52 protein-coding genes and 1 pseudogene are annotated in these 57,671 nt (G+C 40.8%); 31 read left to right on the top strand and 22 right to left on the bottom strand.

What is annotated here, in order from left to right; translation table 11 throughout:
• Positions 1–49 precede the first annotated feature (49 nt).
• A complete protein-coding gene (locus tag LC608_RS07990; RefSeq protein ID WP_229553028.1) occupies positions 50–280 on the top strand; it encodes a hypothetical protein in 231 nt (76 codons plus the stop codon).
• Between the two features lie 230 nt (positions 281–510).
• Here the strand turns inward: LC608_RS07990 and LC608_RS07985 are convergent.
• A pseudogene (locus LC608_RS07985) lies at positions 511–903 on the bottom strand (Uma2 family endonuclease); the annotation flags it as partial.
• A 153-nt stretch (positions 904–1,056) separates the two neighbouring features.
• On the opposite strand from LC608_RS07985, the gene fni reads away from it, so the two are divergent.
• Together fni and sppA are read left to right on the top strand one after the other, a co-directional pair.
• Positions 1,057–2,106 (top strand): type 2 isopentenyl-diphosphate Delta-isomerase, encoded by a 1,050-nt coding sequence (gene fni / locus LC608_RS07980; protein WP_229553027.1) that lies wholly within the window; start codon positions 1,057–1,059, stop codon positions 2,104–2,106.
• A gap of 89 nt (positions 2,107–2,195) precedes the next feature.
• Positions 2,196–4,031 carry a signal peptide peptidase SppA gene (gene sppA / locus LC608_RS07975; RefSeq protein ID WP_229553026.1) on the top strand — a complete coding sequence of 612 codons (1,836 nt, stop codon included), beginning with the start codon at positions 2,196–2,198 and terminating at the stop codon, positions 4,029–4,031.
• A gap of 195 nt (positions 4,032–4,226) precedes the next feature.
• Here sppA and LC608_RS07970 read toward each other — a convergent pair whose 3' ends face one another.
• Positions 4,227–4,784 carry an HPP family protein gene (locus tag LC608_RS07970; protein WP_229553025.1) on the bottom strand — a complete coding sequence of 186 codons (558 nt, stop codon included), beginning with the start codon at positions 4,782–4,784 and terminating at the stop codon, positions 4,227–4,229.
• Positions 4,785–5,302: 518 nt separating this feature from the next.
• Between LC608_RS07970 and LC608_RS07965 the strand changes: the two genes are divergently transcribed.
• The 3 genes from LC608_RS07965 (at position 5,303) to LC608_RS07955 (ending at position 9,532) form a co-directional block, all read left to right on the top strand.
• On the top strand, positions 5,303–7,744 hold the full coding sequence (locus tag LC608_RS07965; RefSeq protein ID WP_229553024.1) for a dynamin-like GTPase family protein: 2,442 nt from the start codon (positions 5,303–5,305) through the stop codon (positions 7,742–7,744).
• Between the two features lie 99 nt (positions 7,745–7,843).
• The gene (locus LC608_RS07960) at positions 7,844–8,224 is read left to right on the top strand and encodes a KGK domain-containing protein (protein WP_229553023.1); all 381 of its coding nucleotides are present in this window, start codon (positions 7,844–7,846) and stop codon (positions 8,222–8,224) included.
• A gap of 282 nt (positions 8,225–8,506) precedes the next feature.
• Complete coding sequence (locus LC608_RS07955) at positions 8,507–9,532, top strand: LD-carboxypeptidase (protein ID WP_229553022.1); 1,026 nt, start codon at positions 8,507–8,509, stop codon at positions 9,530–9,532.
• Between the two features lie 181 nt (positions 9,533–9,713).
• Here the strand turns inward: LC608_RS07955 and LC608_RS07950 are convergent, their stop codons facing one another.
• The 3 genes from LC608_RS07950 to LC608_RS07940 all read right to left on the bottom strand — a co-directional run bounded on the left by LC608_RS07950 (position 9,714) and on the right by LC608_RS07940 (position 11,861).
• Complete coding sequence (locus LC608_RS07950; RefSeq protein WP_229553021.1) at positions 9,714–10,235, bottom strand: hypothetical protein; 522 nt, start codon at positions 10,233–10,235, stop codon at positions 9,714–9,716.
• Positions 10,236–10,303: 68 nt separating this feature from the next.
• Positions 10,304–10,741, bottom strand: a complete 438-nt coding sequence (locus tag LC608_RS07945; protein WP_190941697.1) for a hypothetical protein — start codon at positions 10,739–10,741, stop codon at positions 10,304–10,306.
• Between the two features lie 250 nt (positions 10,742–10,991).
• Positions 10,992–11,861 carry a DUF2382 domain-containing protein gene (locus LC608_RS07940; protein ID WP_229553020.1) on the bottom strand — a complete coding sequence of 290 codons (870 nt, stop codon included), beginning with the start codon at positions 11,859–11,861 and terminating at the stop codon, positions 10,992–10,994.
• A gap of 618 nt (positions 11,862–12,479) precedes the next feature.
• On the opposite strand from LC608_RS07940, the gene LC608_RS07935 reads away from it, so the two are divergent.
• The 6 genes from LC608_RS07935 to LC608_RS07910 all read left to right on the top strand — a co-directional run bounded on the left by LC608_RS07935 (position 12,480) and on the right by LC608_RS07910 (position 19,173).
• Entirely contained in the window at positions 12,480–12,935 is a 456-nt protein-coding gene (locus LC608_RS07935) for a CAAD domain-containing protein (RefSeq protein ID WP_229553019.1), read from the top strand.
• A gap of 218 nt (positions 12,936–13,153) precedes the next feature.
• Entirely contained in the window at positions 13,154–13,636 is a 483-nt protein-coding gene (locus tag LC608_RS07930; RefSeq protein ID WP_229553018.1) for a hypothetical protein, read from the top strand.
• A gap of 396 nt (positions 13,637–14,032) precedes the next feature.
• A complete protein-coding gene (locus tag LC608_RS07925; protein WP_229553017.1) occupies positions 14,033–14,677 on the top strand; it encodes a hypothetical protein in 645 nt (214 codons plus the stop codon).
• A gap of 276 nt (positions 14,678–14,953) precedes the next feature.
• Entirely contained in the window at positions 14,954–16,444 is a 1,491-nt protein-coding gene (locus LC608_RS07920; protein WP_229553016.1) for a helix-turn-helix transcriptional regulator, read from the top strand.
• A gap of 202 nt (positions 16,445–16,646) precedes the next feature.
• Positions 16,647–18,251 (top strand): NAD(P)/FAD-dependent oxidoreductase, encoded by a 1,605-nt coding sequence (locus LC608_RS07915; RefSeq protein WP_229553015.1) that lies wholly within the window; start codon positions 16,647–16,649, stop codon positions 18,249–18,251.
• Between the two features lie 289 nt (positions 18,252–18,540).
• Complete coding sequence (locus LC608_RS07910; protein ID WP_229553014.1) at positions 18,541–19,173, top strand: PEP-CTERM sorting domain-containing protein; 633 nt, start codon at positions 18,541–18,543, stop codon at positions 19,171–19,173.
• A gap of 171 nt (positions 19,174–19,344) precedes the next feature.
• On the opposite strand, the gene LC608_RS07905 is transcribed toward LC608_RS07910, so the two are convergent.
• Positions 19,345–20,469: a class I SAM-dependent RNA methyltransferase gene (locus tag LC608_RS07905; RefSeq protein ID WP_229553013.1), complete on the bottom strand. Its 1,125-nt coding sequence runs from the start codon at positions 20,467–20,469 to the stop codon at positions 19,345–19,347.
• 413 nt (positions 20,470–20,882) lie between these two features.
• Between LC608_RS07905 and LC608_RS07900 the strand changes: the two genes are divergently transcribed.
• Entirely contained in the window at positions 20,883–22,280 is a 1,398-nt protein-coding gene (locus LC608_RS07900) for a hypothetical protein (protein WP_229553012.1), read from the top strand.
• A 94-nt stretch (positions 22,281–22,374) separates the two neighbouring features.
• On the opposite strand, the gene LC608_RS07895 is transcribed toward LC608_RS07900, so the two are convergent.
• The gene (locus tag LC608_RS07895) at positions 22,375–23,262 is read right to left on the bottom strand and encodes a UTP--glucose-1-phosphate uridylyltransferase (RefSeq protein ID WP_229553011.1); all 888 of its coding nucleotides are present in this window, start codon (positions 23,260–23,262) and stop codon (positions 22,375–22,377) included.
• Positions 23,263–23,356: 94 nt separating this feature from the next.
• Entirely contained in the window at positions 23,357–24,538 is a 1,182-nt protein-coding gene (gene hemW, locus LC608_RS07890) for a radical SAM family heme chaperone HemW (RefSeq protein ID WP_229553010.1), read from the bottom strand.
• 418 nt (positions 24,539–24,956) lie between these two features.
• Between hemW and LC608_RS07885 the strand changes: the two genes are divergently transcribed.
• A complete protein-coding gene (locus LC608_RS07885) occupies positions 24,957–26,033 on the top strand; it encodes a PIN/TRAM domain-containing protein (RefSeq protein ID WP_229553009.1) in 1,077 nt (358 codons plus the stop codon).
• A gap of 63 nt (positions 26,034–26,096) precedes the next feature.
• Here LC608_RS07885 and LC608_RS07880 read toward each other — a convergent pair whose 3' ends face one another.
• The 6 genes from LC608_RS07880 to LC608_RS07855 all read right to left on the bottom strand — a co-directional run bounded on the left by LC608_RS07880 (position 26,097) and on the right by LC608_RS07855 (position 30,712).
• Positions 26,097–26,303 carry a hypothetical protein gene (locus LC608_RS07880; protein ID WP_308189841.1) on the bottom strand — a complete coding sequence of 69 codons (207 nt, stop codon included), beginning with the start codon at positions 26,301–26,303 and terminating at the stop codon, positions 26,097–26,099.
• A gap of 316 nt (positions 26,304–26,619) precedes the next feature.
• Positions 26,620–26,892 carry a hypothetical protein gene (locus tag LC608_RS07875; protein ID WP_229553008.1) on the bottom strand — a complete coding sequence of 91 codons (273 nt, stop codon included), beginning with the start codon at positions 26,890–26,892 and terminating at the stop codon, positions 26,620–26,622.
• Between the two features lie 337 nt (positions 26,893–27,229).
• Positions 27,230–27,616, bottom strand: a complete 387-nt coding sequence (locus LC608_RS07870; RefSeq protein WP_229553007.1) for a VOC family protein — start codon at positions 27,614–27,616, stop codon at positions 27,230–27,232.
• Between the two features lie 378 nt (positions 27,617–27,994).
• On the bottom strand, positions 27,995–28,153 hold the full coding sequence (locus LC608_RS07865; RefSeq protein ID WP_374108386.1) for a VOC family protein: 159 nt from the start codon (positions 28,151–28,153) through the stop codon (positions 27,995–27,997).
• Between the two features lie 25 nt (positions 28,154–28,178).
• Positions 28,179–29,459 carry a VWA domain-containing protein gene (locus LC608_RS07860; protein ID WP_229553006.1) on the bottom strand — a complete coding sequence of 427 codons (1,281 nt, stop codon included), beginning with the start codon at positions 29,457–29,459 and terminating at the stop codon, positions 28,179–28,181.
• Positions 29,456–30,712: a VWA domain-containing protein gene (locus tag LC608_RS07855; protein ID WP_229553005.1), complete on the bottom strand. Its 1,257-nt coding sequence runs from the start codon at positions 30,710–30,712 to the stop codon at positions 29,456–29,458. The genes LC608_RS07860 and LC608_RS07855 overlap by 4 nt, the downstream gene beginning before the upstream one ends.
• Positions 30,713–30,950: 238 nt before the next feature.
• On the opposite strand from LC608_RS07855, the gene LC608_RS07850 reads away from it, so the two are divergent.
• The 3 genes from LC608_RS07850 to LC608_RS07840 all read left to right on the top strand — a co-directional run bounded on the left by LC608_RS07850 (position 30,951) and on the right by LC608_RS07840 (position 33,243).
• Positions 30,951–31,613, top strand: a complete 663-nt coding sequence (locus LC608_RS07850; RefSeq protein WP_069072491.1) for an ATP-dependent Clp protease proteolytic subunit — start codon at positions 30,951–30,953, stop codon at positions 31,611–31,613.
• A 147-nt stretch (positions 31,614–31,760) separates the two neighbouring features.
• Positions 31,761–32,372: an ATP-dependent Clp protease proteolytic subunit gene (locus LC608_RS07845; protein WP_229469091.1), complete on the top strand. Its 612-nt coding sequence runs from the start codon at positions 31,761–31,763 to the stop codon at positions 32,370–32,372.
• 244 nt (positions 32,373–32,616) lie between these two features.
• Positions 32,617–33,243 (top strand): J domain-containing protein, encoded by a 627-nt coding sequence (locus LC608_RS07840; RefSeq protein ID WP_229553004.1) that lies wholly within the window; start codon positions 32,617–32,619, stop codon positions 33,241–33,243.
• Positions 33,244–33,566: 323 nt separating this feature from the next.
• Here the strand turns inward: LC608_RS07840 and LC608_RS07835 are convergent, their stop codons facing one another.
• Positions 33,567–34,766: a PLP-dependent aminotransferase family protein gene (locus tag LC608_RS07835; RefSeq protein WP_229553003.1), complete on the bottom strand. Its 1,200-nt coding sequence runs from the start codon at positions 34,764–34,766 to the stop codon at positions 33,567–33,569.
• A 252-nt stretch (positions 34,767–35,018) separates the two neighbouring features.
• Between LC608_RS07835 and LC608_RS07830 the strand changes: the two genes are divergently transcribed.
• The 4 genes from LC608_RS07830 (at position 35,019) to LC608_RS07815 (ending at position 39,666) form a co-directional block, all read left to right on the top strand.
• The gene (locus LC608_RS07830) at positions 35,019–35,873 is read left to right on the top strand and encodes a basic amino acid ABC transporter substrate-binding protein (protein WP_229553002.1); all 855 of its coding nucleotides are present in this window, start codon (positions 35,019–35,021) and stop codon (positions 35,871–35,873) included.
• Positions 35,874–36,118: 245 nt separating this feature from the next.
• The gene (locus LC608_RS07825) at positions 36,119–38,122 is read left to right on the top strand and encodes a serine/threonine phosphatase (RefSeq protein WP_229553001.1); all 2,004 of its coding nucleotides are present in this window, start codon (positions 36,119–36,121) and stop codon (positions 38,120–38,122) included.
• A complete protein-coding gene (locus LC608_RS07820) occupies positions 38,119–38,298 on the top strand; it encodes a hypothetical protein (protein WP_229553000.1) in 180 nt (59 codons plus the stop codon). Before LC608_RS07825 ends, LC608_RS07820 begins: the two co-directional genes overlap by 4 nt.
• 102 nt (positions 38,299–38,400) lie before the next feature.
• Positions 38,401–39,666, top strand: coding sequence for a protein kinase (locus tag LC608_RS07815; protein WP_229552999.1), 1,266 nt, complete (start codon positions 38,401–38,403; stop codon positions 39,664–39,666).
• Between the two features lie 142 nt (positions 39,667–39,808).
• Here the strand turns inward: LC608_RS07815 and LC608_RS07810 are convergent, their stop codons facing one another.
• Positions 39,809–40,027 (bottom strand): DUF4327 family protein, encoded by a 219-nt coding sequence (locus LC608_RS07810; RefSeq protein WP_012407469.1) that lies wholly within the window; start codon positions 40,025–40,027, stop codon positions 39,809–39,811.
• Between the two features lie 1,019 nt (positions 40,028–41,046).
• Between LC608_RS07810 and LC608_RS07805 the strand changes: the two genes are divergently transcribed.
• From LC608_RS07805 to LC608_RS07785, 5 genes are all read left to right on the top strand, one after another.
• A complete protein-coding gene (locus LC608_RS07805; RefSeq protein ID WP_229552998.1) occupies positions 41,047–41,448 on the top strand; it encodes a tetratricopeptide repeat protein in 402 nt (133 codons plus the stop codon).
• 102 nt (positions 41,449–41,550) lie between these two features.
• Complete coding sequence (locus tag LC608_RS07800) at positions 41,551–42,084, top strand: DapH/DapD/GlmU-related protein (protein ID WP_229552997.1); 534 nt, start codon at positions 41,551–41,553, stop codon at positions 42,082–42,084.
• A 109-nt stretch (positions 42,085–42,193) separates the two neighbouring features.
• Positions 42,194–43,249, top strand: coding sequence for an FkbM family methyltransferase (locus LC608_RS07795; protein WP_229552996.1), 1,056 nt, complete (start codon positions 42,194–42,196; stop codon positions 43,247–43,249).
• Positions 43,250–43,365: 116 nt separating this feature from the next.
• Entirely contained in the window at positions 43,366–44,568 is a 1,203-nt protein-coding gene (locus LC608_RS07790; RefSeq protein WP_229552995.1) for an aminotransferase class I/II-fold pyridoxal phosphate-dependent enzyme, read from the top strand.
• Positions 44,569–44,586: 18 nt separating this feature from the next.
• A complete protein-coding gene (locus tag LC608_RS07785) occupies positions 44,587–47,514 on the top strand; it encodes a hypothetical protein (protein WP_229552994.1) in 2,928 nt (975 codons plus the stop codon).
• Between the two features lie 31 nt (positions 47,515–47,545).
• Here LC608_RS07785 and LC608_RS07780 read toward each other — a convergent pair whose 3' ends face one another.
• The 3 genes from LC608_RS07780 to LC608_RS07770 form a co-directional block, all read right to left on the bottom strand.
• Positions 47,546–49,768, bottom strand: a complete 2,223-nt coding sequence (locus tag LC608_RS07780) for an O-linked N-acetylglucosamine transferase, SPINDLY family protein (protein WP_229552993.1) — start codon at positions 49,766–49,768, stop codon at positions 47,546–47,548.
• A gap of 192 nt (positions 49,769–49,960) precedes the next feature.
• Entirely contained in the window at positions 49,961–50,524 is a 564-nt protein-coding gene (locus LC608_RS07775) for a type IV pilin-like G/H family protein (RefSeq protein ID WP_229552992.1), read from the bottom strand.
• A gap of 186 nt (positions 50,525–50,710) precedes the next feature.
• Positions 50,711–51,277: a Uma2 family endonuclease gene (locus LC608_RS07770; protein ID WP_229552991.1), complete on the bottom strand. Its 567-nt coding sequence runs from the start codon at positions 51,275–51,277 to the stop codon at positions 50,711–50,713.
• A gap of 110 nt (positions 51,278–51,387) precedes the next feature.
• Between LC608_RS07770 and LC608_RS07765 the strand changes: the two genes are divergently transcribed.
• The gene (locus tag LC608_RS07765; RefSeq protein ID WP_229552990.1) at positions 51,388–52,173 is read left to right on the top strand and encodes an Rpn family recombination-promoting nuclease/putative transposase; all 786 of its coding nucleotides are present in this window, start codon (positions 51,388–51,390) and stop codon (positions 52,171–52,173) included.
• 389 nt (positions 52,174–52,562) lie between these two features.
• Positions 52,563–53,933, top strand: coding sequence for a thioredoxin-disulfide reductase (gene trxB / locus LC608_RS07760; protein ID WP_229552989.1), 1,371 nt, complete (start codon positions 52,563–52,565; stop codon positions 53,931–53,933).
• 109 nt (positions 53,934–54,042) lie between these two features.
• Here the strand turns inward: trxB and LC608_RS07755 are convergent, their stop codons facing one another.
• Entirely contained in the window at positions 54,043–54,378 is a 336-nt protein-coding gene (locus LC608_RS07755; protein WP_229552988.1) for a XisI protein, read from the bottom strand.
• A complete protein-coding gene (locus LC608_RS07750; RefSeq protein WP_229552987.1) occupies positions 54,366–54,782 on the bottom strand; it encodes a XisH family protein in 417 nt (138 codons plus the stop codon). The genes LC608_RS07755 and LC608_RS07750 overlap by 13 nt, the downstream gene beginning before the upstream one ends.
• 338 nt (positions 54,783–55,120) lie before the next feature.
• Between LC608_RS07750 and LC608_RS07745 the strand changes: the two genes are divergently transcribed.
• From LC608_RS07745 to LC608_RS07735, 3 genes are all read left to right on the top strand, one after another.
• Positions 55,121–56,017: an ABC transporter permease gene (locus tag LC608_RS07745; protein ID WP_194043829.1), complete on the top strand. Its 897-nt coding sequence runs from the start codon at positions 55,121–55,123 to the stop codon at positions 56,015–56,017.
• 59 nt (positions 56,018–56,076) lie between these two features.
• Entirely contained in the window at positions 56,077–56,271 is a 195-nt protein-coding gene (locus tag LC608_RS07740) for a hypothetical protein (protein ID WP_229552986.1), read from the top strand.
• A gap of 134 nt (positions 56,272–56,405) precedes the next feature.
• Positions 56,406–57,308 carry an ROK family protein gene (locus LC608_RS07735; protein WP_229552985.1) on the top strand — a complete coding sequence of 301 codons (903 nt, stop codon included), beginning with the start codon at positions 56,406–56,408 and terminating at the stop codon, positions 57,306–57,308.
• Between the two features lie 81 nt (positions 57,309–57,389).
• Here the strand turns inward: LC608_RS07735 and LC608_RS07730 are convergent.
• Positions 57,390–57,671, bottom strand: a 282-nt coding sequence (locus LC608_RS07730) for a hypothetical protein (protein ID WP_229552984.1), incomplete at its 5' end; no start/stop codon positions are given.

Raw genomic sequence — 57,671 nt, 5'->3', positions numbered from 1 at the left:
GGGGAGGGTTAGGGTGGGGTAAAACCTTGGTTAATCAGCTATTTCAGACTTGTATGTACACCGTAGCCTTATTCTTGGGTGGGCTTCTTCAGGTTTAATAAGTAATCAAGCGCACAAGTCCATTCGTCCAGAACACAAGTTCATTCGTTCAGAACACAAGTTCATTCGTCCAGAACACAAGTTCATTCGTCCAGAACACAAGTTCATTCGTTCAGAACACAAGTTCATTCGTTCAGAACACAACTTTATTCGTTCAGAACACAACTTTATTGTCGTGTAATTATTGAGCTAGTATTTCAATCTTGTTACAAAAAATACCTTATTTTGCAAGTTTTACTGAACCACTATACTGTTCCATTGAGACACTCTAGAAAGATAAAGTTTAGTAAAAAGTATGCATTAATGCCACGCAAAAAAAGAAGCTCTCCCGTGCTAGAAAAAACTGAACAGAGAGTAATCGGATTTAAATCGATTAATTCCACCCTTGACTTTGGTGATTCGATCAGCTTAAACAATTTGATAATATTTAAACTTATCTGTTTTGTCATAATTTTTAGTTGAATTTGATAAGACTTCAACAATTAATAAAGGATTAGTGATAATTGTTTTACCTGTTCCCTCGTAAATAGGCTTATCTTTGATGACCATAACATCAGGATAAGTATTAATGCGATAACGAGGTATTGATAATTTCACATCCCCTATGTAAATCTCATAATCTTGCCCTTGCACTGTCAAGGGAAATTTGCGACAAAAATTAAGTGCAATTTTGTTGTGGTTAGTTGTTCCCCCTGTGATGGGTATAATTTCTCCGTCTCTGTATTCATTTTTATATTCAGCCTTCTCTTCTAATTCCAAATATTCTTCTGGGGTGTAGTAGCGCTTTTCTGTTTGTAAAACCATATTAATTAACTCATAAAATGAGGGAATGGGTATGTTATCAATAGCGTAACGTACCCTAAAGATAGCCAAAATAAATAATTTTGTTATAAAAATCTGATTGCAGACAATGTAACAATAGCGATCGCAAGCCAATACTTTTAGCCATACCCACCAGTGAACGCCCCTACCAACATCTCTGCACAAACTCAGAATCGCAAAGCCGATCACATTCGGATTTGCTTAGAAGAAGATGTTCAGTCTCATCAAATCACCAATGGACTGGAACGTTATCGCTTTACCCATTCTTGCTTACCCGAACTCAACCACAACGATATTGATATCAGTACAACTTTCCTAGGGAAACACCTTGGCGCACCCTTGTTAATTTCTTCCATGACTGGCGGAACAGAACAAGCCGCAATGATTAACCAACGTTTGGCGCAAGTCGCGCAACACTACAAAATTGCAATGGGTGTCGGTTCCCAGCGCGTAGCAGTAGAAAAACCCCAAGTGGCTGATACTTTTGCTGTCCGCAAGTATGCCCCCGATGTTCTGCTATTTGCGAACTTGGGCGCTGTGCAACTTAACTATAAGTACGGCTTAGATGAATGTTTGCAGGTAGTGGATATCCTAGAGGCTGATGCCCTGATTTTACACATTAACCCTTTACAAGAGTGCATTCAACCCAAAGGTGATACTAATTTTCGGGGTTTAATTGACAAAATAGCTGATTTGTGCGGTAAACTACCAGTGCCAGTGATTGCGAAGGAAGTTGGTAACGGCATTTCAGCAGCGATCGCCAACAAACTCATTGCCGCCGGAGTAGCAGCAATTGATGTAGCTGGTGCTGGAGGTACTTCTTGGGCAAAAGTAGAAAGCGAACGGGCAGAAAATCCCTTGCAACGTCGCTTAGGAAGGACGTTTGCCGATTGGGGTTTACCGACGGCAGAGTGTATTACAACTATTAGAGCGATCGCTCCAAATGTGCCCTTAATTGCTTCGGGAGGTTTGCGTCATGGAGTGGATGTTGCAGCCGCGATCGCCTTGGGAGCAGATATAGCTGGTTTAGCAATGCCTTTTTTGCAAGCAGCAGCAACATCAGAGACAGCAGTTGCAGAACTTGCTGAAGTATTAATTGCCGAAATTACCACAGTCTTATTTTGCACTGGCAACGCTACCTTATATCAGTTAAAGCACTCTGATAGTTTACAGCGCATAGAATAGGTAAATAGGTGATTTGTCATTTGTCATTTGTCCTTTGTCATTTGTAAATGCCCAATTCCCAATTCCCAATAACTAATAACTAATAACTAATGCGTAATTTTATCAAACAAACTTTTGCTAGTATAGTTGGCACCTTACTAGGACTAATTATTTTCGGTGGTCTGGGAACCACTGGATTATTCTTGCTGATATTGGCTGCTAGCTCCTCTAAAGATACTGGGCCAAATGTGAAAGATAAGTCAATGCTGGTTTTTGACTTGTCAATGAAAATTACTGATAGCGAACCGAGTTCAGGCGAACTGTTTCAAAACACATTATCAGGTGTAGATGAAGATAGGATGGCACTCCGCAAAGTTGTAGAAACTTTGGAAAAGGCGCGACGCGATCCGCGAATTATCGGGATCTATTTAGATGCAACAAGCACAAGCCAAGCTGGTAACGTCGGCTATGCCTCCCTGAAAGAAATTCGGAAAGCGTTGGAAGAGTTTCGCGCTTCTGGGAAAAAGATTATCGCTTATGGCACTGATTGGAGTGAAAAGGAATATTACCTTAGTTCAGTGGCAGATTCCATTGTACTTAATCCTCTAGGAATGATGGAAATCAACGGCTTGAGTTCGCAACCGATGTTCTTAACGGGAGCATTGCAGAAATATGGCATTGGTATTCAAGTCGTGCGGGTGGGGAAATTTAAGGGCGCTGTAGAACCGTTTATCCTCAAAAAGTTGAGTCCAGAAAACCGTGAACAAACTCAAAAATTGTTGGATGATGTTTGGGGAGAGTGGCGCACTACTGTAGGCGCAAGTCGGAAAATTGAACCTAACCAGTTGCAAGCGATCGCAAATACTCAGGCGCTACTCGAAGCCACACAAGCCAAAACTAGCGGTTTAGTTGATCAAGTTCAATACCCCGATGAAGTGGTAACTGACCTGAAAAAGTTGACAGGTAGTGATAAAGACGACAAAACATTCCGACAAATTAGCCTGAATAGCTATGCAGAAGTTTCTGGCAAATCTTTGGGTGTAGAACGTAGTTCAAAAAATGAAATTGCCGTTGTTTATGCTGAAGGTGAGATTGTTGATGGTAAAGGAGAAGATGGACAAGTAGGAGGCGATCGCTTTGCCAAAATCTTCAACAAACTACGACAAGATAAGGATGTGAAAGCTGTTGTACTACGGATTAATAGTCCTGGTGGTAGCGCTACTGCATCTGAAGTCATGCAGCGAGAAGTGAAATTAACTCGTAAGGTAAAACCGGTTGTAGTCTCAATGGGTGATGTAGCCGCCTCTGGTGGTTACTGGATTGCTAGCGACTCTAATCGCATTTTTGCCGAACCAAATACCATTACAGGTTCAATAGGTGTGTTTGGGGTGTTGTTCAATGGTGAAAAGCTGGCTAATGATAATGGCATCACCTGGGATTCGGTAAAAACTGGAACCTATGCTGATAGTCAAACAGTTTCGCGGCCGAAATCGCCCCAAGAGTTGGCACTTTATCAGCGTAGTGTTAACCGAATTTATAATATGTTTCTGAATAAAGTTTCTCAAGGTCGGAAACTCCCAGAACAAAAAGTAGCAGAAATTGCCCAAGGACGGGTTTGGTCTGGTGTGGCAGCAAAAGAAATTGGTTTGGTGGATGAAATTGGCGGCTTGAATAGTGCGATCGCTTATGCTGCCAAGCAGGCAAAACTAGGAGAAGATTGGGAAGTGCAAGAATATCCTCGCACTAACAGTTTTGGAGAACGGTTTTTTGGACGTGCAACCGAAGAAGTGCGGACTGCTTTAGGAATTGAGGAGACGCAACTCAAACAATCCAATCCCCTCATGAATGAATTCCACAAGTTGCAAGAGGAAATCGAAATTCTGCAAAAGATGAACGATCCACAAGGGGTTTACGCCCGTTTGCCTTTCAACTTGAAGATTGATTGATATCATCACCGGATCTATCCAACGCTCACAACAACAATGCCCTTGCGATCGCAAGGGTATTGTTATCAATGTTCTCTACGTGATACTGAGGAAAGATCCAAGTCGAACCAAAACAACCGAAAATGAATTGAACTGCGATTAACCTACTCTTGTTTGTCCGATGCTTAAGGATGCTCTGGTTTGCTAGAGACAACGCTATAACCAGTGTTTTGGATACGTTCTTTCTTCCGCTAAATTATTGAAGATCACAGCGCATAGCACTAGAATCATCGATCCCTCAAAAGCAGGTGTTAGCAGAAATTGCCAGTCTGGTTTCGTCATCATAACAACTAATGCAACAGCACCCGAAGGTGGGTGTAAAGTTCCGGTAAGCTGCATGATTCCGATTGCACTAGAAACAGCCATTCCCATTGAGAAGGGAGAAGAACCAAGAAAATGCAGAATTATCAGACTCACGATAGCAGCTAAAAGATTACCCCCAATGACATTGCGAGGTTGAGCCAAAGGACTGTCAGGGACACCAAAGATCAAAACACTAGTAGCACCAAAAGGAGCCATCAGCAAAGGAGAATTAGTTTTTGCAGCAAGGTAAGACGTTGCAGTGATGGCTAAGAAACTACCGATCCAACTCCAAAAAACATGCCGATGATGAGGTCTGTCTATTGGGCAGGCTAGCGGACAGGATCGCCATCTGGCAAAGGTTTTAAACCAATAATTTTGCAATTTCAACCGAACTTTTTTAGCGTCGATCATGAATGAACCACTCGATAATCACGACTCCCTGAATTGATTGAGCAAGGCTTTACTAAAGTTACAATAACATGACATTTCTCAAAAAATCTCTAAAAAGTATTCAAATATACAGAATTTTCTATTTTTTAGGAATTTAGCCTAAATCGGTCAGTTTAAGTTGCATAAAAGTGGGCTGTTCGCCTTGGCGTAGCCTCTTGTAGAGAAGCGTTCCCGTAGAGTAGCCCATACTTGCAAGCTAATCATTCGGGGAAAATGAATGACGATTAGCTTAGTTGAAATTGCTCTTTGTTTGATTTCTTCTTGCTCACTGACTACAGCGAGGCGGATGAGTTGGCCTCGCTAAGGTCGAAATCAGACTTCTCTTTGCGTTAGCCTAATAAGTTTTAAAGCAGACATAATCTTTGTGGGTTAGGTGATATCCAGCAGCCAAACCACATCAAATATCTCAGAAATTATACTGAACCATCAAGATAATAAATCTAACTAACATATACATAAATATTGTCAGGGTGCTAAATATGTCAGATTTACCGCTTCAGTGCAAAAATTTGAAAGAGCAGGTTGAGTGTATATTACAACTTTTACAGCAAGAACCAACGCTACGTTTCCAAGATATTACACCTGTACAAACGTCCCTAAGTAAGGCGATTTCTCCCAAGTTTGAAATTGTGTTTGCGGGTGCGTTTAGTGCAGGTAAATCAATGCTTATAAATGCACTATTAGAAAGGGAATTACTATACAGCGCAGAGGGACACGCTACAGGTACAGAATGCAAAATTGAGTATGCAGAAGTAGATAAAGAACGTGTTGTTTTGACATTTTTAAGTGAAGCAGAGGTTCGGGAACAAGCAGTTTCTTTGTGTCAACAACTAGGATTTAAGACAGTATTTAATGTTAACCAAGATACTGAGTTAATTGACTTGCTATTGCGAAGTGATAAAGTTATTCAGCAGGAAGGTGGTGAGAGTCAATCAGAACGTGCAAAACAAGCGAAGGCGTTAATGTTGTTGCTGGAGGGATATATAGCAAACCGCGATCGCATCAACACGGTTAATAATGCTACATATTCAATGGAGCAATTTAACTTTTCTAATCTCAAGGAAGCGGCTGGATATGCCCGTCGTGGTAGTAATAGTGCAGTATTGAAGCGAATAGAATATTACTGCAATCATCCTTTGCTACAAGATGGTAATGTAATTATTGACACGCCGGGTATAGATGCACCAGTAGAGAAAGATGCACAATTAACTTATGCCAAAATTCAACATCCTGATACCTCGGCGGTGGTGTGTGTGCTAAAACCTGCTTCGGCGGGTGAAATGACAAAAGAAGAAACAGAACTTTTGGAATTAATGCGGGAGAATGGGGGAATACGCGATCGCGTTTTCTATATCTTCAACCGCATTGATGAAACTTGGTATAATACTCAGCTACGGCAACGATTAGACGATTTAATTAGTGGGCAATTTCACAATACAAGCAAGGTTTATAAAACGAGTGGATTATTAGGATTTTATGGCAGTCAGATTAAAGAGACAAGCCAACAAAATAGATTTGGTTTAGATTCTGTTTTTGCAGAAAGTATTAAAGGTTTAGATGGGAAAGAAGAAACACCACAATTTGTCTACGCGTTTAACAACTACTGCGTAAATTCAGGAAAGCTGTCTTCTAGTAAATTTCGTGTCTCTGTTAACGGCTTTGAAACCCCAAATGAAAATTATGTGCGGATTCTGGGAGATTGGGGAAATGAAATTATAGAACAGCTAATTAAAGATAGTGGTACTGAAGAATTTCGCACAGCTATTACTCGCTATCTTACCCAAGAAAAGCGTCCCCAATTATTTAAAAATCTTGCTGATGATTTGGAGGATGTTTGTATTAACCTGAAAAAACATTATCAGAGTGTTCAACGCAATTTAGATAGTCAGCCCCAAGAAATTGAGACAATGAAGGCGCAAGAGTTACAACGCCTAAATCAGCAACTCCAGCAAATTGGTAGAGACTTTCATGAGCATATCACAGAAGAAGTTAACCAAATAATTAATAATTCTTGTGATGCTTTTGAAGCAGATTTTAAGCAATTGCAATCAAGAATGATTCGTCGTCTAGATGAATTGCTAGATACTTTTTCTGTAGCTTCTGCTTATCAACGTGCAACCATCAGCCATCCTCGTAACGCGACTGCACCTTTAATTGCCATTTTAGTAGAGGCATTTTATTACTTAGCAAATCAATTAGAAGATATTTTGGTTGAATCTTCTCAGCAAGTAGTTGCGAATTATTTCCAGCGATTGATTGAAAAGATTCGCAAGTCAGAATATTATCGCCAGTTATATCGTTTGTTAGATAATGATGGTGGGATTGAACAAGAGATTAGAATGTTAGAAAAAGGAGTTGCTCAAGCATTATTTAGTGCAGCTAGTGTAGAGTGCGATCGCTTTGTGCGAGAAAGTCCCAGATTTTACGATGAAGGCACTTTTTCTATATATCAATTTCGCCAAACTTTATCACAAACTTCTCAAGGTTACGACGCTGAAAGTATCGTGGAAGCAGAACCAGCAATTAGGCAATTATTGAAGTTAGATTTTGAACCAAAAGTTTCCCAAACTATTCGTAAATCTTTCCGTCAAACCATTAATCAAACACTGAAAACTCAGTTGTTACCAATGGCAGATAAGCAAGCAGATGAAATTTTGCAGCAATATCCACAGGCGCGGGCTTATTTAGAGAAAACGCTACAACAAGAAGCTGAAGAAAAAATTGCAACTAATCGCCGATTATTGAGTGTTGTTGAAGAAAATATTGCAGCATATAATTCAGCAGCTTCTAGTATTAATACTTGTTTACAGGCGATGCAATTATCTGATCATCTTTTGCCTGTCATTGGTGATTCATTTGATACTGATGCTAGGTTTGCTAATAATGGATTTGTGATTTCAGATGTGGTACAAAAGGTTTAATTGTAATCTCAAAGATAATTGTAGCTTTTAGTGAGTGCTAAAACACTCACTAACTACAGTTTTGTGTAAAGTAGAAAAATTTCAAAAATTGAGGTTGATATGCAATATGAATTTAAGCAAATACAGTGCAACGATGGTGATGTTTTGGACTTCGGAGGCAACACATATAAAATTGCTAAATTTAAACAAGCAATGGATACCTCATTTAACTCCACGTTAGAATCTATATTGAATCAAGAATTAAGTAGGCAAGGAATAAATATAAAACAGTCTCCGAATGGGAATTGGTTTCAGAAGGGCACAGATTGCGAAATTTTAACACTAGGTTCTCAAAGCTGGAAAAAGGGGAAAGTTAAAATTAAAATAAGCGTTGAATTTTATATTGAAGAGGAAGATTTCCAAATAACTAACAGCAACAATTCAGAAATCACCAAACCAGAGTCGCCTCTTGATGATCTGCGCCGCATGATTCACGAGTAAAATTAGTAAATCAAAATTTACATATAGCAATCCTATTTTGATTTGTGAAAATTCGTGGTATCCAGATCCCCGACTTCTTTTAGAAGTCGGGGATCTAACTTTTTATGAATGATTTAGCGTTGCTATAACCTATTACAATTCGTCATACCATTTTATTTTAATAATGATACAAATACGCTGGTAAGGGTATGGCAATGCCATGCCCCTACGATAAATCTATATGTATCAGGATTTTCGTAATTGGTATCACTATCCTAATCCCTAATCCCCAACTGAATGGTTATGAATATCAAGCGTCGGGAATTTCTTGCAACTTGTGGGCTGGCTACCTTAGCCACTCAAATACCAACACTTAGCGCCCAAGGTAAGCTATCTCTAAACACCATCCGCAAGCCGCCCCGTCTGCAAGCTGGCGATACTGTAGGATTGATTTCCCCTGCGGGTATCGTTGACGCTAAAGATATCGAAGTAGCGCAACAATCCCTTTCACAGTTAGGGTTAAAAGTCAAGCTGGGGAAGCATATTTTAGACCGTTACGGCTATTTAGCGGGTAAAGACAGCGATCGCGCCCAGGATGTAAACTTGATGTTTAGCGATCGCACCATCAAAGCAATTATTCCCATGCGTGGTGGTTGGGGTTGCAATCGCATTTTACCCCTGCTCAACTACTCGCTAATCCGCTCCCATCCGAAAATTATCATCGGTTACAGCGATATTACAACGCTGTTGTTAGCAATTAATGCCCGTAGTCAAATGATTACTTTTCATGGGCCAGTTGCTACGTCTACCTGGAATGAATTTACAGTCGATTACTTCAAGCGCATCCTATTTAAGGCTGAAGCGGTGACTATGCAAAATCTCAATCCTAGCGAAGTGCGGTTGGAGATAATAGCACCGGGAAAGGCGAGGGGTAAACTTGTGGGTGGAAACTTATCAGTTTTATCAGCGATGGTAGGTTCACCTTACCTACCTTCTTGGAACAGAAGCATTCTGTTTGTGGAAGAAGTTGGCGAGGATGTTTACCGTATAGATAGGATGCTGACGCAATTAAAAACTGCTGGGATACTTAATCAAATTGCTGGCTTTATTTTTGGGCAATGCACTAAATGTAGTCTTGGAGATCAACCATCATTTACATTAATGCAAGTATTGCAACAACACATACTTCCTTTAGGTATTCCTGCTTGGTATGGTTCAATGATTGGTCATATTAAGGATAAATTTACTTTGCCAATCGGTGTAGAAGTGGAAATAAATGCCGAACTTGGGACAATACGAATGTTAGAGAGGGCTGTTAGCCTTGTGTGAATGAGGCAGGAGGTTGGAATAAAAAATAGTGGCTCACATTTTATCTAAATTGCAAGCCACTAAATTGGAGATTTTGGTGTTCTTGACTATCTGTGCAAAAACCTGAAAACCCTTTCTCCCCCTGCTCCCTGCTCCCTGCCCCCTTGCAGTCTTAATGATAAGTCTTTAACCGGACATGATATTACTTATGACGACCAAACCATTTAGAGGCGATCGCTCCTAAAGCTGCACCTACCATTGGATTGCTGAGAAACTTAAGAATCGCTGGTTGTTCAGCCATCACTTCTTGGAAGATGTCAGGATGGCTATGATATGTGAAAGATGCCAGCTTGCTGAGGTCATCTGCATTCATGTGGTTAGCGTTGTGGGTAGAAAGTCCCAAATCTCGCTCCAGATGGCGCTCGTCTAGACCTCTTTGCTTTAAGTGTTTGAAAAATGCCCGTGCAACATCATCCCGTTCGTTAGGCTTAATCTGAGCGATCGCTTTTTGGAGTTCTGGCTCCAACTGGCTTGGTGGAATGCTGTTATGGTTGAAAGATTTACTAAACAATTGCCGACGTTGATCGTGAGATGAACGCTGGGCAAAATCGTCAAAATTTTGGTATTCCTGAGTTTGGTCAGATGAAACATCATCTAAAGACTCTGTATTACCGTGAGCCAACTCGTTGAGAATTTCGCGTTTATACTTGTCACTGCTGCTCATTTTAAATGTCTCCTTTTTATACTTGCAATCAACTGAATTAACTCAGGGTTTCTCCAAAAAATGAGTCCCTATTTATACTCAATTTGCTGAGATTGCACATCATACTGAGCCGTCAAAATCAGTTTTTTGTCTGGTGCATACATCAAAACTTTTAAGTCTTGATTGGGGAAATTTTTGTGAAAACCTTGGAGTAAAGATTTTGCTAACGGTCGGACTTCGGTCGGACGAACTTGAGGCGCAATCACGACACCTAACTTATTGTTGTCACGTACATAAGCATCTTGGACAATTCCTTTGGCTGTGCTGACAACCCAGTTCCCAAAATCTTGACCCTGTACACTGTTACCGCGTGACAACAAAGCATAGTCGGCGCTATGACTGATTCCGGACGGTAATTGAGTTGGTTGTTTAGCTTGAACAGTACCACTACAGGCGGCAGTCGTTGTTAGTACTAATACCAAGACTAAAGCTGTTAAAACCCGACGAAACTTTTGAATTATTTTCAATTTAACCACCTCATCTAAACTAATGACTCTTCTGCAATATCAATCTTCTGAAAGTAATTTTGAGTAGAAGTAGGTAGAAAACCCACTCCTACTAACTCAAAAGCAATGGCCTTTGTAGTTTAAGTAGGTTAACAAGTGGTGGGGGTTTAAGTTGCATAGCTTCTATCAAGCAGGGCGAATTGAACGCCTAAATCTAAATCCCCATCACAAAAGGTAATTGCGAATTGCGAATTGCGAATTGCGAATTGTTTTAACCTCGGTCAGTTTTATTCTCTATTCGAGTCCCATCAGCGTCAACATCTAATTCTTCGCGTCGAATGGTTTCTTGAGCTTCAACGGTTTCTTTGTCTACAACTTTCTGCACTCTGACTTCTTCTCGCAAAAAAGCTTCCTTTTGGATGTCTGGAACTTCTTCATAGAGGTCTATATGCGCTACCTCGCCCTCGCGGAAGTCCGTCGCTTCAGCAGACACAACTTTGCCTGTGTCTTGAGAAGTCACTCGCTCAATCACGACTCGCTCTTTTTCCACCGGAACAGCAACTCTTGCAGTTTCGGTTTCAACATGCTTACTAATCGATACTTCTCCGCTTTTTCGGCGCTGTTTACTAGCAACTAGCCTTTCTTGGTAGAGTTTCAAGGTTTGGTCTTCGTGAGCGCTGACATCATACAGATCCGCGTCATCTGCGTAGGTGTAGCTGTTAGAATCAGGACTGGGAGTAGTGCGGCCAGAGGTCGATCCTAGCGTAGCTGAACTTTCTACAGACGGTGTGCGATATCCTCCACGCACCTGTTCTTCATAGTCGTAGTCAAGCGTTGTATGCTCTTGATATTCAGGTAAATTTTCCGCTTGCTCTCTTGTTATACCAACGACATATACACGGTTTGCTGTAGAGTCAATACGCGATTTACCTACTGGTAGTAAGATTTTCTTGCCAAAAATCCAAAAGCCTATGTCAACAATTAAATAGCGGAATGCTCCTTGATCATCTACTACAGCATCATTTACTGTACCAATCTTCTCATCAGTTCCTTGAACATACACACCCATTCCTTTGATGTCGTTACCTTCAAGAGTATTAGGGTAGTCTGGATCAAATTCACTTATTTTTTGGAGTGGCATTATTTGATTCCTTAAAATCTTGCTGTGTCTTTTTATAAATTACACAATTTAGTTTATATTTATCTTCTCTCCGAGGATTGAGTTAAATCATCTTGATATTTAATCAATCGAAGTAATTAAATATAGTCTCATAACCCACAAGTATGATATAAAACAATCTTTTAGTATTAATGTATTACTAATTATAAAATTCATTTTAACTAGATTTTTGTAAATACTGTGACTAGTTTCTAGCATTTATGTGACTACTTTCTAGCAGTAAATCTAAAAACTAAAATTAACTAAATCAATACATACCATCAAATCTAGCTAGTTTGATATGTTTATTAACACCTTACACTTGAATCAAAATACTCACATTATTAAAGGTTTATTTGCTTAAGTTGTAACACCTGTTATCTCAAACTTATAGAAGATAAAATCTATGCCAAAAGATTGATGAGAAGTAAATCTAAAAATGTCTAAATATTATTAAAGTCCTAATAAATTTGCAAATAAATATTTAGCTGTGCCGCTAAGGAGTAATAAATCTAGTTCCAAAGCAAGCGTTGACAAAATTGATAATAACAAAGTGAAAACTTTAAAACTGCTCTCATTGCAGAAAATCAGGAGATTATTATGAATACCGAATTACAGCAAGAGCAGTATGTCGATACTGCCTCTCCAAACCAGATAGAAGCACTTAAAGGTTCAGAGCCTGGAAACCTGGCAATGTTGCCACCCGCCTCGGAAAATGAAGAACAATGGCAAAAAATTGGTAGACAGATTTCTATATTTTTGGCAAAAATACCTGAGTACATAGGTAGATTCTACCAAGAATACAAATTGCTGATTATCAGCTTTGCGTTGCTTGTGATAACAGTTACGGCACTAAGGATTTTTCTAGCGGTACTCAACGCCATAAATGATATTCCCCTAGTTTCTCCATTTCTCCAATTAATTGGACTTGGTTACACAATTTGGTTTACTTTCCGCTATTTGCTCAAAGATTCGACTCGGCAAGAATTAACAGCAGAAATTCACTTGCTTAAAAACCAAACTCTAGGCAGAGAAGAATCACAGACTTTAAGCTAACTAAAGTATAGTGACGGATACAGTGTATTTAAACTTTTGGTCAAGTAAAAAGCTGAGTTTTGCTTGACCATTGTATAAAACTGTAGATTCTTGGTGTTCTTCTCTAACGAGACGCTACGCGATGGCATTCTTGGCAGTTCGATAAATTAAGCTTTTTAGCGCTTTTGCGTAAGTCCTATCTTATACCACATCAGCTAATTAGCAGGAAAAGAAAATGTATGATCAAGACAAATAAATTAGCTTCACTGACAACAACAGTATTTCTTTCAACATTACTAACAGTCCCTTTGCTTAATAGCTGCGGCGGAGGTTCCCAAAATGCTACGCCACCTCCAATTGACGATACTGTTGGGAGAAATTTAAATAATCGCGCTCCCGTAAATCAACCCCAAGCTAGGAAGGGATTAAGTACAGGGCAGAAAGTGGCAATCTTGGCAGGAGCTGCTGGACTTTACTACCTCTACAATCAGCGAAAGAATGCCCAAGGAACGGGAGCGCAAGGGAAATACTACCTTTCTAAGAATGGGCGTGTTTACTATCGAGATGCTCAAAATCGCCCCGTCTGGGTAACACCGCCACAAGAGGGCATTCGTGTTCCACAGGAGGAGGCACAACAATACCGGGACTTTCAAGGATATAACAACAGTCCCACAGGGCGAGACTTAAGGGGTTTGGGTTCAGGTACTGTTCCGACAAATTAATTTTTGTACAGATTATAAATAGATGGCGTTTAACCGTCATTCTATTTTTTAATAGAAACTTTTTCCGGATTTAAAGTTAATAATACTCAGAAAGATAATATAATATTAAGCATTTTATACTTTCTCAAAAAATTCTTTCTTAAAATTTTATATGAGTAGATAAAAATGTTATTTAATTGTTGAAAAGATTTTGACCTCTAATTTTTGTACAACAGTGTTTTGAGTCTCAGGATGTTTTCAAAATTCAAACCGGAGTCTTATATACTAATAGTTATACTTTTATCAAAGTAAGAGTAACCTTTGATAGATGATTTTGAAAAAATATAACAATTAATATATTGAAAGTAATTACTTTACCGTTGATAGTTTAGTGAAATCACAGTTTAGGAGTCACAAATGAATTTATTAGAAAAAATCTTCGGTGGCGGTGAGGTACCAGAAAATGACTACCGCAATTTTGTCAACCGCTATGAGCAAGGTTTACCTCATGAGGGATACTCAGATGAAGAAGTTTTAAACCGTTATCAGCAAGTATCTAGACAATTACCTCCAGACCTTTATCAGGAATCTGCACAAGAAGCCTTTAGTCGGATGTCACCACAAGAGCGGATGCAGTTTGGTCGCTCTCTTCAACAGCAGACACGCTCTTCAAACTTAAATTTCCCCGATCTAAACCAAGATGGTATAGACGATCGCTTTCAAGACCCAAATTATCTTGCTCAAACAACAGGCCGGGTTCACCAGCAACAACCAGATATACTCAGTCAAATTATGAGTGGTGCTGTGGGGAGCTTTACAGGTGGTCAAGGTAGTAACATTATGAGCAATCCATTAGCTAAGGGAGCGATGGCTGGTATAGCGGCCCTAGCTGTCAAAAAGTTGATGCAAAGAGGCAACCAAGGAAATTCCGGGCAGTATGGTAACGTCCGCCCAGCTAGCGAAGACCCCTACGGCGATCCGGCGGATTACAGGCAGTATGGTAACGTCCGCCCAGCTAGCGAAGACCCCTACGGCGATCCGGCTGACCAACAGTATCGCTAGTAACCTCAAGCAGCAAAGCTGCAATTCGTAATTACAATCAGTGAAAGCTTGAACTCATCACTGATAATTATGGTCAAGTAAAAATCAATTTTTTTACTTGACCACTTTTTATTAGATTGGTATTACCTAGTAGAAAATCTCTTGCATTGTTGGTGGTTTTTTAAAGCGACCAAAAGCGACTGAGAGTTATATTCTAGCAAGGTCAAGTACAAGAAATTCAGGCTTTATTTCATTATTGTAAATTACTTACGTGAGCAGTAGATTGGTAGGATAAAAATGAAACACTTAGCAAAAACATTATATAGTAAACTTCTGCATTTATTTCACCAGTTAATGGAAATTACCATTTCCACTAATCTAAATTCAAAGGAAACTAATATTGCTCTTGATGAAGAATCTCTGGAACACTCGACTACCCAATTAAAAAAGCAAATTCCTCTTCAAGACAGAGTTAATAAAGATGAGCAAAATTTACTATTAAATTACCAGTATTCAGCAAAACCTCGGCAATTCAAAAAAGCTTCTTTATTTCCTGATAGTAAGACTAATGTTGCTGCTTTGTCGCTAGTTTTGTATGGAGTTGCTGAAGTCTTATCTCAAAAAATGAATCTGTCATGGAAAAGTCAAGTAAATAATACTTTTAGTTATGAAAGAGAAGCTGAAACTGGAAAAGGAAAAATCTTTTACTATGTAACAGATAATCCCGAAACTCCACAACCAGAAACACTGGCAGAAGAGGCAGCTTTAGTTGTTATAAACGAATTTGATCCAAGGGCGTGTGCTATTCACCTGATTTACTGTGCCTTAGTAGCTAGCCTAGATAAACCTTGGTCAGGCAATTTTGTAATTGATGACAAGCAACTACTTGAATACACAGGGCTTGTTAAACGCAGGGATTTATGCAAGCATGAAAAATTGAGTATTTTGTACGACTTGCTAAGGCAACCTGCTCAAGTACTAGCTTGTATTGCATGGCCTAAACAGGGGAAAGCTGGAGCTTTTACTGTTGCTGATTTAAAGATTTGGGACATCAGCATAATACGAGATTTTGAAACAGATAAAACTGGCAATAACAAGCTAGTGGGTTTAAAGGTGATAGGTCAAGCTGGAGTATGGACAAAATACTTCCTCAACAAATCTAAATACCACTACCACACTGGAATTATTACTAAGAAAACCGTACAGAAACTATTTAGTATTGGTAAACAAAATGCTGGCGCGGCTAGAATGCTAGTTTGGCTAACTTTCCAAATCAAACCGGAATTTCAGGATTGTGTAATGGGCAAGACTTTGATGGAGATTGCTTACGGCAAAGACAAAGTGTCAACAGCAGAGCAAGACAGACAGCTTAGACGGCAAATGGCTGATGATTTGGAAACTGACTTGAAAGTTGTCAAAGAAGCTGGATGGCAAGCAGAACTGGAAACAGGCCCAGCTTGGTTAACAAGCAGCAAAACTGCTAAAAGACCTATAGGTTACTGGAATCAAATACTCAATTCTAGATGGCATTTTCATTTACCAGCAGAAGTACAGGAACGCTTGACGGTGGACTCGAATCAGCTAAATGCAAACAATATCCAGCCTCTATCAGGTAATCTCATTAGAGAAGCGAGAAAAGCAAAAGGCTGGTCTAGAGCATTTTTCGCTACAACGATGGAGAAAAGCGTTTCCTGGGTTGATGCAGTCGAGACGGGTACACGTCAGGTTTCTCAAAAGGACTTGCCTAAGTTGCTCAATACACTGGAACTACACCTTAACAGGTATTGATTTCAACTAAACTTTTCTTGTTTCTCTGAGGGAATTTTTGCTACGTATTATTGCTCATTGCAACTGCGTCGGGAGAGGGGTTAGGTTTTTCCATGACGTGAAAAGTCAGTGTTTATGTAAGGTTTCGGCAAAAGCCAGTATTCGTCCTGCCTCCTGCCTCTCTTGTTAATATTTTGATAGACAGTATGAATTTCTCCTCGCTATGTTACGACTAACTGAAGTAAAGCTCCCGCTTGATCATCCTGAAGATGAGATCAAGACTGCCATCCTCAAAAAGCTGCAAATCACGGACGAAGATTTGATCAGCTATTCTATCTTCAAGCGTAGCTACGATGCCCGTAAGAAAGGAGAGATCGCCCTTGTTTATATTCTGGATGTAGAAACGACTCAGGAAACTCATCTACTCAAGCGCCTGAAAAAAGATCCTCATGTAATGGTCACGCCAGACATGAGTTATCGCCCAGTGGCACAAGCACCAAGCAATTTGGCGATTCGCCCCATCGTCATTGGTACTGGGCCTTGTGGCTTATTTGCCGGTTTGATGCTGGCGCAAATGGGGTTCCGTCCCATCATTTTAGAACGTGGCAAACAAGTTCGCGATCGCACTGCTGATACTTTTGGCTTTTGGAAGAAAAAATCAGATTTCAACCCCGAATCTAATGCCCAGTTTGGCGAAGGTGGGGCGGGTACATTCTCCGATGGCAAACTCTACAGTCAAGTTAAAGATCCTCAGCATTATGGGCGCAAGGTACTAACCGAACTCGTCAATGCAGGAGCCTCACCGGAAATTCTCTATATCAACAAACCGCACATTGGCACTTTTAAACTAGTTGGAATCGTCCAAAGTATGCGTGCCAAAATCGAATCCCTCGGCGGTGAAATTCGCTTTCAAAGCCGGGTGGAAGATATCAACATCGAAAATGCACAGGTGCGGGGAGTCACCCTCGCTAGTGGGGAATATATCGCCAGCAATCATGTAGTTCTCGCAGTGGGTCATAGCGCCCGTGATACCTTCCAAATGCTATTTGATCGTGGAGTTTACATAGAACCGAAACCATTTTCCATTGGCTTTCGGGTCGAACATCCCCAGACTCTCATCGACCAATGTCGTTTCGGCGCTCAAGCGGGTCATAAGCTTTTAGGTGCTGCCGATTACAAACTGGTTCACCACTGTCAAAATGGTCGTTCCGTCTATAGTTTCTGTATGTGTCCGGGGGGCTTGGTGGTTGCAGCCGCATCAGAGCCGGGGCGACTTGTTACCAATGGGATGAGCCAATACTCTCGGAATGAGCGCAATGCCAATAGTGCGATCGTTGTGGGCATCACACCCGAAGATTATCCGGGCAATGCCTTGGCAGGAATTGATTTCCAACGGCGCTTAGAAGAACGGGCTTTTGAATTAGGCGGTGGAACTTATGAAGCGCCAGGGCAGTTGGTGGGAGACTTTCTCAACCATCGCCCCTCTACAGCATTTGGCACAGTTAAGCCGTCTTATACACCTGGGGTACATTTGGGTGATTTGAGTCAGAGTTTACCAGATTATGCGATCGCAGCCATCCGTGAAGCACTTCCCGCTTTTGACAAACAAATAAAGGGATTTGCGATGGATGATGCCGTGTTGACTGGGGTAGAAACCCGCACATCATCACCAATTCGGATTAAACGCAAAGAGGATTATCAGAGTTTAAATACAGTCGGTCTTTATCCAGCTGGTGAAGGGGCAGGATACGCAGGGGGAATCCTCTCGGCTGGTATCGATGGCATCAAGGTGGCAGAGGCGGTGGCTTTAAGTATTTTGAGGAATTAATTGCGTAGTTTACCGCCGTAGCCAGTAATTCCGATTAAGGAGCGCTACATTTATTTTTTATGTAAAGTTTCAAAATTTTTAATGAGGATATAATCCCTACTTTATCAGGTATTTAAACAAGTGGCGATTGTTTAAATATCTGATAAAAATGACACCAAATTAAGTACAAGTAAAAATAACTAAGTATAAGATTCAAAGTATCGGAGTAGGGACTATTATTTCAAAGTAAATATTTAGTAACTACATCAATAAGAATCCATATTGAACGGACTTTAAAGCAGAGCAAAAAATGAGAAAAAGTTTTTCTTTAATATCAACTTCAGTTTTATTATTTACTGGAATCGCTTGTACTTCAATTGCTGCGCCAGTATATGCTGCGCCATCTTCACCAATATGTAGCCTTAGTGATATTTCACTTGGAGGAGTTTTAGCTACAGCGTGTGACGGCCCAAATACTGGTAATGACACAGGGGAACAAGGTAGTTTGCTCCCTGACTTAAAAAATGGTCTGTTTAGCAGCTTTGTTGGTACTGGTGTGCAATGGACTTTAGCTGGCAAATCTGATGACTCGAATCCCTTTGCGATTACAGCAGCCAATAACTCTAGTTCTGGTACATGGGGTTTAGGAGCAGCATTGCCCAGTAGTACGTTTGTAGTTAGCCTCAAGGCAAGTAATGCTTACACTGCTTACCTATTCAAAGATTATGATTTCTCTAAAGGTTTAACGGGAGTATTCAATACCATTGGTGTTGCTTTAGATGGGAGTGGAAAGGCAGGAAAAGAATTATCTCATGCCTCATTATTTATCCCTCATATAGGGACAAATCCCCCTCCTACTTCCGTTCCTGAACCGGCTTCTTTGTTGGGTCTTGGTTTAGTAGCAAGTGGAATGGTAATGGTTCGCCGCCGTCGCGCTATCTGATTACACATTCTTAGGATTTCGTAGAATACAAGACTGAAACTACTTCAGAGGTTGAAGTAGTTTCAGTCTTGATAATTAAAATTTCGGAAATAGTTAAGGCAACATTAGTTGAGAGCGATCGCCTTAAATATCCTGCGAAACCATAAATCGCAAAATCTGCTCGATTTTGTCTTAGTACAACTCATATTTCATTAACTGACAGGGCAACGTTCCGTTATACACTGCAATTCTCTGAGATGATTTTAGCCCAATCGATTGAGACAGTTCCTTGTTGCCACTCAAAACAAACGCAGTCCAGCCTTTAAAGCGTTGTTTCAGCACATCGCCCAAAAGTTTATAGAACGCCCCTAAATCACTATCTCGCCCCAGGCGTTCGCCATAAGGTGGATTGCAGAATAAAACCCCACTGTCTGCGGGGGCGACAACATCAGCAAGCTCCATTTGAGAAAACCATACATGGTTATCAACGCCGCAGTTTTGAGCATTGTTAATCGCTTGCTCAATTATATTTTCATCGCGATCGCTTCCCCAAATAGGTGCGGGCAGGTTATCCAGTTGGCTATCCTTAGCTTCTTGCAGCAGCTTTTCTAAAAGAGATAAATCAAAATCGAGCCAATTTTCAAATCCAAAGGATTCACGAAACAATCCTGGCGCTATGTTAAGTGCCTTTAAGCTAGCTTCCAGGGGTAAAGTGCCAGATCCACAGAGAGGGTCATAAAACATCTGGTTTGGCTGCCAACCCGAAAGTTGAATCAGGGCAGCAGCTAAAGATTCCTTTAGAGGGGCTGTTCCAACTGCCGGACGGTAGCCTCGGCGATGCAGACTATTTCCAGAACTGTCAAGTTTAACGGTACAACTATCGCGTTCAATATGAACATTGATCCGCACATCTGGTTCATGAAGCTCTACATTTGAACGTTCGCCCAGATTTTCTTTCTGCTGGTCAACGATCGCATTTTTGATCTGGAGAGATGTGAAGTGGCTGTGGTTGAGGTGATTGTTTTTACCTGTAGTATTCACTGCCAAAGTCATGTCTGGCGTAAGATAGTTTTGCCAATCGATACTCTGAATGCCGCGATAGAGATCCTTGGCATCAAGGCATGGAAACTCATGAATATTCACCAAGATTCGGAACGGTAGCCTAGCCCAGAGGTTGACGCGATAAAGTAGGGTGCGATCGCCCTCAAAGGCTACACCGCAAAACCCTGGCTCCACTGAATTAGCACCCAGCTGCTCTAACTCTTGAGCCGCGAGGGTTTCTAATCCACGAGCAACCGTTGCAAAATACTGATTCATCCTCTAATCCAAAGCATTATCTTCACTGCTGACCCATTGACGCACTTTAGCTTAACTCATATATTGTGACATTTTCTCTTAAGTCTGCGATTATAACCTTAGTATGGTACAACGAATTAAACAGGAGGCAGAAGATAAACCCCATAAATAAATTTACTTGCTCTAAAAGAAAATGGCTGAGGGCAAAAAATATATTTTCTTCCTCCTGCCTTTCTTCGGTAATTTAGCATAACAAGCCCCAGACAAAGGAAATCAAGCCGCAGTAAGAACACAGCAAATATTTTTTGAAATAGATTATATTTTCTTCAATTTTAAGTACTACCTTAAATCGATTAACCTTGCTAATATCAAGCTGAATTAGTATTGCATTTTGCAACACAATTTATTAATTAAAATCGTCAGAGGGATAAACAATGGCTTTAGTATCTGATATTGTTCTGCTAAAAGACTTAACATCGTCATCAGATAAGGATTTGGGCCGGGTAAAAGCCGTACTTCCTGCGACGGTAAATCGGTTAACCAACCCGATGTTAGCAAGTATCTTTGGTGATGACCTGAAATTTGGTATTGCTTCCTTCAAGGATAAGCCAATGCCGCCTCTTGGGGGTTTCGCTGACTATGTATATAAACCAGAAGTCGCTTTGACAAATAATGTAACAAAAATTAAAGATAAAATCTTTGATTTGAAAGCATTTGGTGGCAATGATGGGCGCGAATCACAATTAGACGCACTTTTGTACGCAGCTTTAGATAGCGGTGGCAATCTCGCTTACAGAGTCGGTTCATTTCGTGTTGTTATAATTGCCACCGATAGTATTTATCACGTTGCAGGCGATCGTGCAGCAGTTAGTCCAAGTGATACTATTGCCAATAATGGAGATGGTGTAATCGATCCTAATGAAGATTATCCAGAGATTGGACAAGTAAAAACTGCGCTAGAAGCAAATAATATTATTCCAATTTTTCTCACTACGAGTGATGTTGCAGTCGATTACCAGACACTAGTTACCCAACTTGGTCGAGGCAGTGTACTGACTCTTGGTTCTAAAAGTGAGAATTTTGCTGATGCCATAAAAGAGGCAGTTGCTCGATCCAGAAATGTCATAAGTACTGATGTTGTTACGACAAATAGAGACGATACCTTTAGCTGGGGGAATTTTTCGGCTGGCGATAAGGTTATTTTTGCTGGGGATGGTAATGACAAGATTTCGCTTTCTGGTGTTATTGGTAACCATTACATTGATGGGGGGGCCGGTTTTGACATCCTTGTTGGTGGAGATGGTACAGACAGAATAGATGGGGGTAGTAATGACGACAAGCTTCTGGGGGGCAAGGGTAATGATATTCTTTTTGGCAGTAGTGGAAAAGATACTCTGATCGGGAACATTGGCAACGATTATCTACAGGGAGATAGTGGGAATGACTACCTAAAAGGAGGCTCTGGGTTAGATAAGTTTGCATTTGCAACAGGATCAAAGTTTGATATTAACGAACTCGGAGTTGATATTATTAGTGACTTCAATCTTAAGCAAGACAAGATCCAACTATCTAAATCTACCTTTACCGCTCTAAGTAACTCAGTTTTCCCAACTAAATTAAATTCCGCAGACTTTGCGACAGTGACGAACGATACTTTAGCAGCAAGCAGTTGTGCGGTGATTGTTTATAATAGCGCAAATGGTAGTCTTTTTTATAACCCCAATGGTTCGGCGGATAATTTTGCTGATATAAATTCCGGGGGTAAATTTGCACAATTGGGTGCTAGCTCCTTTCCTGCTCTAACTAGCACTAGTTTTGAGATAGTTTTGTGATTGATTTAGCTTAATTTTCAACTTCCCATAAGAGACTTCCAAGGAATAAAATACTCAGTAAGATCCCAGGCAAATGAATTGAACTGAAATTAATCTATAATTTTTTAAAATCAATCATTGTCTGACGGTAAGTATCTGGCAAACCTGTATCAAAACGCTGTCCTTTTACAACGTATCCTGTCATTCCCTCTTCCTGACATAATCTATCAAGACAAGAGGTTAACTGAAATTCGCCTCGTTCTCGGAAATTTTGGTTGATGTGTTCTGCTAAAAAGTCAAAAATCTTTGGCGTTAGTAAATACAAACCAAATATACATAAAAACTCATTTTCTGCCATTCCCTGTACACGCAAATGTTGTTGTGCATAGTCAATGGCAGGTTTTTCATAGAGTTGTGTAACTTCCAGAATCGAGTTTAAATCTTGCCAAACTCCTGTTACACATCCAGATGTATGAAGATTTTCTGCTGGCGTTGTAGTTAAACTAACAACGCTTTGATTAACTTGTTCATAAACATTTAAAAGTTGACTAGCACAAGATTTCTCAATATCAGATGCATAAATGTGGTCGCCCAACATTAGCAAAAACGGCTCATCTTGCACCCAATCTTTGGCACAAAATACCGCATGACCATAGCCTAATTGTTCCTCTTGCAATAATATGGTAATTTTGCTGCCTAAATCTTCGAGATATCGGCTATATTCTTGATTTTGCGGTGAAAGTTTATTTAAAAGTTCTCTTTTGGGTGGGTTCTTCAATAAATCTTCAAATACTTTTTGATCATCCGGCTGTACCACAATCGCCACTTCTGTAATTCCAGCACTAATTGCCTCTTCAATAATTGCTAAAATCACAGGTTTTGCCCTACCATCTCGATCAATAATCGGAAAAAGTTCTTTTTTCACAACTTTAGTAGCTGGAAATAACCGAGTCCCAAAACCAGCTACCGGAATCACAGCTTTTCTAACTTTATTTTTCTGCATAAATCCTCAATCCTCATCAGCTTAAAATCTCCCCTGCTCCCTGCTCCCTGCTCCCTGCTCCCTGCCCCCTGCCCTCTGCTCCCCTGCCTCTTGCTCACCCCAACTTCTCAAACAACTCCGCTAACACCACATTAGAAAACAAAAACCCTTGGGGATCAATCAAACGCAACCTTCCCTCTGCAACTTCCACCCAACCTTGATCAAAATATCCTTGCAAACACCTGCAAATCTCCTCCACCTTCTCTTCCCCAAATCCCTCTGCCAACGCCGCCAAACTCACACCCTCCGCCAAACGCAACCCCAACATTAACGTTTCTAACAATACTTCCTTTGGGGGAGTCACATCACAATCAATCACACCGCCAGCTTCCATCCACTGGTAATACTCCCTAGTTTTACGCGGACGAGTGAAGCGTTTCCCGTCAACATAACTCGCCGCACCCATACCAAAGCCATAGTAAGGGCGGTTTTCCCAATAGACTCGATTATGCCGACACTGATGACCAGGTTGAGCATAATTAGAAATTTCATAATGCTCATAACCTGCACTAGTCAAAACCTGCTGCCCCATCTGGTACATTTTGACTGTAGCTTCATCCGTAGGCAAAGGAGTATCGCCAGGTTTGTAGTAACGCCCAAAGGCTGTACCTGGTTCGATGGTAAGATCGTAGATGGAAATGTGAGTGGGTACAAGTGCCACCGCTTTTTCTAGGGAATCTTGCCATTGATCCAAAGACTGATGCGGTAACCCAGAAATTAAGTCTAAGCTAAATTCGGGAATCTCAACTTGGTGGATTAGTTCCACAGCTGCGAAAATATCTTCAACTGAGTGCGATCGCCCCGCCCTTTGCAATAATTCTGATTGAAAGGCTTGTACACCTAAACTTACCCGGTTCACGCCGGCATTGCGATAGCCTGCTATATGCGCTAAATCAAAGGTGGCTGGGTCAATTTCCATCGAAATTTCTGCCCCAGGCGCAATACCAAAATGCTTCTCTAGTTCTGTTACTATCCGTTGTAACTGCTCTATTGATAGCAGCGAAGGAGTACCACCGCCGAAGAAAATTGTTTTCAGGGGTTGACCCAATGCTGGTGTAATGGCAATTTCTTGACATAGCACCTCAACATATTGGGAGATAGTACCAGATGTTTCGCCCCGCAAGCGATCGCCCACAACAGACACCGGGAAATCACAATAAAAACACCGCCGTCTGCAAAAGGGAATATGCACATACGCAGAACTCGCAATTCCAGAAATACTAAATTTTTGACTCATTTTGAGAAAAGATGAAGTTAAGCCAACTGCGAATTAGAGACAATGAAAATGAGGTAAAAACTCAGGAGTCAGGAGTCAGGAGCTAGAATAACTCTAGAATCAAGCGTGAAATCACTTCTAGATTTTATTAAAATTATCAAGTTTGGGTATCAAAGTCTTCTTAATTCTGACTTCTGGATTCTGGATTCTGGATTCTGAATTCTGAATTATTACAAAATAAGTAGTTTTTTTCCAAGTTTTTGTCGTTTTACAACGAAACCATGAAAAATAGGAAGATAAAAGCCTTTGGTTATAATAATTGCAGATATTGCCCTACTAAACCCTTAGTGTAAGTCAATATTGATGAGTTTATCTTACCGATGAAATAAAAAATACTTAACTTTATCGGTTACCACAGTTACAGGAAAACAAGACAACCATGCTTGACGCCATTATTATTTTCTCATTTATTCTGGCAGCGTCGGGAATAGGGTTCTACAGCATTGAACTACTGCCCAATAGCACACTAGATCAGGTAACAAATCTTGAAGCTTTACGCTTAGTTGTTGCCGTCTTTGCCGCTATTATTGGTGGTGCGATCGGGCTGAGTTTCCAGACGACATATCGTCGCCTAGAATCACAAATCAAAGAAATGCCTCTGGAAGTGATTTTAACTCGTGCGATCGGCTTAGTGATTGGGCTATTGCTAGCTAACCTGATGCTAGCCCCACTATTTTTGCTACCCATCCCGGCAGATTTTGGATTTATTAAGCCACTGGTGGCAGTTGTTGGTAGTATTATCCTCTCCGTCACTGGCATGAATTTGGCAGATACCCACGGGCGAGGCTTACTGCGGTTCATTAATCCCAACACCGTCGAATCGATGGTTGTGGAAGGAACGCTAAAACCCGCCAATACCAAAGTTTTAGACACCAGTTGCATTATCGATGGTCGCATTGAAGCGTTACTAGAAACAGGGTTTTTGGAAGGGCAAATTCTTGTACCGCAGTTTGTCTTGCAAGAACTCCAACAAGTAGCGGATGCTAGCAAAGACCAAAAGCGAGTGCGAGGAAGACGAGGACTAGAAATTCTCAACCGCATTAAAGAAGAATATCCCGATCGCATTGTGATTAATACAATTGACTACGAAGATATTCCCACAGTCGATGCCAAGTTAGTGCGCTTTGCCCAAGAAATTAACGGTACATTGCTAACCAACGACTACAACTTGTCTAAAGTTGCTAGCGTCCAGAAAGTGCCTGTTTTAAATGTAAATGATTTAGTGAACGCCGTCCGTCCCAGTTATTTACCAGGTGACAACCTTGATTTGAAAATTCTCAAGGAAGGCAAAGAACCCAGTCAAGGCATTGGCTACCTAGATGACGGCACAATGGTAGTCGTTGAAGAAGGCAGCAATTATGTGGGTGGTGAACTGCGAGTAGTAGTTACTAGTGCTTTGCAAACCACCGCAGGAAGAATGATTTTTGCCAAACCCCAAGCTTCAGCATTAGCGTGAAACAATGGGATGTTTAATTCGAGTCACACTTACTAATCGGTGCAGGTTGACTGCACCGATTATTTATTTATTAGACTCACCAGACTCACTTACCTGCAAATACTGTAACTGCTCAATTGATAACCCTGTGACTCTGCCAATCTGTTCTAATGGCATACCAGTATTAAATAGATTTCTTGCAACTTCAAGTAAAGCTTCAGCCTTGCCTTCAACCTTACCTTCAGCCTTGCCTTCGTCTAAAATATCTTGATAAATCACTGACTCGCGCATAATATCTGACCTCAAAACTCGTCTGATAACCTCTTTGTCTAATACTAATTTCCTAATAGGTCATTTCTCAAGTAAACATTAAATTAGCATTTTATTTTTTACAAAAGTATTCCCAATACGAAGAACCTGCTGTCTCAGATTTTACTCGTGAAACTCCAGGTTGTTTTAGATTAACTCTTTTTAATACTACATTTTGGGAGTCAATTTCTAATCTATCGAATTCATAAAGAGTTACAGTATTACAATCAATACCGCTACTTATAATCATTGCTTTAACTCCATTACGGTTAGAATATTTAAACTTTACTAGTTTATTCTAAGTGTAGAGTTGCCCTTCCTGTATGATGGAATTAACATCAATATAGTATTTATAATTTGATGAAATTGTTAGAATATATACCCAATTACCAGCATAAGATAACTGTTTTCTCTCACCTGAATATAAAACAGCTTTTACAATCGTTTGGCCCGTAAACTCGCCAATCGTCTCGCCAATCGCCTCCCCAATCTCATTACGTAGACCTTTGCCTACAGGCTTGCAGCTGGTAAGTGTTATGAGAAACAGAATTAAAGCAAAAGCCTTTTTCATAACCTTGTAGTTGATGTTCTTGGATGCACCACCATTGAGCTATGCATTAAGCACATCTTGCCCTGTTTCTAGCCGTTGTGACCTCCGAAATAACACAGGTTTTTTGAGAATTTTAGTAAAACTCCTCAAAAAAATTAAAGTATTTTTTTAAAATTTTATATATCACCAAAAAGTACCAGTGCTAAAAATGTAAATGCTAAGAAGTAAAAAACTTATATTTATTTATCCAATTTACTTAGATTACACATTTGCGTTCTTATTTGTGCCTTTGCGCGGCACAAAAAGAAGTCTGGTTGAATTACTTTAAAATAGATGTGATTCTTAAATATTAAATTTTTTAAAACTCATAAATTTCTAATGGTAAATTATCTGGGTCTTTAAAAAAAGTAAACTTTTTATTTGTAATTTCATCAACTCTGATATTTTCTACCTCTATTCCTTTCGATTTTAAATAAAAAACAGTTTCCTCAACATCATCAACTTTAAAAGCAATATGCCTTAAACCACAAGCCTCCGGTTTACTAGGCCGTTCTGGAGTATTTGGGAAAGAAAATAGCTCTATTTGAGCATTTTCTCCAACTCGTAAATCTAATTTATAAGAATTTCTCTCGGTGCGAAAAGTCTCTTGAATAATCGGAAATCCTAAAACTTCTACATAAAAATTTTTGGAGCGATCGTAGTCAGAACAAATAATAGCAATATGATGAATGCCAGTGGTTTTCATTTTAATTTCTCAAGCTACCAACCATTTACCTGTAGCATTTTTAGCAGAGTTTTGCTAATCTTTGCAAGATGAAGGCTTTAGCAAAGTGCTAATCTGGAAAATGCAAACCTTGCTCGCTGTGGCTTTGGATACTATCTTTACGATATTGCAAGTTCGCTTCAATATTTACTTCCCATTGTCAGACCTTCCTTTTTTGAAGGCTATCAAACTATCCGTAAGCTGCCTGAACATTACTTACAGATTAAAGAAGGTTTCTTTATTATGGCGCTAATTGAAGTACTTTCTTTTCATGTAAATAATCCGCAAGAGCATAAGTGGATTTCGGAAACCGTGCGGTATATCATTAAAGAACACGTTCATCCGTATCTTGAGGGCGAGTCATTTTTGTTTACTAAATACTAAGGCAGTCGGTGGATTTCTCTCGGTACGAAAAGTCTCTTGGATAATCGAAAAACCTAGAACTTCTACATAAATTTTTTTTGAGCGATCATAGTCAGAACAAATAATAGCTACATCATGAAGTCCAGTAGTTTTCAGAAAAATATTATGAATTATAAATTATCTATTCCTGTAAAACGGTTTTTGATACAATCCTAGTTTTCTTAAGGTCTGCTTCCGAAAGTTCCTCCCCAGCTTGCAGACGAGTGGCGGAAGTTTGCAACACTGTCGCCGCCCCTTTATCTCCTATTTGTAAAGCGGTTTTAGCAGCCGTTTGTAGCATTGTTGCTGCACCAGTGCGATCGCCTTGTTGCAATTTCGCCTCGGCTAACTGGGTTTGCCGATACTTCGCTAATGCTAAAATAGACTGTTGTACCTGCGGATTAGATATCGGTTGATACGCCCGCACTACATCTGCATAGACTGGCATGAGGGGCGAAAGTAAACCTTGTTCGTTAACCAACGGGTCATCATAACGGATTTGCAGATGAGCGATCGCTTGTTTCCCTTCGGGCAATTGTCCCAGATAAATGTTCGCCAAAACTACCCGTTCTACATCCTGCATCAAATCTCCCAAACGTACAGCAAAGCTACCATCAGCTTCCGGTTCCACTGGTAACTCGATTGTGTCTGGGGCAACTTGGGCAATGGGTTTCAATTCTGCTAGTCGGACATTTGGCACTAGAGATAACAGCAAGTAGGCATTAGTTAGCCCAATCGACTGAATCCGTCCAAACAGTCGGCTAAATTGCTCCACAGCTTGTTCAGGGCGTTCAATATGGGCTAAAGTCCCACCACCGACATCGGCAATTTTTTCTAGCAAATCCTGATTCCAGCTATTGCCAAATCCGAAAGTGTTGATAGTTAGGTTCAGTTTGGCAGCCTTTTGCGCGAGTTGAAGACAGCGCTTATTGTCATCTCGCCCAATATCCCACTTCCAAATCCGCAAACCGCTTTCACCATGCCCATCCGTCAGCAGAAACGCCTGGGAAACAGCGCCTCTTGTCCCCTTCATCAATTCTGTAATTCCCAATTCCAAACCCTCAGCGATCGCAGTACCGCCGCTAGCGCTGAGTTTGCTTTTTATTTGGGATTTGATGCTTTCGGGGTCTTCGATCGCTTGGTTAGGGATAATGACTTCCGCAGAACCGGAAAAAGCCACAACTGAGATGCGATCGCCTGCTTTCAACCGATCTATTAATCCTTCCACTGCCTGGATCACCGTTTTAATTGGTTGTCCATGCATGGAACCACTTCTATCCAAAATCAAGCAGAGATTAAGGGGCAGATTTTGGTCAAGCTCACCAGCGATAGCAAAAATCGTCATTGCTAGTTGACGTTGGCTACTTGTTTGAGCCATATCAACATTATTGTCATTTAACGCCGAGAGCAATTTAACTTTCATTGAGGAGGATTATCTTGCAAAACTGTTTTTGAGACAATCCGGGTTTTCTTGCGATCGCTTTCGGATAAATCTCCACCAGATTGTAGCTGGGTGGCAGAAGTTTGCAACACCGTCGCTGCCCCAGTATCTCCCATTTGCAGTGCAGTCTTAGCAGCCGTTTGTAACATTGTCGCCGCACCAGAGCGATCGCCCTGTTGCAATTTCGTTTCGGCTAGCTGGGTTTGGCGATACTTAGCTAATGCTAAAATAGAATGTTGCACCTGGGGATTCGGGTCTGCTTGGTAATTTTTGACTACATGGGCGTAAACTGGGATATTTGGTGTAACTAAACCTACCTTATTGGCGGCTGGGTCATCGTAGCGGACTTGCACATTAGCGATCGCTTGTTCACCTGTTGGCAATTGTCCCAAATAAATATTAGCTAAGATTACCCGTTCTGCATCTTTCATTAAATCTCCCAACCGCACAGCGAAACGTCCATCAGCTTCTTTTTGCAGTGGTAACTCAATTGTGTCTGGGGAAACTTGGGCCACAGGTTTAAGTTCTGCTAGCCGGACATTGGGCATCAGGGAGAATAGCAGATAAGCATTAGTCAATCCCACAGTTTGAATACGGCTAAACAGGCGATTAAACTCTTCCACCGCCTGTTCGGGTTTTTGAATATAAGATAAAGTACCTAAGCCAGCATCAGCAATTTTTTCTAAAACATCTTGGTTCCAATTGTCACCAAATCCCAAAGTGTTTAAAGTCAAATTATAGCTAGCAGCCAATTGAGCGAATTTTAAACAGCGATTATTATCACCATGTTCATTTTCACCGTCGGTTAATAAAAAAGCTTGAGAAACAGTATCTTTTTTACCCTTTGCCAGCTCCTCAATGCCTAAGCGTAGTCCTTCATCAATCGCAGTTCCACCATCGGCAGCTAGGCGATTAATTTGCTGTTTGATTTTCTCTGGATCTTCGACACTTTGACTAGGTACTAAGACTTTGGCGCGGTGATCAAAAACTACAACACTGAGGCGATCGCCAGGGTTGAGTCTATCTACCAGACGATTCGCGGCTTTTTTGACCGTTTCTAGCGATCGCCCATTCATCGAACCACTATGATCGAGAATTAAGCATAAATTCAGGGGTACATGGCGATCTTGATTTTCTCCGATCGCCGAAATCGAAATTCCCAACTGACGTTGACTGTTCAGTTGATTTGCGTCCAAATTACCATCATTCAAGGCAGGCTGCAAATTAACCTTCATAACTCAAAGTCCCTATTCAGGATATACATATTAAAAAATAACTTCAAAGCACCACTTTAACTCTACGAAAAACCTATCCAACACAAATACACTAATATAATCAGAATATCTTAGAAGCCAAGCATTGGCAGATGCGAAGCCACCTTGAGCATTAGGGAGAAATCCGCACCTTGAGTCAGGCTGGCATCGCGCTAGGATGTATTACAGTTAACGGCATAGTTTCAGGCGATCAGTTGCTATGGACATTTCCCCAATTAAGGCTGTTCAAGCCCCATATTACGGCGATAACTTTTACCGGACACCACCGCCAGATTTACCTTCCCTCTTATTGAAGGAGCGAATTGTCTATATTGGGATGCCTCTGGTGCCTGCTGTCACGGAATTAATCGTGGCCGAATTGCTATTTTTGCAATCCGACGACCCCGAAAAACCGATTAAAATCTATATCAATTCCACCGGCACTTCCGGTTACAGTGGCGAACCCATTGGCTTTGAAACCGAAGCCTTCGCCATCTTTGACACCATGAAATATATCAAGCCTCCGATCCACACCATCTGCGTCGGTTCCGCAATGGGAATGGCAGCGATGCTTCTCAGTGCTGGTACAAAAGGTTGCCGCGCTAGTTTGCCTCACTCCTCGATTATCCTGCATCAGCCCAAGAGCTACGCCCAAGGTCAAGCAACGGATATTCAAATTCGCGCCAGGGAAGTTTTGGTAAACAAAGGGGCGTTAGTTGATATCTTACATCGCACCACTGGACAGCCTCCAGAAAAAATTACTAAAGACATGGATCGGTTGTTATATTTAACACCCTATGAAGCAAAGGAATACGGTCTGATTGACCGAGTTTTTGAGAAAGAAGAACTCGCCAATCCCCCACTTCCTGCCAGTGTCCTTTAATTTGTCCTACCCTGCGGGAAGCCGCTAGCGCGTCTATGTCCTTTGTCATTCGTCCTTTGTTAATAACCAAAAATTATTAATGACCAATGACCAATGACCAATGACCAATGACCAATGACCAATGACTTATTAAGAACGGAGTAAATTATGCCTATAGGCGTTCCTAAAGTTCCTTACCGGATGCCCGGAGGACAATATACAGATTGGATTAGCATTTACGATCGCCTTTACCGGGAACGGATTATATTCTTGGGGCGAGATATTGATGATGAAATTGCCAATCAGATTATTGCTGTAATGCTGTATCTGGACTCAGATGATCCAGGTAAAGATATTTATATATACATCAATTCTCCAGGTGGGATGGTTACATCTGGCATGGCTATTTTTGACACCATGCAACATATCAAATCAGATGTAGTGACTATTTGCGTCGGTTTAGCAGCTTCAATGGGGTCTTTCTTGCTGGCTGCTGGCACCAAAGGCAAACGGCTAGCATTGCCTCACTCACGGATTATGATTCACCAGCCTTCAGGTGGCACCCGTGGACAAGCAAGCGATATCGAAATTGAAGCTAGAGAGATTCTGCGGATTCGTCACCAGCTCAATGGTATTTATGCCGAAAAAACCGGTCAGACCATAGAAAAGATTGAAAAAGATATGGATCGTGACTTTTTCATGTCTGCCGAAGAAGCAAAACAATACGGTTTAATTGACCGTGTGATTGAAGAACGAACCTCGATAGTAACAGGGGAGTAGGAAGGCAGGGGGCAGGGAGCAGGGAGCAGGGAATGAGGAAGCAGGGGGAGAGTAAAAACTCCTAACTCCTAACTCTTAACTCTTAACTCCCTAATTCCCCACTCCTCACTCCCCACTCCCGACCCCAAACAAACTGTCAACATTGAACTTAAAAATAGCAAATTAGCCCTTATTATTAATAGTTCAGGCGTGAAGCAGATAGCTAATAGCCTCTTGCTGGATATTCGATAGCTCATAGCTCAAGATGGATCTTGGAGATTGCTACCGTTTACTAGGTTTGAGATCGGGAGCTTCTTTTGCTGACATCAAAGCGTCTTACCGACGATTGGCGCAGCAATATCATCCCGATATCAACCCAGATGACAACAAAGCCAAAGATAAGTTTATTGCGTTGACAGAGGCGTACAAACTCCTGCTGACAGTGGTACTGCCAGAGGAAACTGTGGCACATTCAACTCAGGTGTCAACATCTGGTGTGCGTGGTGAGGCTAAGGCAACGCATTGGCAGAAAACACCAGTAACAACGGTGACAAGCCAAGAACCAGGGAAACCAAAGCCGCCTAATGTGCTGGAAATAGAAGAACGGCTCAAGTGGAAAACTTATGAGCAATTGCAGCGATTTTTGCAAGAAAGACGATTTCCGCAAGCGATCGCCCTAGCGGAAGCTTTAGCAGATCGTTTGTCAACTGATCTAGAAGTTCGCCAATGGCTAGCGATCGCCTATCAAATTTGGGGACGGGCGCTAATTTCCCAAAACCAGCTACTCAAAGCCAGAATTTATCTCAAAAAAGCTCTGAAGACAGACCCCCATAATAAAAGTCTCTGGTATGAAGTGCAGCGAGATTTTCAGCGCTTAGAACAAATTTTTTAAAGATTTACAAAATTTATTGAAAATCAAAATCTCGTTTCCTAGTCAAAGAAGGAAATGGTCTTCATTGCCCTGCTGCCACTGATACGGGAGGCGGGAGCCTCCCAAAAAGCATTCCCACTCTCAGACTGGGAACGAGATACTAGTGAAAAAGCTCTTGAGCAGGGAGATATTAGCAGGGAGCAGGGGAGAAAAATCACGCCACTTGCGGTTGTTGCTCTCAACCAAGGGAGAAAAGGAGCAGAGGTGCTTTCGCCCACAAACAAGGGGCGAGGTTTGTGTCTTTCCCCCTGCCCCCTGCCCCCTGCCCCCTGCCTCCTGAAAAATTACCGCCATCCGCGCAATACTGCTCCTAATGTAGCGATTCCCTCAACAATCTTCTGAGTTGGCTGAAAGCTAAAAGCTAACCTGATCGCATCATCCCCCTGTCCATTAGTGTAGCAGCGAGTCCCTGGTAGAAAACTGACACCGTGTTCACTGGCAGCCATTAGCAGTGCTTTGGCGCTAATGTCTGGGGGCAATTTACACCAAACGAAAAAGCCGCCATCGGGACGCTTTGCAACTACATCACTGGGAAACTCTTGAGCGATCGCTTCTAACAACAAATTGCACTTATGCTTGTAGCAGGCAATTAATTCCTGAATGTGATTATCTAGTTTGCCTGTGGCACAATAGCGGGCGACCACATGACTGACAAATGGCCCCACAGGCCCCTCACTTTTGAACATTGCTAGCCGCTCAATAATTGCTGGATCGCCACAAGCCCATCCCAGGCGGATACCAGGCGCAATAATTTTCGAGAAGGTACTCACATATAATACCCACCCCTCCTTGTCGAGGGTTGCCAGGGGGGGCACAGTTTCTCCTTGGAAGCGCAAATCGCTATAAGCATCGTCTTCCACCACCAGCACGCCATATTCAGCCGCTAATGCTACCAGTTTTTGACGGCGAAATAACGGCATAGTAGTGCCTGTGGGATCGTGAAAGGTGGGGATGGTGTAAATAAACCGGGGCCGGATGCCCTGCTTTTTCAAGTCGCTCAAAGTTACTTCTAAGGCATCTACATCCATCCCCAACTCATCCACAGGAATGGTAATTATACGTGCGCCAGCTTGGACAAATCTAACAACTACTCCCAGGAAAGTTGGCCCTTCCACAATTACCACATCACCAGGTTCGACAAATACATCTGGTAGCAAGCCCAGAATCTGGCCAGAACCATAGCCAATGATCAGGCGATCGCGATCGGTAGCGATTCCTTTAGCCTGCAAACGGAGGATAATTTGCTCGTATAGTTGAGCTGAAGGTGGGCCGTAATTGAGAGCGAGCGGAGCCTCTTCTGCCAGCACAGCAGCACTTGCAGCAGCCAAGTGAGCGTGAGGAAAGAGAATTGGGTCAGCTAGACCGTAGGTAAAGCTGACAGTGGCGATTTTGGTTAACTCTGTACTGTAGGTTGGTGGTGCGATGTTTCTAGCTCGTTCGGCGAATAAATCAGCAATTCGGTAAGCAGGGGTAGTGGCAGCCATAAAAAGTTAAAAATTGGAAGTCACAGTAGAGAACACACAAGAAGGCAATTAGCGAAAAGTCAGATTGGAGGAAGCCTTCAATCTGTTAGCGCAGCGTGGGAACGAGCATTACTTTTCAATAAAGTAGGGGTCTTAAACTTTCGTTAGCCACCCAGAATTCATGGTGGATTCTGGCTGCTGACGGATGTATTCTTCCTTATAACACGATGACAAGTATCGTGAATATTGACTGATAGAACGGAATTACTGAGAGTGAAATTAATTAACCTCAAGTGGCAGCAGCTAATTCTAAGCTTAGGCTGTCTGCTACTGATGATTGCCTGTAAAAGTTTCTATCCCACTACTAACCCAAATACTAAACTTCTCAAGGTTGCTACAGACCCTACGTTTATCCCTTTTGAAATCCAAAGGGCTAGCGGGAACTTGGAAGGTTTTGATATTGATTTGATCAATGCTATCGCTAAAGTAGCAGGTTTTGCAGTCCAGTTTGAAAGTCTGCCCTTTGATGGCATGATCTCAACTTTGCAAGCTAAAAGAGTCGATGCAGCAATTAGCGGAATCACCATTACCACCGAACGCCTGAAAACAATTGCTTTTTCACGACCTTATTTTAAAGCCGGGCTAGCAATTACTGTCCGCGAAGACAATCAAAATATTAAAGACTTTAATAGTCTTAAAGGTAAAAAAATCGCTGTACAAATTGGTTCCACTGGGGCAGATTTTGCCAAAACCATCCCCAACGCCAAAATTAGTACTTTTAATTCTGGGCCAGAATTTTTCCAAGACTTACTCAATGGCAATGTTGATGCTGTGGTTAGCGATGCTTTCGCAACTTTGTATGCGATTAAAAATGGCAAACTCCAAGGCATCAGAGTTGTTGCCGACCTTCTCACCCAAGAATACTACGGGATTGCTACGCCTAAAGACTCCCCCTATCTAGATGCAATTAACGAAGGTATAGCAACTTTGTTATCCAATGGCACTTACAAGCAAATTTATCTAAAATGGTTTAACCTTGACCCTCCGCAATTGCCAGATTCTTGGGCATTGGGCATTGAAAAGAGGCAGAGGGGCAGAAGTTCTTTAATTTTGAATTTTAAATTTTGAATTGATTTCTCCCTCATCTCGCTCATCTCCCTCATCTTCCCGACTCCCGACTCCGCATTTATAAGCAATTACCAGCCAATATATTAAATATTTATCTAATATGCGTCACAATTAATACTGCCACCAAAATTTATTGATAAACTACAATCTCTTATAGGTCTACTGTAGTCAGGGACAGCCAATTGTGGCACCTTGGATCTTAGTGGCTAGAAGCACCTTGGAGCGGGAATAAAGGAACTTCCACTATGCTGATTTGCCCTCAGTGTAAATTTGAAAATCCCAATAGTAATAAATTCTGTCAAAGCTGTGGCACGTCCCTGACCCACAAGGTCTGTCCTGAATGCAGTACCGATGATGTACCTGTGAATGCACTACGTTGTCATAACTGTGGCACGGAATGTGGAACAGTGTTTTGGGCAATTATTGCTAAGGAAACGACTGCGAAAGCTTTGGGAGTAGAGGAGGATGTGGCAGAAAAGGGAGATGAGGGAAATGAGGGATATGAGGGAGCAATATCTTCTTCATCTTCTCTATCCGCTAGTTCTCAGATTGCACCAGGCTCCTATTTAGACTCCCAAGAGCGCTATCAATTGTTAGATCCGCTACCTGCCCAAACGGAAACTGCCACCATTACTGATGTAGGTGTGAAAGTTCTAGACTGCCAGCCGTATCAAATATCACCTATTGAGGCAATACTAGCAAGTCAACAATCGGATTTGCTAACGCCATCAGTGGAAGCAAGTGGAATTCCTCACCTTGCTAAACTTTATATTGCATTACAATACCAAGGTCAGCCGGGGATACCGCCGATTCACGATGCATGGCAGCAGGGAAATATGCAGATAGTCATAATCGAAGACCGCTCACATTGGCAGCTTTTACTCGATTTATGGCAAGAAGAAACAACGAGTTCGTTAAAAATTTTACACTGGTGTTATGAAATGACCCAACTTTGGGCATTATTGGAACCAGTAGGTTGTCGTCAAAGCCTTTTAGATTTGTCGAATTTGCGATTGGATGAAGACCAAACGCTGGCGCTACAAAGGTTGTATGTGGAATCATCCAATTCTTTGCCTGTCACCGAGTCGCCAGAAGATGCCGAAGGCGAAACATCTGCTATTCCAGAGCAACCGTTAACCATTCAAGCTTTGGGGCGGGTTTGGCAAGCGCTATTTAGGCAATCTCAACGCACTCAATTTGGCCCTGTAGTCCAGATGTTGGGGGATTTAGAGGTAGGTAAGATTCAGACGATGGCACAATTGCGATCGCGTTTGGAGGAAATTTCTCTTGAACTGGAAGCACTAGGAACCGCAACTTTACCCCCAATAACGGAGAAAAATACTGCTGTGTCCATTATCCCGCAATCAGATGAGCCGGAAGATATCATTAGCAAAAGTGATGATATGCCGACGGTTGTACTGGCGATGCAGTTAAGTAGTTTGGAAGATGCAGGACGCACAGATGTAGGGCGTCAACGTCATCATAATGAAGACTACTTTGGCATTGAAACCAAAATTCAAAAGCTGGAGTTGCCCAAAAGTCGAGTCTTGGAAGGGCATGGTTTGTATATTCTCTGTGATGGTATGGGTGGACACGCTGGCGGCGAGATAGCCAGTAAGTTAGGAGTCAACACTCTACGGCAATACTTTCAAGAACACTGGATTACTAACCAACTGCCAACAGAAGATAGCATTCGTGAGGCAGTGTTTTTAGCTAATGAGGCGATTTACAAGCTCAATCAACAAGATGCCCGTTCTGGAGTTGGGCGAATGGGTACAACTCTGGTAATGCTCTTAATTCAAGGCACTCAAGCAGCAGTTGCTCATGTGGGAGACAGCCGTCTCTATCGCCTGACGCGCAAGCGGGGACTAGAACAAGTCACAGTAGATCACGAAGTTGGGCAACGGGAAATTACACGCGGAGTGGAAGCAAGCATAGCTTACGCCCGCCCGGATGCCTACCAACTCACGCAAGCTTTGGGGCCTCGTGACGAAAACTCGATTAATCCCGATGTAGATTTTTTTGAGATCAATGAAGATACTCTTCTGCTGTTGGTATCGGACGGTCTATCAGATAATGATTTAATAGAAACCCATTGGCAGACTCACTTAGAACCCTTACTTAGTTCTGGCGTTAACTTAGAACAGGGTGTTACAGACTTAATTGATTTAGCGAACCAACACAATGGTCACGACAATATTACTGGTATACTTATTCGAGCAAAAGTACGCCCAAATTTGGAAAGTTGAAAATTAAGGGACTGGGGGCTGGGGACTGGGGACTGGGAACTGGGGACTGGGAACTGGGGACTGGGGACTGGGGACTGGGGACTGGGGACTGGGGACTGGGAACTGGGGACTGGGGACTGGGAACTGGGGACTGGGAACTGGGGACTGGGGACTGGGAACTGGGAACTGGGAAATAATTTTCTACTCTCCAATCCCTAATCCCTAATCCCTAATCCCTAATCCCTAATCCCCAATCCCTAATCCCCAATCCCTAATCCATTTACCTTATAGGTTGTATTGTGGTTAGTCTGACTCTGTTAGAACCGCAACAGAAAACGCCCCTCCAGCAGTGGTGCTTTGAGAACTCTTCCATAATTCGGATTGGTCGAGCGGTAGATAATCATGTTGTTTTAACTGATAGTTTAGTTTCGCGGCATCATCTAGAACTGAGACACGATGCCGACAATGGCGGTGGTTGGCGGCTGATTAGTCAGGGTACAAATGGGACTTTCCTTAACGGTGTGCTTGTGATTCAGAGTCCCTTACCAGATAATTCATTGTTGCAACTGGCACAGGGAGGCCCAATACTGAAATTCCAAATTCAGGATGTAACAGTAGTGGAAACTGGTGTGCGATCGCAACAACTGCAAGAAACAGAAGAAAACGCCGTTGCAACACTCCACTCAGCCCAAGGTAGATCCACTTGCACCCATGAAGGCAATTCGCCAAACAATCTCTTTTGCATCCACTGCGGCCAACCTCTCTCAGTACAACAGAAAATTCGCCATTATCAGGTGTTGCGAACTCTCGGACAAGGAGGCATGGGTACTACTTATCTCGCTTGGGATGCGGCTGGTCAGGTTGCGGGTATGCCAAAATTGCTGGTGTTGAAGCAAATGAATGCTGATATGGTAAAAATTGCCAAAGCTCAAGAATTATTTGAGCGAGAGGCGTATACTCTCAAATCCCTTAACCATCCGGGAATTCCCAAGTATTACGACTTCTTTGTAGAAGACGGAAAAAAATACTTGGCAATGGAACTAATTCACGGACAAGATTTAGAGAGACGTGTCTATACTACTGGGCCAGTTACGCCAAGCCAGGCGATCGCTTGGATGATCCAAACCTGCGATATTTTAGAATATCTTCATAGCCAAGAGCCTCCACTGATTCACCGCGACATTAAACCCGCCAACTTAATGGTGCGAAGTTCACTAAATCGCGTAGTGGTGTTAGATTTTGGCGCAGTTAAGGAAATTGGCACAGCGCCCGGTACTCGTATTGGTGCAGAAGGTTATTGCGCTCCTGAGCAAGAACGAGGACAACCTTTGACTCAATCTGATTTGTATGCAATTGGGCCAACGGTGATTTTTCTGCTCACAGGCGAAAACCCTTTCAAGTATTACCGCCAACGAGGGCGAAACTTCAGGTTTGATGTGGCAAAAGTTCCCACCATTAGTTCCCAATTAAGAGATGTAATTGATCGCGTTACAGAACCATTACCACGCGATCGCTATCAAACTGCAAAGGAATTAGCTGCGGCGTTAGCTGGTTGCCAAGTTTAGAGAGTGAGTGGGGAGTTGGGAGTTAGGAGTTGGGAGTTGGGAGTTAGGAGTTAGGAGTTAGGAGTTAGGAGTTAGGAGTTAGAATTCTTCCCCTGCTCCCCCTGCTCCCCCTGCTCCCTCTGCTTCCTCATCCCCCTACTTTCTACTCCTCATCCCAAGTCTCTACAGCTAGCAATTCACTAACTGGGTCTTGCATACTAAAGCCAAAGTCAAGCAGTTCCTGTTTCCAGTGCTGCCATTCATTACCGTAGAGCAAAGCAATTTTCCAGATGCTATCGCTTGGCTTGATAATGTTCGATTCTATGAGTGATTGCACGTTGCGCTGCAATTTCACCATTGGGTGAATCACTTGCTGAGTCATAACCTCGATTGAATTCAGATTTTGTTGGTAAATACTTAATTAAAACTGCTTTCCAGTCTGCAATTGTTGCCGGATCGTAGAGTGGTGTAATTTTGGTAAAGCTAGTCTTAACTTTTTAACTATACCATAACAAACTCTACTAAATTACTGGTAAATTCGCTTTTGTACGGTAATTACCACCACAAAACTCTAAATCCACCGAGCAGTCCTTAAACTTTTTGCAAAACCTGGGCATAGGTCAGAGGGAAGGGTTAAGGGATGAAGGATGTTTCAATACGGTTCGGATAAGATCCCCCCGCCTGTGGCAACCCCCTTTTTAAGGGGGTAAAGGAGGAAATTAGCCCCCCTTTGTAAGGGGGGTTGGGGGGATCTTCGCAGGGTAAACAAGCTAACCGAACCGTATTGAGAGATGTTTCTGTTTCCCCTTTTTCCTTTAACTTTTCGCCGTCTTCTTTTTCCTTTTAACCTTTTACCACTAGAGTGCAACAGTACCTTTTGTAAGATATCTATTGTGGACGCCGGGCAAAATAATTAGTCGTCTGGGAAGTTGCACTATGTAGTGTGACTGAGGACGACTGGGAAAATTTTATTTTGTTGAATCACGAAAAATATGTGTGCTTGTTGAAGAACTATAGGACACGGGCTAGTTTGAAAGTTTTTGACTAACGGGTAAATTTGCAATTGAGTAGAAATATCTACTGTTTCTGTTTATTTAAACGTTATTTACAATATCGCAAACATCTAACTTTAGGCTGAATAATCGGAAATCTTTATATAATCTTAATTTTTTGTCCAGTGAATAAGGCTTAAAGAGCGATCGCCTACGGCCGTAAACTACGCATGGCAAAATTGTCGGTACAGCATGGGTTTACCATAAACTTCTCTGGTATTCAGAGTCAGCATTTGAATTTTGTGTAAAAAATTTTTAGCGAAGATGTTAGTTTCTGTTGAGCAGATGGGTATCCTCAGAACGGAGGCTTGCTGATACCTAAGTGTTTACCGCAGCAAGTATGTGAGGCATGGCTGGTTCAGACGAAGAATACCTAATTACCCGCAAAAAGCAGATTGGGCGGCGACAGAAGATTGTCACGATAGTATCGATGTTCTCGTTTTTTGGTTCTACGGTGTTTGCAGTTATTCCAGCAATCCAACAGGCTAGCCAACCTAAGCCAGCAATTGCATCTGCTTCTGCTGAGTCAGTATTACAGCAACAGGCGCGGGGCTACGAGCTGGTTTTACAACGGGAACCAGAAAACCAACTTGCTTTAGAGAAACTATCTTTGGTGCGGTTGCAATTGAAGGATGCTAAGGGTGCGATGGAACTTTTGGAGAAGCTGGTGAAGTTACATCCTGGGCGGCAAGATTACAAAGTTGTATTAGAGCAGGTTAAGAAGCAAGAGAGTAATAGTCCCAGTAAATAGACAAGCTTATTTTCTTAATTACTAAGGTAATAGTTAAGTAATAAAAACAATTATTTATTGAATCGATATTTAGAAATTACTCAAGATGTGAAGATAAAAAATATGCAAATCACTGTTGATAAATATGGAATACCAGGTGTCACCACCTTCGAGTATACAAAGATAATAGGTTTAGAAAATATAGAATTTGGCAAAAATATCATAATTGATGATTTTGTGTTTATATATGCCAAAAAACGAATTAAGTTAGGTAACAACGTGCATATTGCATCATTCGCTTCAATAACAGGAGGAGAGTGTTTTACAATGGAGGATTTTTCTGCTTTATCTTCTGGAGTAAGAATTTTTACTGGTTCAGATGATTTCAAGTTTTGGGGTTTTGGTAATTCAACAATTGCTGAAAAGTATAGAAATACTAAAAGGGTATCTATACACATAGGTAAATTTTGTGTTATCGGGGCAAATAGCGTCATTTTACCAGGCGTTACTGTTGGCGAAGGGGCTACGGTTGGCGCAGGCTCCGTTGTTATGAAAAATTTAGAGCCTTGGGGAATATATATAGGGAACCGCAAAATCGGTGATCGAGATAAATCAGCAGTCCTTGAAAACTACAACAAATTTTTATTAGAGAATTAATTATTACAAAATAACCCAATATCTTAGAAATATGGTTATGATGATTCACAATTTTCCGGGAAAGGGCTATTAATTTAATAAACAATTGAAATATTGTAAAAGCAAAGTTATGTCCCAATTTATCAATGATATTATTCATGCTTTTTATGTAAATATTCATAGTTTTCAGGAAAATAACTGGGATTATGAAACGTTTCCAACATCAATAAAGGATCATACCAATAGGCAGCTTTTTATAGACTCATACAGTTATCATCTTAAGTTTTTTTTCAAAAATCAGGAAAATCTTCAACAAGTTCACGAAATTCTAGCTGATTCTGAGTCTAAGAATTGGTTAACAGACTTACTACTTTTCCGACTGGTGGGACATTTACACTTTAAATTACCTACCAATAATGAACAACACTGGCGAGACAGACAGAAAGCTAGGGAAATGATAGTTTCAGAATCTGATATAGATTACTCTGGTCTTTTTGGTGAATTGCAGAAGTATGCGGTTAGCTTTGAAGATCAATATATTACTATTGATTGCTGGTGGCTCAATGTGGCTTGGACATTTTTGTTTAAGCAGTATTATTTTAATAGAAATAATGTTCAAATATGTCCTGAACCGGGAGATTATGTTATTGATGCTGGTGCGTGCTTTGGTGATACAGCAATAGCTTTTGCATCAACTATTGGTTCAGAAGGCAAAGTTTTTTCATTTGAAATAGAGCCACATAATTTAGATGTATTTTGCTACAATTTGATGCAGAATGAGAATTTGGCAGAAAGAGTAGTTATTAGTGATTATGCTCTAACAGATAGTTTAGAAACTCAGCTTTATTTACATGGTGATGGGCCTGTTGCACATATTAGTAATACTCCATCGGAAATACCTGTAGCTGCTACCACAATTGATCAACTTGTATATGAAAAAAGTATAGATAGAGTTGATTTCATTAAAATGGATATTGAAGGTGCTGAGTTAAGTGCCTTACATGGGGCTGTAGAAACTATCCGTAAGTTCCGTCCAAAACTTGCTATTTCTATATATCATAGACCAAATGATATTTTTGATATTCCTATATTTATCCATAGTTTGGATATTGGCTACCAGTTGTACATAGATCATTACACGATACATCTGGGGGAAACAGTGCTTTACGCGAAAGTTATGGAATAAACCTTTGATATCATTTTCCTTTGATTTTTAATATATCAAAGACCCTCACTTTTAAAACATCCTAGAATATTTTTTTAAAATGTTTTCTAAAGTTTTCCCAAATACAAAATAAAAAAATGGTTCAGATAAAAAAAGACTTCAAGGAATTAGCTTTGTTTGGCGGAACACCAACCTTCTCGGAAAAGTTACATGTTGGTCGTCCCAATATTGGAAACCGCGAATGTTTATTAGCTCGTATCAATGACATATTAGATAGAAAATGGCTAACTAATAATGGTATCTATGTACAGGAATTTGAACAGCGCATTGCTGAGTTTGTCGGGGTAAAGCATTGTATTGCTACTTGTAATGCAACAGTGGCATTAGAAATAGCCATTCGTGCTGTAGGGTTAACAGGAGAAGTCATTGTTCCTTCTTTTACCTTTATTGCAACCGCACACGCCCTACAATGGCAAGAAATTACACCTGTTTTTTGTGATATTGACCCCCAAACCCATAATATAGATCCAAACAAAATAGTTCAAAGCATCACCCCAAAAACTACTGGCATTCTTGGTGTTCATTTGTGGGGTCGTCCTTGCAATGTGGAAGCTTTAAGCGAAATTGCTGATACTTATAATTTAAAATTAATGTTTGATGCGGCTCATGCTTTCGGCTGTTCACATCAAGGACGTATGATTGGTAGCTTTGGAGATGCCGAAGTTTTTAGCTTCCACGCTACTAAGTTTTTGAATACATTTGAGGGTGGAGCAATTGTTACAAACAGTGATGAACTAGCAGAAAAAATTCGCTTAATGACAAATTTTGGTTTCGCTGGTATGGATAATGTTATCTATATTGGTACAAATGGCAAGATGAATGAAGTATCAGCAGCAATGGGATTAACTTCCTTAGAGAGTATTGATAACTTTATTGAAATTAACTATCGTAACTACAAATGGTATGAACAAGAACTTGCTGATATTCCAGGTATTTATTTATTTAAATATAACGAAAACGAAAAACATAACTATCAATATATTGTTTTAGAAATTGAAGAATCTGAAACTCAAATAAGTAGAGATAAATTGCTTGAAATACTTCATGCTGAAAATATTATAGCTCGGCGCTATTTTTATCCTGGCTGTCATCGCATGGAACCTTATAATTCATATTTTCCCTATGCAAGATTGCTACTACCTGAAACTGAAAGATTAGCTGAGAAAGTTTTACTCTTGCCTACAGGAAGTTCAAGTACTAAAGAGCAGATTAGGATAATAGCTCAAATTATTAGAATTGCTATTACCGAAGCTAAATATGTATATGCACATATCAATTAGCTATCAACAATTAAGATAATGAAGAATAATACTGAAAAATATCAATTAAGCTTTATTATATTTTCTCCACCGTTTCAACCTAATGTAGGTGGAGTTATTGCTCTTTATACTCTTGCTCGAATCATTGATGAAGCAGGTTTTTTTTGTAAAGTTTTTGACATGAATGGCATTAATTTGGCTAACAATATTTTTGATAATTATGCAACAAAAGCTGAGATAAACGAAAATACAGTTGTTGTATATCCAGAAGTTATTTTTGGCAATCCTTTAAATGCAAAACACGTAGTTAGATGGATTCTTTGCGAACTTGGTATTCATTGTCCTCATGATATATACACAACTTGGGGAAAAGATGACTTTGTTTATCATTACAGTACATATAATCCTCAAAAAGATGTAAAACACTATAATATTCTTTCCCCAACATACTTAAATCCTGCATTACAAAATCATGGTAAATCAAGAAATGGAACTTGCCATATTATAAGAAAAGGTCACAAATTTCACAAACCATTGCTCCATATTCATCCATCTAATTCTCTTTTGTTGGATGATAATTTATCTCAAGAAATTCTTATTGAGATTTTTAATATAAAAGAATATCTAATTTCTTATGACCCATATTCTTATATTAATTTTATGGCAGCTTTATGTGGGTGTATTCCTATTGTAGTTCCCATAAAAGAAACTAGTCAAAAGCAATGGTTGGAAAGCTTATTTATGTCGATAAGTTTGGAACAATCTGGACAAAAAAATGAATTAAAGGGAATTGCTTATGGTTTAGAAGAAGTAGAATATGCAAGAAAAACATTACAGGAAGTACGAAATCAACAAGACATATTTATCCAATATGGCAAAGACACTGTTCATTGTTTTATAAATGATATGATTAGCAGACTTTGTGCTAAGTCAGACTTTGAAAAATTATCTAAAAATGCTCATATTTTACAAGTTGTAGATATATTTAGCATTAGTCAATCTGAGAGTAGCCCAGAAGATATAATAAAATATTATTCTGAAGACTTTATTGCTAATATTATACCTAAAAATATAGATGAAAATCAAAAATTAACAGGCTATCTAAAATTCCTATTTTCCTCTCAGCCTTACTTCCAACAAATTGGTGATGCAGATAATTACTGCCAATATTTGCAAGAGAGTATTAATTACCTACACACATCTATATTCAAAAATCTTGATTCTACGTTTTGGCATGAAGTAGTTAACAATTTTGCTCAAGATACTAATTTTATACCCGCATATTTCAATGAGATAAATCTGAAAAATATATATGTTAAACGTGCAGAAATATTAGAGTTATTCCTGAAACTTAATAGTCATGAACTGGATTATGAATTTGCAGTTCGACCTGTAAACAGAAAAAAGATTAGGCTTGGTATCCTAGCATCACATTTCACACCTTCAGCCGAAACATTTGCCTACCTTCCTGTTTATGAATATATTAGTCGAGATTTTGAAGTCATTTTGTACTCTCTGAGTCAAACTGGTCATCGATTAGAGCAATATTGTCAACTCTGTGCAAACTGTTTTAAACTGCTACCACAGGAATTATCAGCACAGGTTAAGACCATTCGTGCTGATGATGTTGACATATTATTTATAGCTACCAATGTCACCGCAGTAACTAATCAAATCTGCCTTTTAGTAACCCATAGATTAGCCAGAATACAAGTTACCAGTGGTGGTTCTGTAACCACAACTGGAATGCGAAATATGGATTATTATATTTCTGGTACATTAACTGATCCATCACCAACAGCACAAGACCACTATCAAGAAAACCTAGTCAAATTAGAAGGAACTGCTCACTGTTTTAGTTACGGTACTGAAGAAGAAAGCTTAACAACTCCAGTTGACCGAAATAGTTTAGAAATTCCCGAGGATGTTGTTGTTTTTATCTCAGGTGCTAACTACTTCAAAACAATTCCAGAACTGATAGATATATGGGCAAAAATCATTTCTAAAGTACCAAATTCAGTTTTAGTACTTTTACCATTTGGGCCAAATTGGTCAAATAATTATCCAAAAATAGAATTTATCAATCATTTGAATTCTATATTTTCTAAGCATGGAGTAGCGGCTGAACGCTTAAGAGTCTTAGATCCTCATCCCGTCCCAGATCGGGAGGGTATGAAGGAATACTACAAAATTGCTGATATATATTTAGATTCTTACCCATTTGCGGGAACAACTTCTCTGGTAGAACCACTACAAGTTAATCTACCAGTAATTGCTAGGCAGGGAACTACCTTTCGTTCTGCAATGGGAGCTGCAATGGTTCAAGCATTGGATGTCCCCAATTTAGTTGCAGATAGTGAAGAGTCTTATATACAATTAGCGATCGCCCTCGGAACTGATCCTGAATTACGCCAACAAAAGAGCGCCCAAATCAAGGAAAAAATGCAAGGTAATCCTAGTTTTCTGGATAGCCGCTCTTACTCAGCTAAAATAGGCAGCCTCTTCCAAGAACTATTTAGTAAATATCTTGCAGATACCCTGAGTCAAAATTTCCGCTTAGGAAATATTAACTTAATTATTTTCCCTGATTGGTCACAGCCAGAAGACCTACTATATCAAGATTTAGTAAGTGCCATTTCTACTCTTACTACTCACCCAGATAAAAGTAACATAACTCTCCTGATTGATACTCAAAATATTTCTGATGAGGAAGCCGATATGCTTTTATCGTCTTTGACCATGAATTTGCTTATGGAAGATGATGTAGATATAACTGAGGGGCCAGAAATTTCTTTGCTAGGTAAGATGAGTGATGCACAATGGAAAACTCTTTTGCCTAGAATCAATACTCGAATTGCTTTAGCAACAGATAATCAATCTGCGATCGCACAAGCGAAGGCAGAAACACTTCCATCTTGGGATGTAGATAGCTTAATCGCATTCAAATTAGAGATGACGCCTGTCTAATCATGGTCAAGCCTTCTATGGTGGATTGGGGTTAGGTCTGTATTCCATCCAATTGAGAACCGCTATAGTTCTGCCACATCTGTTGGTAAGCCTTTTCCATTTCACGGGTAAACTGTTTGCCATTCCATAACGGTGCTGTTTGTCGGGATGCTTTCAATTTCAAAGCCACCTGCTGGCGTAAAGCCTCATCTTTCCCCAAGCGGACACCCCACTCAATATACTCTTCATCAGTCCAGGCGATACCTTCTGTAATCCCTGCATTCATCATCATGGTGTAGCTATTACGGGCTGCAAATTGTTCACCGACTCGCGTCACCAACGGGATACCCATCCACAATGTTTCTAAGGTTGTTGTCGCTCCGTTGTAGGGAAATGTATCTAATACAATATCAGCAATGCCTAAATTAGCACGATGAACTGACTCTGAATGAACTTGTGGTAAAAATCGTAACCGAGAACAATCTACACCTTCTTCTTCGGCAATTTGGTAAAAGAAGCGTTTAATTGTTTCCTCCTCAGCCAGTCCCTTAATCAAAAAGTAGCTGTTAGGTACTTGTTTAATAATTTGCATTTGCCACCTTGTTGTTTCTGGATGGCGTTTATATCCTCTTTGGGCGCTGAGATATACAACAGCATCCATAGGAATATCCAAGTCATCGCGGCGGAGAGTGGGTACACCAACTTCAAAACCATCTACCGCTATGTAAGTTTGAGGTAATCTCCAAATTTTCTCTGTATAGTAATCTTGTGCATCATCTGGCAGTACGTAAGGATCTGCAATAAAGTAATCAATTGCAGGTATGCCTGATGCATCCCACCCCAACCAAGTAACTTGAATTGGGGCTGGCTTGAGTGCCATAACTTCACTAGTAATATCTAAAGTGATACTATCAAGGTCAACTAAAATATCGATTTCATCTTGATATATCTGGTCAGCAATTTTTAGACCATTCATACCTAGTTGACGGGCTTTTCCTGCCTGACTTAGATACCACTCTTGAATATAGTCGTCTACTAATTGGTAGTTAACAAAATAAGTATGAATATCAAACTTATCTCGATCATGATGCTGAAACAACCACCGAGCTAGCCAACCAACCGAATGATTCCTTAAAGCATAAGATATATAACCAATTTTTAATTTTTTCGGATGATCCTTAATGACTTGGTGGTTATAGTTTTTTCCTTGTGATTGGGCAAGTGCTTGAATATCATTATTAAAAATCTCAGCTACCTTATTATGAATAGCTCGAAATTCAGCAGGAGCATCTTTAATGTGAGGTATTGCAAATGATGGCGTAAGTAACCTTAATATTCTTGCTTCTTCTAAAAGAATTGGTTGGGCTTCAATAAAGTTTTTATATACAGTTTCCAATTCTTGGCAAGTTTTACATATTTCTTGCCAATATCCCCCTGCTGACATTAGACCCCTTAACAGCAGATGGAGCGCAAAGATTTTATCAGCCAAACCTTCTGATAAAGAATAACATAACCTAGCTGTCTCTATCCCTTGAGAATAATTACGAGCATCTTGATAAAAAGTCGCTAAATGCCGCAAAATTTCTACATTATCTGGTTCCAATTGTAAATGCAAGTTAAGAATAGATGCTGCTAGCATAGGCTGCCGCAAAGTATGGCCAATTTGCATAGCAGCAGGAAGAAGTATGGAGAAGCATTGATGAGTATCAGAAAAATAAGGAAGACTAGCTTCTATTAAATTCAGATTGACTGGATGTAAAGGTATAGTATTTAAAAACTCTTTTAAAACTTGTATCAATAGTTCAATATCGATTTCTATATCTTCTTTTGCTTTTAAGCGCTCAATTAATCCCCACTGATTCAAATCATCAATTTCTTCAAATCTTTCTAACCTAAGAGAAAGTATAAGGATTTGAAGCAAATTATTTATATAACTAGGATTAATTTCCCGCATGTGCTGGCGAATTAACCAAGCTAAAGAATATTCTGCCAGGGTTTCGCGCCTTTCTGCTTCTCTTTGTAAAAATTGAAATAATTCATTTGTCCAAATTAGTAACTGTTCTTCATCTGCCTCTGTCATTGGCAGCATCCAAGTCATTTGAGCTTCCGCTTCTTGGTTTTGTAGTAGCAACAGTAATCCTAAATGCCAATAATAGGAGATAGTATTTGGTTCTATCGCTATTGCTTGCTCATATAACGCTGCTGCTTGCACATAGTTTTCTTTAATTAAGTATTCTTCAGCCTGTTCTTGCCAATTATATATATCAGTAATCATTTTGATTCTCTTAGAAAAAGATATCGGCAATCTAGTTGTGAATAAATCACAAAAATGAAATAAAGTGGATAGAAAAGTCTACCCACTTGAGAAAATACGTAATTTAGCTGAATAAAAGTCGTGATGACAACTGAAATTCTGTATCAAGTGTTGTTTTGTTGGTGAGTAATTCTTATCTACTAACTCACATATCTACTTAGATAAGCTGATAAAGTTGGTAGGGCAACTGGGTGAACCATTAGCCGTGAAACTCGCGTTAGTTACAGCTACACCCTGGTTGACTCTAGCTTTTTCATTTTCACATAAAATAGCTATGGTGGTAGCTTCACTGGTAGCAGATTGTGTTGCTACACCCACACCACCAATATAATTTTTAAGAGGTGCAGCAGGAAGTACTGTTTCTGCTTGGTTCGTTACTTGACTAGGACTAGTAGTACCACCACCAGAAATTGTGTACTTGTAATTTGATGTTTCTGTTGCAATACCGAGACCTAAACTACCAAAGTCACCTTGGGCTGCAAATTTATTCTGTTCAAGGTAAAATGCTTGTTGTGCGCGGTTCATGGAGCCTACGTAGGTTTTAGCTTCTGACTGCTTGGCTTTGTTAGCTTGGTTCAAGAAAGAAGGCAGTGCGATCGCAGACAAAATACCGATAATAATAATTACTACTAATAATTCAATGAGTGTAAAACCCTCATTTTCGTTCTTCTTGGCGAGGATGTGTTGAAGAAACTTGGCCTTTAGTTCGGTTTTCATAAGTGTTTTCCGTGGGTAGGAGGTGATTGTGTGTTCTAGATATAACTTACCCAACTGCGATCGCTTTCCTATCACCTTGAGAAAAAAAGTTTGGGGGAATGCGGTTACACAATCCAAAATCCTTGCATTAAAAAGCCCCTAGTGTATACCAGGGGCTAGATTCTCAATTTTGTTTGTGAGAGTGCTTTATTCAAATTCAGGTGGCCACAGTTCTGATATCGCCATTTCCCAACCTGGTAGCAAATCCGGTAATGTAAGTATGTCTCCATTTTCCAACACTACTGGAGCTTGGTTTAATCGGTAAACCGTTACTGTTAATTGGTCAGGGTCAATTAGTATGCCGACTACAGACCCAAGTTGCAAAAATAGCTGAATCTTCTCTTCAAGCGGTTTAATTCTGTCGCTTTTAGATTTAATCTCAACTATTAGGTCTGGAACTAACTCTACAAAGTCGCGCTTGGTCTTCTTGAGCCGATCAGCCCGAACAAAAGACACATCAGGCGATCGCACATTTCTTTTTTCTAAGTCGTCCTCTTCTATATTCGGTAGGATAAACCCTGCGCCAGAACCAGTTACACGCCCTAGTTTGCGTGACATGACCCAGATATTTAAGAAGGTACTCAACCGAGCGCCAATTTCCTCTGACTCGTAATCTGATGGCGCAGAAACTATGATTTTTCCCTCTACCAGTTCCATCTGCCATTCTGGATGCTCAGTGTGTAACTGCTCTAAATCGGTGATGGTGAGGGACATAATACGCCAAATAACGCTTTAATCTCTATCATACGTACTTCAACCCCCGAAAGATACAATGTATTGTATTCAAAGGAAAACGGCTCTATAGTTCGCCATTAGCACCATCAATGAAAACAGATGTCATTTTTTATGAACTTATCAAGGAACTACCACAGATATTTTTTGAACTTATTGATAAACCTGACACTAATCCTAATATCTACACATTTATTGCACCTGAAGTTAAGCAACAATCATTTCGTTTAGATGGTTTATTTGCTACTATAAAGGGATTTGAAAATGAACCTATGTACTTTGTAGAATTGCAAACCTACAAAGATGAAGAATTTTACGAACGACTTTTTGGGGAAATTTTTGTTTACTTTCGTCAATATAAACCCGTAAACTCAGACTGGTACGCAATTGTTATTTACGACAAACGTACCCATGAAACCCCACCTCATCCACGCTATCAGGCTTTAGTACAACAACATCTACGCTGCATTTATCTAAATGAACTTTCTACTAGGGGTGAAGATTCCTTGGCGATAGGAATTGCCAAACTATTTGTAGAAGCGCCTACAAAAGCTCCCTCCTTAGCCCAACAGCTAATCATTCAGGCACGAGAAGACTTCCCCGATGAAAATCTTCAAAAGAAAGTGATAGCATTTATCCAAGCCATTGTATTTTATAAGTTTCCCAATCTTACCTTAGAGGAAATTGAAGCTATGCTCGATTTAGATGCATTCAAAAATACTCGATTGTACGAGAGTATCGTGGCAAAGACAGAACCAGAAACCAAGCTGAAATTAGCCCCAAAATGTGTTGAGAAAGGTATGAGCATTCAAGAAATAGCTGAATTTCTAGAGCTAGACGTTGAAATTATCAAGAAATATCTACAAGAACAGTCTTAGTGATTCAGAATAATGTAGCTTATGCAACTGGCACATACATATATTAGGAGCAATTTAAACTATGTTTGATTTAGATGAATTTACAATTACTCGATTGTACAAGAGCATCTGGGAAAAGAGTAGATTGAAATTAGCCCCAAAACTTAGGGATCGAGGTATGAGCGTTCAAGAAATGGCAGAATTGCTAGAAATAGATATTGAAGTTATCAGAAAATATCTGCGAGAAAGCTTTTAGCGGTTAAGAGTATCTTTGACAAGTATTGAGCGCATAGTACCGTAGGCATTTGGCGTAGGCGTAGCCCGTCGCAGACATCGCTTACCATCTGGCGTAGCCAATCACAGTTTGTTATGCTATATTAAACGTAGTCGTTATGAGTTCGTATATTTTCATGACTAACACAACAACAGAAAACTTAGTAATTATCGGTTCTGGCCCAGCAGGGTACACAGCAGCTATTTATGCCGGACGCGCTAACCTGAAACCCGTTGTATTTGAAGGTTTCCAAGCCGGGGGTTTACCTGGTGGGCAACTAATGACAACGACGGAAGTTGAGAACTTTCCAGGGTTTCCCCAAGGGATTACTGGGCCGGAACTGATGGATCAGATGAAGGCGCAGGCGGAGCGCTGGGGGGCTGAACTATATACTGAAGATGTTATATCAGTTGACTTGAGTCAGCGGCCATTTACAGTGCGATCGCAAGAAAGGGAAATAAAAACCAACAGCATCGTCATTGCTACGGGTGCAACAGCAAAGCGTTTGGGTTTACCCAACGAACATGAATTTTGGAGTCGGGGTATTTCCGCTTGTGCAATTTGCGATGGTGCAACACCAATTTTCCACGGTGCAGAATTGGCTGTAATTGGTGCTGGTGACTCGGCGGCGGAAGAGTCAATTTACCTCACCAAATATGGTTCCAAGGTAAATATGTTGGTACGCACCGATAAAATGCGGGCTTCTAAAGCCATGCAAGACCGCGTTTTGAGTAACCCAAAAATCCAAGTGCATTGGAACACAGAAGCCGTGGATATCTTCGGTAATGGTCACATGGAAGGGGTGAAAGTCCGCAATACCAAAACTGGTGAAGAGAGCAAACTACACGCTAAGGGTTTATTCTACGCCGTTGGTCATAGCCCTAACACTTCTCTATTTAAAGGACAATTAGAACTGGATGAGATAGGTTATGTTGTCACTAAGCCTGGTACTGTAGAAACCAGTGTAGAAGGCGTTTTTGCTGCTGGCGACGTACAAGATCATGAGTTTCGGCAAGCAATTACGGCTGCGGGTAGTGGCTGTATGGCGGCGATGTTAGCAGAACGCTGGTTATCATTCACTGGCTTGATTCAAGAATTCCATCAACAGACAGAAACAGCAGTTAATGAATTAGAACATCAGCCAGCTAAAAAGACTGAAGCCGAGGAAGAAGCTGGATTTAACTTGGATGCGACGCGCCATCAGGGAGGTTATGCTTTACGGAAATTGTTCCATGAAAGCGATCGCTTACTCCTTGTTAAATACGTCTCGCCTGGTTGTGGCCCTTGCCATACTCTGAAGCCGATTTTAAATAAAGTGGTGGATGAATTTGACAGCAAAATCCACTTTGTGGAAATTGACATCGACAAAGACCGAGATATCGCTGAAAATGCTGGTGTGACAGGAACGCCAACAGTTCAATTGTTCAAAGATAAGGAGCTGGTGAAGGAAGTCAAAGGTGTGAAGCAAAAGAGCGAATACCGCCAGTTAATTGAAAGTAATCTTTAGGGACTGGAGGTTTCAAAGCCTCTCTCCGTTTCGGGGAGAGGTTTGGAGAGGGGTTTTGAGTATACTTCACAACTTTTCAAACAACCTCTCAAATGTTAGCTTTAATAAGTTAGGCAATAGCATACCCTGTGTGTTGCCTAACATTTGGCGGGTAAAATCCCAAGACAATTTTCTCTTTGGGAATTCCTGCTGCTATCAATTCGTAGGTTACACCATCTTCTGTGTCATCCCGTTGCACCCAAATTTTGCCATCAATAATATCAAGATGAACTAAGCAACCGTGAATTCGCTTAACACCATCCCAGCCTAGCGTTATCAACAAATAACTGTCATTTTCGGTATCAAAGACTACTTTACATTCAATAGCTGCGTGCGAATAAGGAATTTTTGTGTAGGGTACTAATACCTCTTTGATGATACGTCGATAATTATTTAAGGTATCCATTGAATAATCCTCTCAGTTTCTGGATTAAAAACGAGTAACTTGAGATTCTCTGTTTCTATTAAAAGTGTACCAATTGGTTCTTCAAACAAAGCTGTAAATACGCTGTCGCGCACTGCCAAATATAATGTTCTTTTTGGTTCGAGGCGATGGATAACAGCACGATACATGATAAATCCCCCAATAGCGTCTTTAAGGTCTGCCATTTCTGAAGGACTAACAAAACTTTTAATTTCTACAGCTATTTTTTTACTTCCTTGTTCTGCGGCTAAGAGTTGTTTAGCTCCTAAATCTACATACATATCTTTTTGACCCCACTTTAAACGTAGGGGGTCATCTGTAATTATCCAGCCTTCTTGAATTAAGGCATTCTTAACAGCGTTATGATAAATATCTCTTGCAGGCATACCACAGTATATTAAAATCCAATACGGTTCAGTTAAGGGCTAATTGTACAAAATTGTGGGTTTTCGAGACGCGATAACTCGCCGTCTATACAAGTGTTTTGGTCTTATCTGAACTGTATTGTATTAAAAATTTTCTTTACTTGGAATCATTTACCTTTGTTGTAACACTTGGCTAATAATTTATCTTTACCAAAGATAAGGCATAATCTCACCTCTAACTCAGTCTAGCTCTGTATCCACCGCTCAACAGTTAGACTTTTATTCACAATGTTTACGCAATCCCCTATCTGATATGTAAAATAGTCAGCGTATCAAGCTTTGATCCAGGCGATCGCTTTATGGCCATTACAAAACGGCGACTACCGACATTTTTACAGTTTGGCAAAAGTCTCAATCTTTCGCAAAAACTCATGCTCATAGGGTTAGCCATTACCCTATTTTTCATCTTTCTGGCATTCTTCGCTCCCGTATTGCAGGCTTGGGGATGGCTGCAAAACCCCAAAGATTTTCTTTCTAATCCAATTCACGAGCCACCCTCAGCTAAACATTGGTTTGGTACTAGTCGTTTGGGTTATGATGTGTTCTCCCGGACGTTGTTTGGCGCTCAAGCTGCTTTGCAGGTGGTGATTTTGGCAACAGCGCTGAGTATGATTATCGGTGTGCCTTTGGGGATGCTGAGTGGTTATCTCGGCGGGAAATTGGATAAAGTGTTGCTGTTTATTATGGATAGCATTTACACTCTACCGGGGCTACTGCTGTCTGTGACGCTGGCGTTTGTGGTAGGGCGTGGAATATTAAATGCAGCGATCGCTATTAGCATCGCTTACATTCCCCAATATTATCGCGTTGTTCGCAACCACACCGTGAGCGTGAAAACTGAAGTGTTTATCGAAGCTGCTCAAGCAATGGGCGCCTCCACTTGGGTTGTGCTTTCTCGTTATCTATTTTTCAACGTCATTCAAAGCGTACCCGTCCTATTCACACTCAACGCTGCTGATGCAATTTTGGTGTTGGGCGGTTTGGGCTTTTTGGGGCTAGGACTTCCCGAAGAAGTGGCAGAATGGGGACATGATTTAAAACAAGCCTTAGAAGCTCTACCTACTGGCATTTGGTGGACTACACTTTTCCCTGGTTTAACCATGACATTCATGGTGGTAGGGTTATCACTACTTGGTGAAGGGTTGAATGAATTTGTCAATCCCCGTTTACGAAGAGAAAATAGAATCCGAAAGTAGTCATTGGTCATTAGTTTTGAACAAAGGACAAATGACAAATAAACAATACAGAGATTTGTATGAAAGATAATCTAACGTTAATTGCTGCCGCTACTGGCGGGTTTATCCTTTCTGTTGCTCTTGCTGGTATCTTAAGAGGTGCGCCAATTACAGCTTGGCAAGAGCGATCGAGTGTTTATAGTATGACTGTTGCTAATTTACGACTCGCACCCAATAGAACAGAAAATTTAGAATATTTTCGTGGCAAATCCTAAAACCCTAAGTACACATTTGCCTAAAAGTCTGACAAATTGCTGATTTTGAACTTGATAATAGGGAATAGGTAATAACTGTTCAGCAATTACCAATGCCCCATGCCCAATGCCCAATGACAAATGACAAATGACAAATGACAAATGACAAAATTCAAGTAATTGGCATTGATGTGGGGGGAACAGCAATTAAGCTGGGGCGTTTTACACCCGACGGTATTTGTCTGCAATCCTTGACTGTGGCGGCTCCCCAACCGACAACACCAGAGGCCGTGCTGACGGTGCTTGTAGATGCGATCGCTCAAATTGATCCAGATAATCAAGCTGTTGCTATTGGTGTTGGAACTCCTGGCCCATCCGATGCAGCAAGACGCATTGCCAAAATCGCCATTAACTTACCTGGATGGGTCGATGTGCCTTTAGCAGACTGGTTAGAAGCTAAAACTAGCAAACCTACTGCGATCGCTAATGATGCTAATTGCGCTCTTTTGGGAGAAGCTTGGCTAGGAGCTGGTCGCCATTTTCAAAATTTGATTCTGCTAACTTTAGGTACTGGGGTTGGTGGCGCAATTATCCTTGATAGCAAACTATTTGTTGGACATCAAGGAGCCGCCGGGGAATTAGGTTTAATTTCATTAAATCCTGATGGCCCAATTTGCAATAGTGGCAATCAAGGCTCTTTAGAACAATATGCTTGTGCTACTGCAATTCGCCGTCGCACTCTCAAGGAACCCGTCGAATTGGGTTTTCTTGCCCAACAAGGAGATCCCGCAGCATTGACTTTTTGGCAAGAATATGGTAAGTATTTGGGGATTGGTTTGACGAGTTTAATTTATGTACTCACACCGCAAGCGATCGTCATTGGTGGCGGTATAAGTGGCAGCTTTGAATTTTTCTTACCAACAGTGAAGGCAGAAATTGAGAAGCGAGTGCAGCCTTTATCACGGGTGGGTTTACAAATATTGCCTGCCGAGTTAGGTAATTTTGCAGGGATAGTAGGTGCAGCAAAATTGGCATGGCAACACTATTCGGACTTTTAGCTAAAACAATAAAGTTGCCCCACGTCTCATCCGTCAAGAGAGTGTGGGGCTTCTTTATGACAGTTTCTCTAGGTTTAGCCCCTATACGAGATTGACAAAGTTCCCGTTCACCGCTGAGGCATCCGTCAACGCTATGCCTGAATTAAAGAAGCCGTCTCCTGTGGACAGATATACTTCAGCATCACGAACACCATCGACCCATGCACCTTTTTCTTGGCGGATGAAGTCGCTGAAATCGTCGCCATTGTAGTCTCCTGCAATCAGATTCACAAAGTTCCCGTTCACCGCTGAGGCATCCGTCAACGCTATGCCTGAATTAAAGAAGCCGTCTCCTGTGGACAGATATACTTCAGCATCACGAAC

The sequence above is a fragment of the Nostoc sp. XA010 genome, from assembly GCF_020829625.1.
Lineage (GTDB): Bacteria > Cyanobacteriota > Cyanobacteriia > Cyanobacteriales > Nostocaceae > Nostoc.
The sequence above is the reverse complement of the archived record's forward strand: the minus strand, read 5'-3'. Positions and strand labels throughout refer to the sequence as shown.

Coding starts and splice junctions, on each gene's coding strand:
- LC608_RS07810 (WP_012407469.1), bottom strand. CDS start 40,027: ATGACTCAGCAAGTGATTCACCCAATGGTGAAATTGCAGCGCAACGTG.
- LC608_RS07840 (WP_229553004.1), top strand. CDS start 32,617: ATGGATCTTGGAGATTGCTACCGTTTACTAGGTTTGAGATCGGGAGCT.
- LC608_RS07765 (WP_229552990.1), top strand. CDS start 51,388: ATGAAAACAGATGTCATTTTTTATGAACTTATCAAGGAACTACCACAG.
- LC608_RS07835 (WP_229553003.1), bottom strand. CDS start 34,766: ATGGCTGCCACTACCCCTGCTTACCGAATTGCTGATTTATTCGCCGAA.
- LC608_RS07970 (WP_229553025.1), bottom strand. CDS start 4,784: ATGATCGACGCTAAAAAAGTTCGGTTGAAATTGCAAAATTATTGGTTT.
- LC608_RS07880 (WP_308189841.1), bottom strand. CDS start 26,303: ATGCGCGAGTCAGTGATTTATCAAGATATTTTAGACGAAGGCAAGGCT.
- LC608_RS07860 (WP_229553006.1), bottom strand. CDS start 29,459: ATGAAAGTTAAATTGCTCTCGGCGTTAAATGACAATAATGTTGATATG.
- LC608_RS07790 (WP_229552995.1), top strand. CDS start 43,366: ATGGTTCAGATAAAAAAAGACTTCAAGGAATTAGCTTTGTTTGGCGGA.
- LC608_RS07915 (WP_229553015.1), top strand. CDS start 16,647: ATGTTACGACTAACTGAAGTAAAGCTCCCGCTTGATCATCCTGAAGAT.
- LC608_RS07855 (WP_229553005.1), bottom strand. CDS start 30,712: ATGAAGGTTAATTTGCAGCCTGCCTTGAATGATGGTAATTTGGACGCA.
- LC608_RS07755 (WP_229552988.1), bottom strand. CDS start 54,378: ATGGATACCTTAAATAATTATCGACGTATCATCAAAGAGGTATTAGTA.
- LC608_RS07910 (WP_229553014.1), top strand. CDS start 18,541: ATGAGAAAAAGTTTTTCTTTAATATCAACTTCAGTTTTATTATTTACT.
- trxB (WP_229552989.1), top strand. CDS start 52,563: ATGACTAACACAACAACAGAAAACTTAGTAATTATCGGTTCTGGCCCA.
- LC608_RS07750 (WP_229552987.1), bottom strand. CDS start 54,782: ATGCCTGCAAGAGATATTTATCATAACGCTGTTAAGAATGCCTTAATT.
- LC608_RS07825 (WP_229553001.1), top strand. CDS start 36,119: ATGCTGATTTGCCCTCAGTGTAAATTTGAAAATCCCAATAGTAATAAA.
- hemW (WP_229553010.1), bottom strand. CDS start 24,538: ATGAGTCAAAAATTTAGTATTTCTGGAATTGCGAGTTCTGCGTATGTG.
- sppA (WP_229553026.1), top strand. CDS start 2,196: ATGCGTAATTTTATCAAACAAACTTTTGCTAGTATAGTTGGCACCTTA.
- LC608_RS07920 (WP_229553016.1), top strand. CDS start 14,954: ATGAAACACTTAGCAAAAACATTATATAGTAAACTTCTGCATTTATTT.
- LC608_RS07795 (WP_229552996.1), top strand. CDS start 42,194: ATGTCCCAATTTATCAATGATATTATTCATGCTTTTTATGTAAATATT.
- LC608_RS07930 (WP_229553018.1), top strand. CDS start 13,154: ATGATCAAGACAAATAAATTAGCTTCACTGACAACAACAGTATTTCTT.
- LC608_RS07745 (WP_194043829.1), top strand. CDS start 55,121: ATGGCCATTACAAAACGGCGACTACCGACATTTTTACAGTTTGGCAAA.
- LC608_RS07735 (WP_229552985.1), top strand. CDS start 56,406: ATGACAAATGACAAAATTCAAGTAATTGGCATTGATGTGGGGGGAACA.
- LC608_RS07850 (WP_069072491.1), top strand. CDS start 30,951: ATGGACATTTCCCCAATTAAGGCTGTTCAAGCCCCATATTACGGCGAT.
- LC608_RS07955 (WP_229553022.1), top strand. CDS start 8,507: ATGAATATCAAGCGTCGGGAATTTCTTGCAACTTGTGGGCTGGCTACC.
- LC608_RS07940 (WP_229553020.1), bottom strand. CDS start 11,861: ATGCCACTCCAAAAAATAAGTGAATTTGATCCAGACTACCCTAATACT.
- LC608_RS07905 (WP_229553013.1), bottom strand. CDS start 20,469: ATGAATCAGTATTTTGCAACGGTTGCTCGTGGATTAGAAACCCTCGCG.
- LC608_RS07885 (WP_229553009.1), top strand. CDS start 24,957: ATGCTTGACGCCATTATTATTTTCTCATTTATTCTGGCAGCGTCGGGA.
- LC608_RS07770 (WP_229552991.1), bottom strand. CDS start 51,277: ATGTCCCTCACCATCACCGATTTAGAGCAGTTACACACTGAGCATCCA.
- LC608_RS07965 (WP_229553024.1), top strand. CDS start 5,303: ATGTCAGATTTACCGCTTCAGTGCAAAAATTTGAAAGAGCAGGTTGAG.
- LC608_RS07845 (WP_229469091.1), top strand. CDS start 31,761: ATGCCTATAGGCGTTCCTAAAGTTCCTTACCGGATGCCCGGAGGACAA.
- LC608_RS07740 (WP_229552986.1), top strand. CDS start 56,077: ATGAAAGATAATCTAACGTTAATTGCTGCCGCTACTGGCGGGTTTATC.
- LC608_RS07870 (WP_229553007.1), bottom strand. CDS start 27,616: ATGAAAACCACTGGCATTCATCATATTGCTATTATTTGTTCTGACTAC.
- LC608_RS07950 (WP_229553021.1), bottom strand. CDS start 10,235: ATGAGCAGCAGTGACAAGTATAAACGCGAAATTCTCAACGAGTTGGCT.
- LC608_RS07935 (WP_229553019.1), top strand. CDS start 12,480: ATGAATACCGAATTACAGCAAGAGCAGTATGTCGATACTGCCTCTCCA.
- LC608_RS07925 (WP_229553017.1), top strand. CDS start 14,033: ATGAATTTATTAGAAAAAATCTTCGGTGGCGGTGAGGTACCAGAAAAT.
- LC608_RS07805 (WP_229552998.1), top strand. CDS start 41,047: ATGGCTGGTTCAGACGAAGAATACCTAATTACCCGCAAAAAGCAGATT.
- LC608_RS07895 (WP_229553011.1), bottom strand. CDS start 23,262: ATGCAGAAAAATAAAGTTAGAAAAGCTGTGATTCCGGTAGCTGGTTTT.
- LC608_RS07775 (WP_229552992.1), bottom strand. CDS start 50,524: ATGAAAACCGAACTAAAGGCCAAGTTTCTTCAACACATCCTCGCCAAG.
- LC608_RS07875 (WP_229553008.1), bottom strand. CDS start 26,892: ATGAAAAAGGCTTTTGCTTTAATTCTGTTTCTCATAACACTTACCAGC.
- LC608_RS07960 (WP_229553023.1), top strand. CDS start 7,844: ATGCAATATGAATTTAAGCAAATACAGTGCAACGATGGTGATGTTTTG.
- LC608_RS07900 (WP_229553012.1), top strand. CDS start 20,883: ATGGCTTTAGTATCTGATATTGTTCTGCTAAAAGACTTAACATCGTCA.
- LC608_RS07785 (WP_229552994.1), top strand. CDS start 44,587: ATGAAGAATAATACTGAAAAATATCAATTAAGCTTTATTATATTTTCT.
- LC608_RS07800 (WP_229552997.1), top strand. CDS start 41,551: ATGCAAATCACTGTTGATAAATATGGAATACCAGGTGTCACCACCTTC.
- LC608_RS07780 (WP_229552993.1), bottom strand. CDS start 49,768: ATGATTACTGATATATATAATTGGCAAGAACAGGCTGAAGAATACTTA.